Here is a 40,473-nt window from a genome sequence, read left to right as displayed (position 1 = left end):
GTGGACACTCGGGGGCGCGGTCGGCTCCTGTCGGCCAGTCCAGAACCACGGCCGCGAAGGCCGCCTCTGCCTTGAGCCAGTGAAGGGGTCCTTCACCGCAGAGGCTCGGTCACGCCACATTCGCCCTTCCCCTCAATAACCCGAAACACCACTCACGACGTGCAGCACCGGCGATGTCGCGTGATCCGGCGGACGACACGCGTGACTGGATGGACGACACACACGTGGCCAGGGGGCCGCCGCGAGTCGGCCGTCCAGTCACGCGTGTCGCCAGCGCACCGGCAGAACGCACCTAAGCGAGCGTGGCAGCCCCAGAGGTGGTGAAGGCCGCCCATCACCCCCAAGTACATGAAGACCAACGCTATTGGAGCCCTCAGCGCTCCGGGGTCTCCCCGCCGTTCTGCTCGGCCAGGAACCGCTCGAACTGGTTGCCCAGTTCCTCGGCGGTCGGCATGTGCTCGACCGACTCCGCGAGCAGGCTCTCCTTGCCGGACGCCTCCATGAACGTGTCGTACTGCTGCTCCAGCGCGCGTACGACGTCGGCGACCTTCTCCGATCCGGCGACCTGGCGGGCGATCTCGGCCTCCGCCTCGTGCGAGGCCTCCCGCAGGTCCCCGTCCGGCAGGTTCAGCCCGGTCGCCGCGGCGACGGCGCCGAGCAGGTTCAGCGCGGCGCTCGGGTACGTCGAGTCCGCCAGGTAGTGCGGCACGTGCGCCGCGAACCCGGACGCGTCGTGCCCCCACTCGCCGAAACGGAACTCCAGCAGCCCGGCGATACTGCCCGGCACCTGCATCCGGTTCGGCAGCGGACGGTGTTCGCCGACGAGTTCGTTCCGCGTCGCGTGCGCGGTCACGCCGAGCGGGCGGGTATGCGGCGCGCCCATCGGGATGCCGTGGAAACCGGTGGTGAGCCGGACGTCCCAGCGTTCGACCAGCCCGCGCACGGCCGCGCAGAACCGCTCCCAGTCGTGGTCCGGTTCCGGCCCGGTGAGCAGCAGGAACGGCACGCCGTCGGCGTCGTGCAGCAGGTGGACGACCAGTTCGGGGGCGTCGTAGGCCTCCCAGTGGTCGATCGAATAGGTCATCGCCGGGCGGCGCGAGCGATAGTCGATGAGGCGGTCGACGTCGAAGCGCGCGATCACCCGGTGCTCGGAGGAGTTCAGCAGCTGCTCGGCGACGAGCTTGCCCGCCGAACCCGCGTCCATGAAGCCGTCGAAGTAGTGCAGGAGCACGGCCCCGCCGAGGTCAGGGACGTCCGAGTCCACCTCGTACAGGTCTTCCGGGTCCAGCGCCACCAGATCCTCCAGGTTTCGTGGGTACGACCGTCTAGCAGGTGGCAACGCCCCGATAGGGGGTATCCATTCCGCCGACGGTGGCTTGGATCCTATCGGTCCGTGACAGCTGTCGTGGGCGGTCCACTCGGACGTGGTGCAGGCTGGAGGGGTGACAGAAGAGACGCTCGGCCTGCGCCCGCCCGCCAACCGGGTGAGCAGGCGCGCCATCGGCTACTGGACGGTGTGGGCCGCGGTCGGCTGGGTGATCCTCATCGGCGCGCAGGCGGTGTTCGTGATCACGAGCGACGACGCGCCGACGTGGCTCACGGTGACCTTGACGATCTCCTGCGTGGTCGCGCCGCTGCATCTGCTGGTCATGCCGCAGTGGCGCTACCGGGTCCACCGCTGGGAGGTCACCGGCGAGGCCGTGTACACCCAGGAAGGCTGGCTCAGCCAGGACTGGCGGATCGCGCCGATCTCGCGGATCCAGACCGTCGACATCGAACGCGACCCGGTCGAGCAGTTGTTCCGGCTGGCGAAGATCACCGTGACGACGGCGTCGGCCGCGGGTCCGGTCAAGATCGCCGGTCTCGACCACGCCGAAGCGCTGAAGCTCGCCGCGGAACTCACGAAGACCACGCAGGCCACTCCCGGTGACGCGACATGAGCACCGAGGCACCACCGGACGCCGCCGTCGGCCAGTGGCGCCGGCTCGATCGCCGGATGCTGCTGATCAGGCCGGTGCTCGACGTCGTGAAATCACTGCCGGTGCTGATCGGGACGGTGGTCCTCGGCCGGGGCAACGGCTGGGAATGGTTCGGGCTCGGCGTCACCGCGCTGACCGTGCTCGTCGGTGTCTCGCACGTGCTCACTTCCCGGTACCGCATCGCCGACGGCCAGGTGGAATGGACCACGGGACTGTTGCTGCGCAAGCATCGCGCGATCCCGCTGGACCGGGTGCGCACGGTCGACGTCACCTCGGAACCCAAGCACCGGTTGTTCTCCCTCAGCGCCGTGCGCATCGGCACCGGACGGCATTCGCCCGCCCAGGGCGCGAACGGCGATCAGCTGGTGCTCGACGCCGTCAGCCAGGCCGAGGCCCACCGGCTGCGCACGGTTCTCTTGCACCGCAAGGAGACCACTGAGACCGCCCCGCCTCCCGAGCAGGTCGTGGCCGAGGTCGACTGCAAATGGGTTCGGTACGCGCCGTTCACGCTGTCCGGGCTCGCCGTGGCGGGCGCGATCTTCGCCGCGGTCTGGCATTTCGCGCACCAGCTGAACATCGCCCCGGAGAACGTCGGCCCGCTGCGGGATCTCATGGACGATCTGGCGAACACGGCGGTGTGGCTGATCGTGGTCGTCGCGGCGGTCGCCCTGCTCGTGGTCGTCTCCCTGCTCTCCGTCGGCGGCTACGTGCTGTCGTTCTGGAACTTCAAGCTCACCCGGGAGACGGAAGGCACCCTGCACGTCCGGCGCGGGCTGATCACCACGCGTTCGGTGTCCATCGAAGAAGACCGGCTTCGCGGCGTCGAGGTGAAGGAGCCCCTGCCGCTGCGGATCGCCGGCGGGGCGCGGCTCACCGCGATCGTGGGCGGGCTGCGTGAGGGCAAAGGCGGGGACAAGGGCGGTGGGCTTCTGCTGCCGCCGGCGCCCGTCGGCCGGGTCCACGAGGTCGCGGCCGAAGTGCTGCGGGAGAACTTCGACCCGGCCACCGTCCCGCTGAACCGGCATCCGTGGCGGGCGCTGACCAGGCGGCTCACCCGCGCGGTGGGTGGCGTGCTGATCCTGGCCGCCACCCTGTTCGGCTTGGCGTGGATCGATTTCCTGCCGTCGTGGATGTGGCAGGTCGCGCTCGGCCTGGTCCCGCTCGCCGCGCTGGTGGGCTGGGACCGCCACCGCAACCTCGGCCACGCGATCGTCGGGCGGTACCTGGTCAGCCGATCGGGTTCCCTGGCGCGGGCGACGGTGGCGATCCGGCGCGAGGGGGTCACCGGCGTCGTCGTCAGCCGTTCCTTCTTCCAGCGCCGTGCCGGATTGATCACCGTGACGGCCCCGATCGCGGCGGGCAAGGGCGGTTATCAGGTGGTCGACGTCGGCGAATCGGCCGGGCTGGCGATGGCGGAGCAGGCCGCCCCCGGCCTGCTCACGCCGTTCCTGCGCCGGGAGGTTCAGCGGTAGCCGGTGACGTCCGCGGGCAGACCGGGGTCCTGGACCTCGACGAGATAGCGCCAGCAATCGGGACGGCTGCCGTCGAGGTCGGTGAATCCGTATTCCTTCGCCAATTCGCCACTGGACACCGATTTCCCGTTCCAGCGGGCGACTTCCGCGTCACCGGCCAGTGCGGCGACCGCCCGGCCGACGAACGCCGGGCTTTCAGAAATGGCGAAATGCGGCTGCACCTTCGTCGCGTCCCGCCAATTCTCTTCGGTCACCCGATAAGCGTCGAGCATCGCTTCGGAACGCAACCAGCCCGGCGTGACGGCCACCGCGGTACCGCCATGCGGTTCCAACTCGTGCCCGAGCGCGAACGCCATCCGGTTCACCGCGGTCTTGGCGAGGTCGTAGAAGAACGAAACCCGGTAGTTCTCCGAGTTGTACCCGGCGGTCCCGTCGTTGACCTCGACGACCAGCGCGCCCGGATTCCTGATCATGAGCGGGAGCGCGAAATGGCTGGTGATGGCATGGGTGTCGACGGCGAGCCGCAGCGTCCGCAGCCCGACGTCCAAAGTGGACTCCCAGACCGTCTTGCCCCATTCGATGGGCGCCCCGTAGATATCGTTGACCAGCACGTGCAACGCGCCCTGTTCGGCGTCGATCCGTTCCACCAGTTCGCGGACCTGGTCCGCCGCCAAATGGTCCACACCGATCGCGATCCCACGCCCGCCCGCTTCGTCGACGAGCGCCGCGGTCTCCTCGATCGTCTCCGGGCGATTCATTTCCGATCGCCGGGAACCGGTACTGCGACCGGTCGCGTAAACGGTCGCGCCCGCGGCGCCCAGCTGGACCGCTATTCCCCGCCCGGCCCCGCGAGTCGCCCCGGCGACCAACGCGATCTTGCCTGCCAAGGGCTTTTCCATGGGCCGAACCTAGCAAGAAGTCCGCTTGTTCGTGGACCAAAGACCCTGGTCGGCAATTCACACAATGTGCTAGTTTCTTGACTCTTCGTGATTCTCCGGCGAGAGGTCGAGATGACGCCTGCCGCACGATCCCTGGACACCACCGCCCCGCCGAAACGCACCCCCGGCGCCAGCAGCTCGCGCAAAGTACTGCAGCTGCTGCTCTCCTTTTCCGAACGCCGCTGGGACGCGAGCGTCGCCGAGCTCGCGGCGAGGATCGGCACCCCGGTCGCCACGACCTATCGCTATGTCGCGCTGCTGAAGGAACTCCAGCTCCTGGAGGAGGGCCGGACGGGGCGCTACCACGTGACGAGCCAGGTGATGCCGCTCGCGCGGGCCGCGCAACTGGCCAACGACCTCGCCCGGCTGGCCCGTCCGGCGATGGAGGAGGCGGCCCGCGACCTCGGCGAGACAGTGCTGCTGTTCCAGCATTTCGGCGAATCCGCGGTCTGCGCGGACCGGGTCGAATGCGAACGCGCGATGCGCTTCACCTTCCAGCCGGGGCATTCAGTCCCGCTCGGCACCGGCGCGTCGGGCAAGATGCTGCTCGCCATGCTGCCGGAGGGCGAACGCGAAAGGCGCCTTTCGTCGATCGTCCAGCGCCGCGGCCCGAGCGTGCGGGAAGAGGTCAAACGCGCCGGGGCGAACCGGTTCGCGGTCAGCTGGGGCGAGCTGGACGACGGCGTCTGGTCGTGTTCCGTGCCGATCCCGAGCACCGGGCACCGGCCCGCGGTGCTGACACTGGCCGCCCCCGCCACCCGGATCGGCGACGCCGCGAAGCGGGCCGCGATCGTCGCGCTCCAGTCGTACGCGAGAAGGATCCACCGCGCCGTCTCATCGTTCGCCCTCTGATCACGCGAGATCGCCCTCCAATCACGCGAGATCGCTCCCCAATCACGCGAGATCGCCCTCCAAACACGCGTGTCCCCCGCCGAAGCCCCTAATTCACGCGCCTCCACGCGCCGCGGCGAGGTAGAACTCGATCCGTGATCCGACTCGCCACCTCCGAAGACCTTCCCGTACTCCAGGACATCGAACGCGCCGCCGGCGAACCGTTCCGCGCGCTCGGCATGGCCGCGATCGCCGACGACGACCCGCCATCGATCGCGGACCTCACGACCTTCCAGCGCGCGGGCCGGGCCTGGGTGTGGGACGCGGGCGACGGGCCGGTGGCGTACCTGCTCGCCGAGGTCGTCGACGGCCACGGCCACATCGAGCAGGTGTCCGTCCACCCGGATCACGCGCGCCGGGGCCTCGGGCGGCGGCTGATCGAGCACGCCGCGGAGTGGGCTTCGCGCGAAGGGCTCGCCGGGCTGACGCTGACGACGTACGCCGAGGTGCCGTGGAACGCGCCGTACTACGCCCAGCTCGGCTTCGCGACGCTCGACGAGGAGACCCTCACAGAGGGCCTGCGTGCCGTCCGGGACCACGAAATCGCCCGTGGCCTGGACGCGTGGCCACGGGTGACCATGCGTCGATGACCCGCGCGGGGGGTTGGGTTGGCGACCAGTGTCGAACATGTGTTCTACTGTCGGCGCCGGCCCCAGAGGGGGAAGCTCCGCGGGCCGGCACCGGACTTCAGGGAGGCACGGATGGCGGTCAAGATCACCCATCTCACCAACGGGCAGCAGGTGCGCTTCGCCAACGCGGACGGTGCCCGGCGCTACGCCGAGATCATCGGCGGCGGGGTCGACAAATGGCGGTTCACCGTGGTCAGCGGGCATGACCGCCCGGAATTGTCGGGGCGGGTCGTTAATGTGCCGGTATGGCGTATGACTTCCAGGTGACCGTGGACTCCGCTCATCCGCACGACCTCGCCGACTGGTGGGCCGAGATGCTCGGCTGGCGGGTCGAGGAGAGCAACGAGGAGTTCATCCGCGAGATGATCGCCAAGGGGTATGCCTCCGAGGAAGCGACGACCACGCACAACGGCGTCCTGGTGTGGAAGGACGGCGCGGCGATCGTCCACCCCGAGACCAAGCAGCGGTTCCTCTTCCAGCTGGTGCCGGAGGGGAAGACGGTCAAGAACCGCCTGCACCTCGACATCCGGATGGGGGCGGACAAGATCGAGGCCGAGCTCGAGCGGCTGACCGCGCGCGGTGCGACGTTCCTGCACCGCGGCAAGCAAGGGCCCGCGGAGTGGATCACCATCGCGGACCCGGAGGGCAACGAACTCTGCCTTTCCTGAGGCGGGCCCGCGAGGGCCCGCCACTGGGGGTGTCATGAAGGGACCTGGTCCCGTCGGCTGTGCCCTTCATGACCGAGCGCGCGGCCCTCGTGCGCGTCGCGCCTCGCGTGAGGCGTGGCAGGAGGTCGTGGGTGTTCCAGGTCGTTCCGGCGGCCCGGAACACCCACGACGACCCGGCTACTCGTTCCGGTCCGCTCGCCAGATCCGGCTGCGCAGGTCGGCACCGCGGATCACCTGAATCCGCCACGGCGTCAGGCGCAGCACATGCAGCCGCGGATCGGACGGCGCATGCCAGAAATTGCCGAGGGGGTAGCCGGCGCCGCGTGGGCTGGTCTTGCGATACAGGTCCCACACATGCTCCTTGACCGAGGGCTCGTTGTCCCAGACGGCCACCGCGTCGACCGCCACCGAGTTGTTCCCCGGCGCCCAGTAAGAGAAATTGGTATGCGGGTTGCCCTCGAGATGGGCCGCCTTCACCGGGGTCCGATAGGTGGCCAGCCAGCCGAGCGGACGACCGTCCACCGTCTCCCACACCGGGATGAGCACCCGGGTTCGCGGGCGGTTCTCGGCGTCGACGGTCACCATCGTGGCGTAGTTGATGGCTCCGACGTAGGTGTCGAACTCGGCTTCCAGCTCACCGAAGTCCCGGGTCGTCGTGCTCATGCGGCGCTCCGGAAGGACTCGACGGCACGCGAGAGGCTGGCCGCGCCGTGCCCGGCCGCGATCTGCCGGTCGATCAGGTCCTTGATCGGGAGCAGGGTGTCCGCCGGAACGTCCAGCGCCCGGCTGGCCCGGATGATCGTGCTCAGCCCCGCCTGGTTCATGGCCAGGCTGGACTCGCCACCGGTGTATCCGCCGCGGTCGATCTCCTCGGCGAAGGTGGTCAGCGCCGGGAACGAATCCGCCAGCCAGGACAGCAGCATCGGCGTCAGCTCGGTGGCGCGCACCCCGGCCGCCGACGCCATCGCCGTGGCGTGCAGGAAACCGCCGATCATGCCGTACATCCCGGCCAGGATCGCAACGTCGTAGCCCGACGCGAGACCGGCGTCGGCGCCGAGGAAAGTGCCTTTCCCCAACAGATCCAGCTTCGGCTGCCAACGCCGGTGAACGGCCTGGTCACCGCTGTAGCTGATCGACGATCCGGCGGTGCCGATCGTCTGCGGCACCGCGTAGACGGCTCCGTGCAGGTACCGCGCGCCGTGTTCAGCCGCCCAGGTGGCCAGTTCCCGCGCGTCCTCCGGCCCACCGGAGGTGACGTTGACCAGCGCGCGCCCGGCGACGGCATCGCCTGCCGTCGTCAGGACCTGCCGGGCGACGGTGGCATCGAGCAGCGCGACGATCACGAGGTCGCCCGCCGCGATCGCCTCCGCGGCGGTCGCCGCCGCCGTCGCGCCTGCCGCGACGAGCGCGTCCGCCTTGGTGGCGTCGCGGTTCCAAACGGTCGTGGGAAGCCCTTGGCGCAAGAAGGTTTCAGCCAGCGCGTGGCCCAGGTTGCCGAGGCCGATCACGGTGACGCGCTCAGGTTTTGTACTCATGGGACCAGCCTCGTGGCCGGCACTTCGCGCTGCCAGTGACACTGATGACCGGAAACACCAAATTCGTGCCATAGGATGTGGCCATGAGCGCTGGTTCGGTCGCCCTGGTCGTCCCCGAGGAGATCGGGATCGCCTTCTGGGACCTGTACGAGGTGAGCATCCCCGCCACCGTTTTCGGGATGCCCCAGCCCGATCTCGCCGATCCCTGGTACGACCTGCGGTTGTGCGGAACCGGCGACCGCGCCGCGGAAGCGGCCCCCGGGTTCGCGCTGCGCACCCCGTACCGGCTCGACGACATCGTCGGCGCCGAGACGGTCATCGTGTCGTCGGTACCGGACGAGGTTCTCAGCGACGGCGCACCGGTCTCACCCGAGCTGATCAGCGCGTTACGGCGCGCCCACGACGCGGGCGCGCGGATGGTTTCCCTGTGCTCCGGCGCCTTCGCCCTCGCCGAGGCCGGGCTGCTCGACGGCCGTCGAGCGACCTCGCACTGGATGCACACCGCACAGCTGGCCGAGCGGTTCCCCGAGGTCGAGGTCGACGACTCCGTGCTCTACGTGGACGACGGCGACGTGCTCACCAGCGCCGGGATGACCGCCGGCCTCGATCTGTGCCTGCATCTGGTCCGGCGCGACCTCGGGGCACATGTGGCCAACCAGCTCGCCCGCCGGATGGTCGTGCCCGCGCACCGGCCGGGCGGACAGGCCCAGTTCATCGATCTCTCCGTTCCCGCCACCGACGATCAGGGGCTGGCACCGGTGCTCGACTGGGCGAGGGCACATCTCGACCGGCCGTTGACGATCGAAGATCTCGCCCGGCGCGCCATGATGAGCCGCCGGACCTTCTACCGGCGTCTCCAGCAGGCGACCGGTACGACACCGCTCCAATGGCTGCTGACCCAGCGGCTTTCCCGGGCACAGAGCCTGCTGGAATCGACCGCCCTGCCGGTGGAGAGGATCGCGGAACTCAGCGGTCTCGGCACCGCGAACAACCTGCGCCACCACTTCCTCAAGCAGGTCGGTGTCTCGCCCGGCGCCTACCGGAACGCGTTCCCGCGGCAGCCACAGGTGACCGCCGCCGCGGGGTGACCGCGCCTAGACGAGCTTGTCCAGCGCACGCGGCAAAGCCGTCGCGAGCAGGTCGAGTTCGGTCTCGCCGGCGATCAGCGGCGGTGACACCGCGATCCCCTTCGCCAGGTTCCGCACGAGGACGCCTTCGTCCCGCGCCAGCCGTTGCAACCGGTTCGCCGCGCCGGGGTCCGCCTCGACGACGTCGGCCTTCAGCTCGACCGCGCCGAGGAAGCCCAGCCCGGACCGGACCTCCGCCACCAACGGATGCGAAGCGAGCCCGGAAAGCGCGTCCGCCAGCGGCTTCTCCAGTTCCCGCCCGCGTGGGATGAGCCCGTCGCGCTCGTAGATGTCCAGCGTCGCGTTCCCCGCGGCGCACGCGACCGGATGCCCGGCGTAGGTCGCGCCGTGCCGCAACACCGGCGCACCCGGCGCGCCGGTGAAGAACGGTTCGGCCACCCTCGGCGCGACGATCAGCGCGCCGAGCGGGATCGTCCCGCCGGTGATGCCCTTCGCGGTCGTGATCATGTCCGGTTTCACGGCCCACCGGTCGATTCCGAACCAGGTACCCAGCCGCCCGAACGCGGCGATCACACAGTCCGCGACGAACAGCACGTCGTGCTTGCGGCAGATCTCGGCGACCGTCTCGATGTATCCGTCCGGGGGAAGCAGGACACCGCCCGCGCCGATCACCGGTTCGCAGAAGAACGCCGCGACCCGCTCCGGCCCGACCCGCAGGATCTCCGCTTCGAGCGCTTCGGCGCTGTCGTAGGGCACATGCGAGATGTCGCCCGGCAACGGACCGAAGCCCGCCGCGTTGGCCGCGATACCGCCGACGGCCGTGCCGAAACCGTGCGTGCCGTGGTAACCCTGCACCCGGCCGATGACGTGCACCTTCTCCGGGCGCCCGGTGTGCGCGAAATACGAACGGGCGATCTTGACCGCGGTGTCGATGACGTCACCGCCGCCCGAACCGAAGAACACCTTCGAGCCCGGTTCGGGGGTCAGCGCGGAGACCCGTTCGGCGAGTTTCAGCGCGGGCTCGTTGGCGTTGTAGCCGAACAGGTTGTACGAATCGAGCGTCCGCAACTGGTCCGCGACGGCCTGCGCGATCTCCTCGCGCCCGTGCCCGAAGTTCGCGTACCAGAGCGACGCTGTCGCGTCGAAGTACCGCTCGCCCTCATCGTCCCAGACATAGGAACCCTCACCGCGGGTGATGACGAGCCGGTCGCCGTCGACCGCTCCCATGTCCGCGAAGGGGTGCCACAGCGGATTGCGCGCGGACGCCGACGAAACCATGATCTCCTCCTCGTGCTCGTGCCCCCATCCTCACCCGGATCCGGCCGGGACGCGAACACTCCATCGTGCACAGTTCGCGCCACGGATCTGTCCGGTCTGTAGCCGCGACGCCCAAGATCTGCCCGCCGGCACTCACGACTCCCGGCGGTCGTAAGCGGCCAGAAGCTGCTTCTCCGCATCCCGCAGGTACTTCTCCAGCGCCGTCTCAGCCGGTCCGAAGCGCCCCCGTTCCAGATCCCGCAGGATCCGCTCGTGCCGCTCCAAAAACGGCTCGAAGAACGCCCGCGTGTTCTCCGCCAGCACGAAGAACAGCCGCGTCTCCGCCAGGACCTGGCGCATCGTAGTGCTGACCCGCTCGCTGTCCGCCAGGTCGCCCACCGCCTGGTGGAACGCGATACTCGCGGTCCCGACGGCCTGCCAGTCGCCTTCGTCGGCCGCGGCACGGCCCTCCCGGACCGCGGCCTCGATCGCCGCGAGATCCACAGTGGACAGTTCGGCCGCGCGCCGCAGCGCACCGCATTCGGTGACCCGCCTCATCACGTACAGATCCGAGATATCCTGCGCGGTCAGTTCGCGGACGAATACGCCGCGGTTGAGTTCGTGCACCGCGAGCCGTTCGTGCGCCAGCAGCTGGAAGGACTCGCGCAGCGTGTTGCGCGAGACGCCCAGCGCGGCGCTGATCGACGGTTCCGAAAGCCTCGACCCGGGCGGGAAGACGCCTTCGGTGATGCGCTGGCGCAGGATCTCGGCGACCCGTTCCGCTGTCCCGCTCCGTTCGAGCAAGGGTCTGTCGCGGGCCAGTGTCTCCTCGGCGGCAGGAGTGGACATGGCTTTACCTGACACCGAGTTCGAAGTCGAGGCTGTACCGGTTGCCCGGCATGGCGCCGGCGGCCCTGGCGCCGTCGATCGGGAGGGCGACCCCGTTGACGAACCGCGATTCGTCGCTGGCCAGGAAGACCACCGCTTTCGCGACCTCCCACGCCTCGCCGACCCGCGCCGCCGGTGTGCTCGCGGTCAGCTGGTGTTGCTTGGCTTCGAAGTCCTCCGGCGACGCGAGCGTGCCGCGCAGCATGTCCGTGTCGATCGCGCCCGGGTTGACCGTGTTCGCCCGGATCCCCTGGTGCGCGTGCGCGACGGCGATCGACTTCGTCATGCCGACCAGCGCGTGCTTGGTGGCGTTGTACACCGGGTCGCCGGGGCGGCCCATCACGCCGCCGTTGGACGACGTCGTGACGATGCTGCCCGCCTTGTTCGCGATCATGTGCGGCAGTACCGCCCGCGTGCCGAGGAAGGCCGCGCGCACGTTCAGCGCGAAGATGTTGTCGAACTCCGCCAGTGTGGTGTCCACCAGTGGTTTTCCGAGGTGGATACCGACGTTGTTGAACAGTACGTCGATCCGTCCGGTTTCGGCGATCACACCGCGCACGAATTCGTCGACCTGGCCTTCGTCAGTGGCGTCCACAAGGGACTGACGGGCGCCTTCGACGGCTTCCGCGGGCTCACGGATGTCGCTGGAGAACACGGTCGCGCCCTCGGCGACGAACTCCTTCACGGTGGCGAGACCGATGCCCCGCGCTCCCCCGAAGACCACCGCGACCTTGCCTGCCAGCCGGCCCATGCTCATTTCCTCCCTCTCGACGAAACCGCTTCGTAGTCCTCCGGAAGACGCACCAGCGCCTCGGGATCTCCGTGATAGGTGACCTCGACGCCGTACAGTTCGCGCGCCGCTTCCACCGAGACGTACCCGTCGACGACGTCGGCGAGCACGGCCGCCGGATCGCGCTCGCGTGGGTCGCCGTAACCGCCGCCTCCCGGGAGGATCACGTTCACCACGTCGTCGGGGCGCAGGTTCACCCGGCTCTTCGACGGCAGGGCTCCGCGGGCGAGCTCGAACCGGCCCACCGCGCCGTCATGTCCCGAGTCCACACCGGACGCCGGACGGCGCACCCGGTCGACGTTCCCGTTGACGCTCCACGAGATCTCGCCGCGGGCGGCCATGGTGGTGCACTGGCCGAGGCCGCCGCGACATCTCCCGGCGCCGCCGGAATCCATGCGCAGCACGCGTTCGCGCTGGATCAGCGGGGCCATCGTCTCGATGACCTCGGTCGGCGTGGACCGCAGCCCGCTCGGGAATCCGGTGGTGCTGAGACCGTCCTTGGTGGCCCGCGCGCCGATCCCGCCGGTCTGGAACACGTTGAGCATGAATTCGCGGCCCTCGGCGTCGGTTCCGCGCCAGATCGTCATCCACAACGCGTCCGCGCTGTGCGCCAAGGCGTTGCCGGGCAACGCTTCGTGCAGAGCGGTGATCAGCAGCGAGGGCAGGAAGTGGCCGATCAGGTGCCGGGACGCGACCGGCGCGGGCGGGGTGCAGTTGAGCACCGAGCCCTCCGGTGCGGTGACGTGCACCGGCCGGAACGAACCCGCGTTGTGCGGCACCTCGGGCGAAATGGCCGCCTTGACCGCGAACGAGGCATAGGCCCGGGTGTAGTTCAGGACGACGTTGATCCCGCGGCGGCTCTGCGGTGACGAGCCGGCGAAATCGAGGTGGATGTCCTCGCCGTCGATGGTCACGGCGACCTTGAGGACGACCTCTTCGTCGTCGGATCCGTCGGTCACCAGCTCGCTGGTGTAGGTGCCGTCCGGTAGTTTCGCCAGTGCGTCCCGCAGCGCCCGCTCGGAGCGGTTCATGATCTCCGCGGCGACGTCGTCCAGCGAATCGAGCCCGAATTCCTCCAGCAGCCGAACCAGGCTGGCGGCCCCGACCTCGTTGCCGGTGACCTGGGCGTACAGATCGCCGATGGTCTCCTCCGGGGTGCGGACGTTCGCGCGGATCAGCAGTTCGAGATCCGCGTTGACCTCACCCGCGCGGAGGAACTTCATGATCGGCAGGCGCAGGCCCTCTTCGAAGACCTCGCTGGCCTCGGCGGAGACCAGGCGCCCGCCGATGTCCGGGGCGTGGCAACAGGAAGCGAACCACGCGACCAGCCGCCCCCGCAGGAACACCGGCGTCGCGACGGTGATGTCGTTGATCTGCCCGGCCGTCTGCCAGGGGTCGTTGGTGAGCAGGACGTCGCCGGGTTCCAGTGTCTCCGGCGGGTACGCGGCGACGAAATGGTGCATCCCGGTCGCCATCGCGTTGATGTGGCCGGGCGTCCCGCCGACGGACTGGCCGATCATCCCGCCGCGGGAATCGAACACCGCGCAGGCGAGGTCGAGCGATTCCCGCACCACGGAGGAGAACGCCGTGTTGACGAGCGCGTTCTGCTGTTCGGCCAGGATGGAGTGCAGCCGGTTTCCCAGTACCCCGACCAAGATCGGGTCGACGCTCACACCGTCACCACCAGACCGGCGTCCTCGCCGACGACACAGCGCGCATCCGGCGGAACGACCACGGTGGACTCTCGTTCCTCCACAATGGCCGGGCCTTCGACGCGATCACCCGGCTTGAGCCGGTACCTGTCGAACACCGCCGTGTCGGCAAAGCCACCTTCGGCGGGGAAGTACGCGGGACGGCTCCCCTTGCGCGCGTCGCCCTCGGCCTCGGCGCGCGCGAGTTTCAGCGTGACCTCGGGCGCCGGGCCGCTGGAGACGACGCGCCAGTTCAGCACCTCGATCGCGACGTCCGGCCCGGTCCGCCGGTACAGCGTCCGGTAGGTCTCGGTGAACGCGTCGATCAGCGACCCCGGCCAGTCCCCGCCCTCGACCGGCACCCGGATCTCGTAGCCCTGCCCGGAATACCGCATCTCGGCGATCCGGCGGTGCGTCACGTCCGCACCGTCCACACCGGACTTCTCCAGCAGCTCCGCGCCCTCGGCCTCCATCTCTCCGAACAGCGCGTCGACCTGTTCCCAGGAGAGTTCGAGCACCGCGGAGCGCGCCGAACGCACGAAGTCGAACGCCGGCGGCGCGGTGAGGAATCCCGCCGCGCTGAGCACTCCGGCGGCAGGCGGCGCGACCACCTCGGGCGCGCCGAGCGCCCGAGCCACCCCGACGCCGTGCACCGGACCGGCGCCACCGAAAGTGAACATCGGCAGCTTCGCCGGATCCTTGCCACGTTCGACGGCGTGGACCCGGGCGGCGTTGGCCATGTCCTCGTTGACGCTGGTGTGGATGCCCCAGGCGGCCTCTTCGACGCTGACTCCGAGCGGTCCGGCGATCTTCGAGCGGATCGCTTCGCGCGCGCCTTCGAGGTCCAAAGTCATTCCGCCGCCGAGGAAATACCCAGGATCGAGATAACCGAGCACGAGGTCGGCGTCCGTCACGGTCGGCTCGGTGCCACCTCGGCCGTAACAGACCGGGCCGGGCTCGGATCCCGCCGAATCGGGCCCGACGGTGAGCAGGCCGAGCGCGTCGATCCGCGCGATCGAGCCGCCGCCGACCCCGATCTCGATCATGTCCGTGACCGGTACCTTGACCGGCAACCCGGATCCCGGCAGCAGCCGGTACTTCCGGTCCACTTCGAACTCGTGCGTCACCAGCGGCGCGCCACCGGAGATCATGCACAGTTTCGCCGTCGTGCCGCCCATGTCGAAGGCCAGCAGATCCTCGACGCCGGCGGCCGCCCCGATCGCGGACGCGGCCAGCGCCCCGCCCGCCGGCCCGGATTCGAGGATGCGGATCGGGTAGCGCGCGGCGGTATCGACGGTCGCGATGCCCCCGTTGGACAGCATGATGTGCGGTGACGGCCGCACCCCGGCCTCGTGCAGGCGTCTCTCCAGGTCACGCAGGTAACGTTCGGTGAGGTCCTGGACATAGACGTTCGCGACCGTGGTCGACATGCGTTCGAACTCGCGGATCTCGGGGACGACCTCGCTGGAGAGCGCGACCCGTAACCGGGGCGCGGCCTCCCGCAGCACCTCGGCCGCCCGTCGTTCGTGCGCGGGATTCGTGAAGGCGTGCAGGAAACAGATCGCCACGGCGTCGATCCCCCTGGCGTCGAGCTCCCGGCCGAGTCGCGCGACGTACTCCTCGTCCAGTCCTGTGTGGACGGTCCCGTCGGCGAGGATCCGCTCGGGGACGTCGAACCGCAGGTGCCGTGGCACCAGCGGGGCCGGCAATTCGATGAGCAGGTCGTACAATTCGTACCGGTGCTCGCGCCGCATCTCCAGCACGTCACGGAAACCGGCCGTCGCCAGGAGGGCGGTACGCGCTCCCTTGCGTTCGATCAGCGCGTTCGTGACCAGTGTCGTGCCGTGCACGAACTGCTCGACGTCGCCCGCGTCCAGCCCGGCGTCCGCGAGTGTCCTCTTGAGACCTTCCTCGACCGCGCGAGCGGGTTCGTCGTGCGTCGTCAGCACCTTGCCGACGGCGACGACGCCGGTCTCGCCGAGAACGCAGAGATCGGTGAACGTGCCGCCGATGTCCACGCCGACGCGGAGCCCGGTCACGGGGATTCCTTGCGGTACCAGCGCGGCGAGGTGTTGAGCGGGGGCGCCATCTTCGCGCGCACGACCAGCACGTTGGGCTCGTCGGACTCGACGAACTCACCGAGCAGCCGCCGGAACGCGCGCCCGAATCCGGAAACGCGGTCCGCGTGCACCCCGAAAGACCGCGCCAGGCCGACGAAATCAGGACTGTCCCAGTCGACACCCCGGCGCGGCAGCCCGGCGCGATCCTGGTCGTAACGGAGCATCCCGTAGCCGCCGTCGTCGACGACGATCACCGTGACCGGCAGCTGTTCCTGCGCCAGCGTGTGCAGATCGCCGCAGCCGAACAGGAAGCCGCCGTCACCGCTGACGCAGATCGCGCGGCCGACGCCCGCGGCGCCCGCGCCGAGCGCGGCGGGGAAGCCGTAGCCGAGGGTGCCCCAGCCCATCGGATACGCGAGCTTGCGCGGCGCGCGGACGCGATGGAATCCGCCGATCCAGTACCCGGCCACGCACATGTCCGCGACCACGACCGCGTCCTGCGGCAGCACCTCGTCCAAAGTGGACAGAAGGTCCGCGGCCTGCGGCTCCTCCTCCTTGATCCGCCGCCGGACCCGGGCGGAGACCTTGGCGAGCCTGCCGACGAGTGCCGCGATACCGGGCCGTTCCTCGACTTTCAGCGCCTCGACGAGCACCCGGGCGTCACCGACCAGCGTGATGTCCGGCCGGTAGTTCTTGGCCGCGTCGTCCGGGTCGACGTTGATCGCGATGAGCTTCTTCGGCTGCGGCATCAGCCAGTTCTGCGTCATCAGCCCGTCGAAGTCGGTGCCGATCGCGAGGACGACGTCGGCCTCGTCCCACAGCGCGCCGACCTCGGGCGCGTGCACCGGATTCGGGGCGAGGCAGGGATGATCGACCGGCAGGAGCCCGCGAGCGCCGAACGTGGTGAGCACCGGCGCGGCCAGCCGTTCGGCGAGTTTCCCGATCGCCTCACCCGCCTCGGCACGCAGGGCGCCGCCGCCCGCCCAGATCAGCGGCCGGTCGGCGGTGGCCAGGAGCGCCTCGGCCTCGGTGAGTTCCGGGATCTCGGACGGCCGGGCGTGCGACCGCGGCGGGCGGCGCGCGGGCGTCCGCTCCGACAGGAAGTCGGCGGGGATGCCGAGGTAGACCGGCCCGCTCTGCGGCTGGAGCGCGAGCCGGGCCGCGCGATGGAGGGTGGCGGCGACCTGGTCGGGGCTCGTCACGGTGAACCCGGCCTTGGTGACCGGCGCGAACATCGCCTGCTGGTCCGACGACTCGTGCAGCACGCCGCGGACCACGCCCGGCCGCCGGAGCGTGGACGGGATGTCGGTCGCGATGATCAGCACCGGCGCGGCCGACGCCATGGCCTCGCCGACGGCGGCGAGCGTGTTCGCGGCGCCGGGCCCCGTGGTCACCAGCGCGACGCCGAGCTTCCCCGTGGCGCGGGCGTAACCGTCGGCCGCGTACCCCGCCGTCTGCTCGTGCCGGACCCCGACGAGCCGGATGTCCGTATCGGCCAGCGCCTCCCATAACGGCAGGTTGTGCACGCCGGGGAGACCGAAGACGACTTCGGTCCCCAGAGCGGTCAGCGCGTCGGCGAGATGCTGGGCTCCGGTGGGTGCAGGCACCTCGCCGATAGTGCCAGATCGTTCAACGATCCAGCAACCACCGCTGTCCGTGAAGGCCTCCTTCCCTACCCTGAAAGTAGGGAAGGAGGCCTTCACGGACAGTGGCGTCAGTACAGGCCGGCCGAGTAGGCGGCGGGGGCGTAGTACGCCTCGAGGTCGGCCATGCTGTCGTCCGGCCGCTCGAAGGTCTTCGCGATCGCCGCCCGCGACGGCAGCGCGCCGGGCGTCCAGCTCTCCGGCGACCACAGCTTCGACCGCATGAACGCCTTCTGGCAGTGGTGGAAGATCTCGTCGATGTCGACGACCAGCGCGAGCTTCGGCCGGTTGCCCTTCACGATCATGTCGTCGAAGAACGGCGCCTCCCGCACGAGTCGCGCGCGGCCGTTGATCCGCAGCGTGTCGCCGCGGCCAGGGATCAGGTAGAGCAGCCCGACATGCGGATTCGACAGCACGTTGTGGAACCCGTCGGCACGCCGGTTGCCCGGCCGCTCCGGGATGGCGATCCGCGTGTCGTCCAGCACCAGCGTGAACCCGGCCGGGTCGCCCTTCGGCGAGACGTCGCAGGTGCCGTCGGCCGCCGACGTCGCGATCAGCACGAACGGCGACTCCGCGAGCCACTGGCGGTCCAGCTCGTGCAGCTTCGGGCGCGCCTTGTTCGCGGTCCGTTCCAGCGGCGGCGGCAGGATCTCGCGCAGCTCGGCCTCGGTGGTCACTTCGACGAACTCAGACAATGTTGTGCTCCCTCGTCACGGCCCGGTCGCCGGCGAACCGGCGGACGTCGAGCCCGGTGATGTCGATGGCCGGGACCCGCCCCAGGTAGAGGTCCCGCACGAGCTCCCCCACGGCCGGGCCCATCTGGAACCCGTGTCCCGAAAAGCCGGTCGCGTAGAAGAACCGCGACAGGTGGACGCTTTCCCCCACGATCTGGTTGCGGTCGGGGGTGACCTCGTACAGTCCGGCCCAGCCGCCGCGGATCCCCGCGTCGAGCACCCCGGGCACCCGGCGCGCGGCGATCTCGGCGAGTTCCGGCAGCCAGTCGCCCGGCTGATAGCGGGTGTCGAAGCCGGGGTCGCCGTCACCGTCGCAGAAGGACATCGCCAGGCCGGGGCCCTCGCGGTGGAAATAGAAGGCGGACGGCATCTCGATGGTCAGCGGCACGGACCCGGGCAGATCCGCGACCGGGCCGGTGAACACGACCTGCCGCCGGAACGGCCGCACCGGGAGGTCGACACCGGCCAGTTCGCCGATCCGGCCCGACCACGCGCCCGCCGCGCAGACCACGGCTTCCGTCCGCACGAAACCATCGCCGGTCCGGACGCCGGTGATCTCGTCGCCGTCGCGTTCGATCCCGACGACCTCGACGCCGGTCCTGAGCACCGCGCCGTGCCCGCGGGCCGCCCGCGCGTAGCCCTGGACGGCGGAGTCCGGGGTCGCCTTGGCGTCGTCCGGCGACCACAGTGCCGCGACGACACCCTCGGTGTCGATCAGCGGGGAGAACCGCCGCGCTTCGGCGGGCTCGACGAGGCGGCTGCGGACACCGTAGGAGTTCTGCAGTTCGGCGCAGCGCTCGAATTCGGGCAGGTCCGCGGGGTCGGTGACCAGGTACAGGTAGCCGTCGCGACGGAAGTCGATCTCGGTCCCGTACGTCTCGGCGAAGGAGGCGTACTCGGCCAGCCCTCGCAGCCCGATCTCGATGTTGACCCGGGTGGTGAACGACGACCGGATCCCGCCCGCCGCCTTCGCCGTCGAGCCCGCGCCCAGGATGTCCCGTTCGAGCAGCAGGACCGAGACCCCGGCGGCGGCGAGCCGGTACGCGCAGCTGACCCCGATGATGCCGCCGCCGATCACGACGACGTCGGTGCGCTCAGGGAGTGACTCCATCCGTGTCCCCGATCCGTTCGTCCTCGGGCGGCGGTCCCGGCGGCGTGCCGTCGCCGAACGGGCGCCCGCCCAGCTGCTCCCGGTGGTGCGGCGTCGTCCAGCCGGACAGGCCCGGTCCCAAGGGGACGATCCGGGTCGGGTTCACCTGCTCGTGCACCGCGTAGTAGTGCCGCTTGATGTGGTCGAAGTCGACGGTGTCACCGAAGCCCGGTGTTTGGAAGAGGTCGCGGGCGTAGGCCCACAGCACCGGCATTTCGGTCAGTTTGTCCCGGTTGCATTTGAAGTGCCCGTGGTAGACGGCGTCGAAGCGGACGAGGGTGGTGAACAACCGGATGTCCGCTTCGGTGATCGTGTCACCGACGAGGTAGCGCTGCTTTTCGAGCCGGTCGGAAAGCGCGTCCAGCATGGCGAAGAGCCGGGTATAGGCGTCCTCGTACGCGGCCTGCTTGGTCGCGAAACCGGCTTGGTACACGGCGGCGTTGACGTCGGCGTAGACCCCCGCGTTGACGGCGTCGATCTCGTCGCGAAGCCGCTCTGGGTAGAGGTCGGGCGCGCCGGGCCGGTGGAGGCTGGTCCATTCGGTGGACAGATCGAGGGTGATCCGCGGATGGTCGTTACTCACCAGCCGTCCGCTCGGAATGTCCACAATGGCCGGAACGCTGATCCCGCCCATGTAGTGCGGATCGGCCGCGTGATAGGCCTCGGCCAGGTACTTGATGCCGAGCACGGGATCCCGGTCGCCGGGATCGAGGGTGAACCGCCAGCTCTTCTCGTCCTGGATCGGGTCGGCCACGGCCACGCTCAGCGCGGACTCGAGGCCGAGCAACCGCCGGACGACCAGCCCGCGGCTGGCCCAGGGACAGGCCCGGCTGACCACCAGCCGGTATCTGCCCGCCTCCACCGGCCAGCCGTCGCGGCCGTCGGCGGTGACACGAGCGTCGAAATGGTTGGCGGACCGACGGAACTCACCCGTCTGCGGATCGGTCGGGATCGTCATGTGAGCCACCCTAAAGCGTGAGATGGTGGTTTCGGTGTGCGTAGACTCTGGCACCCGGCGTGTTCGCACGCCGCCGCGCGGAAGGTGGTCCGACGATGCCGTTCATGCCCGTGACCGACTCGATGTTCCTTCTCGTGGAAACGCGCGAACATCCGATGCACGTCGGCGGACTGCAACTGTTCAAGAAACCCGAGGACGCCGGCCCCGACTATCTGCGTGACGTCCGCAAGAGTCTGCTCGAGTCCGACAACATGCGCTCGGTGTTCCGGCGCCGTCCCGCCCGGCCGGTCAACACCGCCGGGCATATCGCCTGGGCGACCGACACCGATCTCGAACTCGACTACCACTTCCGCCATTCGGCGCTGCCCCAGCCCGGCCGGATCCGCGAATTGCTGGAACTCACCGGACGGTGGCACAGCACCCTGCTCGACCGGCACCGCCCCCTGTGGGAGATCCACCTGGTCGAGGGTCTCCAGGACGGCCGGTTCGCGATCTACAGCAAGATCCACCACGCGCTGATGGACGGCGTCTCGGCACTGCGGCACCTCCAGGGCACGCTGTCGGACGACCCGTTCGACCTCGACTGCCCGCCGCCGTGGGGGCGCCGCGCCAAACCGGACGGCGGCCGCAACGGCAAGGCGTCGCCCTCGGTGTTCGGCACCTTCGGCAAGACGGTCAACCAGCTCGCCGGCATCGCGCCCGCCGCGATGAAGGTGGCGCGGGAGGCGTTCCAGGAGCACACGCTCACGCTGCCGTCGCAGGCGCCGAAGACGATGCTGAACGTGCCGATCGGCGGGGCCCGCCGCTTCGCCGCGCAGTCGTGGTCGCTGGACCGGGTGCGCAAGGTGGCGACCGCCGCCGGGGTGTCGCGCAACGACGTCGTCCTCGCGATGTGCTCGGGCGCGCTGCGGGACTACCTGATGGAGCAGAACGCGCTCCCCGACGCGCCACTGACCGCGATGGTCCCGGTTTCCTTGCGGCGCAAGGACAGCGGTGACGCGGCGGGGAACAACATCGGCGCGCTGCTGTGCAACCTCGCCACCCATCTGACCGATCCGGCCGCCCGGCTGGCGACGATCAACGCGTCCATGCGGAACGGGAAGAAGCTCTTCTCGGAGCTGACCCCGCTGCAGACGCTGCTGCTGTCGGGGATCAACGTGGCCCAGCTCGGCGTGTCGCCGATCCCCGGCTTCGTGAACAACACGAAACCGCCGTTCAACCTGGTGATCTCCAATGTGCCTGGGCCACGCAAGCAGATGTACTGGAACGGCGCGGCGCTCGACGGCATCTACCCGGCGTCGGTGCTGCTGGACGGGCAGGCGCTGAACATCACGCTGACCAGCAACGGGGACAACCTGGACTTCGGTGTCACCGGCTGCCGCCGGAGCGTGCCGCATCTGCAGCGCATCCTGACCCACCTGGACACCGCGCTCGCCGAACTCGAACACGCCGTCTCCGTCCCCCGCCTTTAGGCCATTCGGCCCGTCGGCCTCCCGCCGGATGGCCGCTACCGGATCGCGGCTGTTACGTTCCGGCTCCGGAGGAGGCGCGATCAACCTTGACCGACGTCAAGCCCTCACCAGCCTGGCTGCCCGACATCGATCCTTGCCATCGCGACGAAAGCTTCCCCTCCGGACGACATCCGTTCCCGCGTCCACTCCGGAACCATGGACACCCTCGGCCTCCACGAGGCCATCGCCCAGTACTTAGTGGACAGACACCGCGTCTTCACCAGCACCGGCCAGGTCGACCAGCTCGCCGAAGCACTTCCTGACGTGGCCCTCGGATTCCGAAGGTAACCCCGCGATCCGGTTCCTTTCGGCGCGAGCGATTTCCTGCCCAACGCCAAGCAGAACAAGGTACCGCCATCCGGCAGTCATCCATCCGCCGGATGGTGACCGCAAGATCGTCGCTGCTACGTTCCCGTGCCTGTGAGAAGCACATCGGTCACTTCACGTCGCACTCGTTGGCGGGTCGCGCTCGCGGTCACCGTGCTGCTGTCTTTCGTCTTCCTGTACCTGACTCCCTGCGGAATGTCGCATTCCCACCACCACGACGAAACGGCGGAACAAGCGACAACCACCGCAGCCGATACCGAGACCGTCCACGTGTCCTCGCGGGACGGTGATACACCGGACCATCACCACACCTGCCACGGAGCAGGTGAAATGTTCTGCGCGGCGACACGCACGGCGAACGGTTTCGCCTGGCTGACCATGCTGCTGGCGGCGGTCGCCACACTCGTCATCGTGGCGGACGGCCATGGCGCGACCGGTTCACTCCGATGGCGCGTGGACAGAGATCTCGGCCGCACCGGACGGCTCGTTCTCCTGCAACTCTGCGTCACGCGGATCTGATCGGTCTCATCCCCCAGACCACAAGTCAGAATTCTTGCGCCGTATTCCCGGCGTCCGCGTGAAGTGAGAACTCGATGCCCTCCACCCTGTCGAACAACGCAGTCGTGAGCTCGTCTCGGTCCTCTACAGCACAACTGATCAGCAGCGCGCCGCGCTGCCACAATCCCGCCACCACCGCGGGCAACACCCCGGTGCTCTGGATAGATCAGCCCTTCGCCCCGCCCGGGCGCGGCTTCTGGGCCAAACTCGAAGGATTCAACCCCGGTGGCGTGAAAGACCGCCCCGCTCTGCACATGATCGCCGCGGCCAAGGAGCGCGGTGAGCTGCGCCCCGGCGCCAGGATCGTCGAGTCCACCAGCGGCACCTTCGGCCTCGGGCTCGCCCTCGCGGGCACCGTGCACCGGCACCCGGTGACGCTGGTGACCGATCCCGAGCTGGAGCCGAACATCCACCGCATGCTGACCGCCTACGGCGCACGCGTGGAGACCGTGTCCGAACCCGACCCCAGCGGCGGCTGGCAACAAGCCCGCCGCGAACGCGTTCAGGAAATCCTCGACGCGACCCCTGACGCCTATTGCCCAGACCAATACCACAATCCCGACAACATCACGGCCTACGCTCCCTTGGCGCTGGAACTGGTTTCCCAACTCGGCCGCGTCGACATCCTCGTGTGTTCAGTAGGCACCGGGGGCCACTCGGCCGGCATCTCTCAGGTACTGCGGGAGTTCTTCCCCCACCTGACTCTGATCGGCGTCGATACCATCGGGTCCACGATCTTCGGCCAGCCTGCCCAAAGTCGCTTGATGCGCGGACTCGGGTCCAGCATCTACCCCCGCAACGTCGACTACGCCGCCTTCGACGAGGTCCACTGGGTCGCTCCCGCCGAAGCGGTATGGGCCTGCCGGGCACTCGCGACCACACACCACGCCAGCGGCGGATGGAGCACGGGAGCAGTCGCCCTTGTCGCCGGCTGGGCGGCCCGAACCTGCGACCTCGACACCAGGATCGCCGCGGTGTTCCCGGACGGACCGCACCGGTACTTCGACACCGTCTACAACGACGATTACTGCGCCCACCACGATCTGCTCACCGTGCCGCCACCGTCCACACCGGACAACATCGCCCGCTCCGCCGACCGGATCGTCTCGCGCTGGACCCGCTGCGGCAACGTCGTCGACCCGATCCAAGCAACGGAAATCATGCGACCGCGGGTGGGGATTCTCCCGTGAAGCAGATCCTGAACCGGTTCACCATCAACGTCGGCTTCTCCATGCTGATGCCCCACCTCGCCGCGCACCTGTCCGGCGACCTCGAACCGGCGGCCTGGACCGTCGGCCTGATCCTCGGCGTCCGGAATTTTCCCCAGCAGGGCATGTTCCTCATCGGCGGAACATTCGCCGACCGCTTCGGCTACAAGCCCCTCATCGTCGCCGGCTGTGCCCTGCGCACCGGCGGGTTCGCACTGCTCGGCCTCGCCACTCCGTCCCGGCACTGCTGATGGCGTCCGCCGCAACCGGTTTCGCCGGGCGTTGTTCGATCCAGCCGTACGCGCCTACGTGGCACAGGATGCCGGAGAACGCCGCGTGGAAGCGTTCGCATTGTTCACCGTCTTCACCAAACCGGCATCCTGCTCGGACCCGTCATCGGGCTCGCGTTGACCAGCCTTGCCTTCCAGGTCACCTGCCTGACCGCCGCCGCGGTGTTCGCCGTGCTCACCGGGTTACAAGTCCGGTCGTTCGTACCGTTCTCGCTGGCGATGGTCGGCTCGTACGTCCTGTCGTTCCAGGTGTTTCTCGCGCTCCCGCTGGACGCCCGCCGCATCGCCGGTCCGGGCGTGGCCGGAACTGTGTTGGTGACACTGGTCTTCGCGATGTGGTGCCGGACGACGTGGAGTGCGGGCCGCCGCCTTCATACCCCGGCCTTGGCCTCCGGCGGGATCTCAGGAATGCCAACGATATCGCGATGGCTTCCACTGCTCATCTCCGCCGCGCAGCTGGCGCTGGGCACGATCGTGGTGTTTCCCTTCGAGATGGACACCATCGTCGGGGTCGGCGTCCTGCTCGGCAACCTGCTCACCGGCAGCGCGCTCGACGCGGCCGGCCACCTGGCCGCCGTTCGGTGCGATAGCCGGCGGTAGCGTCCCGCCAGGTTCGAGGTCGCGCGTGCCCGCGACGCGCACCGAGCTATGACGTCTTCACATTGCCCTGTGCCGCAACAGAGCCGCCATGAAGTCGCGGAGCCATGCTGCTGGCCTCTTGCGGCCGCTTGTCCAAGACCGTCATGCTATCGACGTGACATCCGAACCGCCGCATGCCAGGTATGCCTCGCGCCGTCGCCTTTGGCGCGACCAAGCAGGTTCTCTCACCTTATCTGTCCACATTGGATGAATTGATGGTGCCGAGAAGGCCACCTGACCGGACAGCGCCGAGTGAGCTCGGGTGACTGCCGGGCGGAGGACGTCGATGACGCCTCGCCATGCCCATCGACTGTCGGGGCATCCGGCGGAGCCACCCGTGGATTCTGCTCGATACGGTCGATGTGCGCGACCTGAACCGTGACGGGCTTCGTCGGCTAATTACCGACGTGCCGCAAGAAGAACCACTGTGCGGCGAGACCGTGCGCGAGGAGCACTCCGCACCATGGGACCTGCCCTCGCCGTCACTCACGGCGAAGGCGGATCGGATCGTGTTGATCGACGAAGGCGGGCTCGTGCCATCGGCAGTACACGGCGCCAGTGAGAGCCGTCCCCACCCACCTTTCGTGAACTTGCTTTCTGTCCCGGGCGATCCGAGCCCGGTGGATCTTAGGAGATGATGCGATGTTCGGCCGGTTTCGCGCGTTCGTCATTCTGGCAATGGCCGTCGGACTGACGATGGTGCCCGGGGGCACCGCCGTCGCGATCGAGGGTGGCGCCGAGGTGCCACCTGGCACCTATCCGTGGCTGGTGAGAGTCGGGAACCCGGAGGAGGGCTACTGCTCGGGTTCGCTGGTGTCGCCCCGGCACATCGTGTCGGCAGCGCATTGCTTCGCCAAGAAGCCCGACAAGCCCGAGGGCATGTTCGCCTACTTTCGCACCGGGCCCCAGACCCAGACGGTCAAGGTGGTTCGCGCCGAACGCCACCCGTGGGGTACGGGTGATGCCCGTACCGCCGACGTCGCGGTGGTGACGCTCGAGCGTCCGGTTCGGACCACGCCGATCAAGCTCATCGCCTCCGGCGAATTCTGGCCGACCTGGCCCGGCATGAAGCTCACGGTCGCCGGCTACGGCAGTACCGGTCAACAGCGGCCGGAGCATGCCCACGAAATGGCTTTCACCGCGGCCTACCGGTGCGCCAAGCCTGGCCCGCAATGGTTCTGCGCCGACGCGCCCCGGCAGGGGGCCGGTGTGCGCCCGGAGGACAGTGGTGCCCCCGCCTTCAGGAAGGCCCGACTTGGCGGGGGCGGCCACGTGCTGGTGGGCACGGTCAGCAACCATCGCGATCACCACACCTGGTTCACCAATCTCGCGCAGCCGCCGGTGAACGAGTGGATCCGGTTCAAGATCTTCGGCGGCTGGTCCGCGTCCCGTGACCGTGACGCGGCAAGTGTGGCCGGGGAGCCGCAGCCCTGATGGCGGTCGTGTCAGCTGCCGTCGGAGACGTACAGGCCGCCCGGCGTGATCGTGTACAGCTGGCCGTCCGGGCCCGCGACGGCGTCACGCGTGCGGCCGAGATTGGTCCAGAGCTTGCCGCCGTTGCCGTTCAGGTCGAGCTTGTACGTGCCACCCTTGAGGGACGCCATGTACAGCGAACCCTTGTAGGCCGCGAGCCCGCTCGGCGTCGCCGAGGACGTCGGCCAGGACTTGACCGGATTGGTCATCCCGGCCGTGTTGCACGGGCCTTCGCAGGTCGGCCAGCCGTAGTTCTTACCCGGCTCGATCTTGTTCAGCTCGTCGAGCCTGTTCGCGCCGATGTCGGAGACGTACAGCTGGCCGTTCGCCCACGTCAGGCCCTGGACGTTGCGGTGGCCGTAGGAGTAGACGCGGCTGTTGAACGGGTTGCCGGGCGCGGCCGCGCCGTCGGTGGTGACCCGCAGGACCTTGCCGCCGAGGGAGTTCTTGTTCTGCGCGTTGGCGCCGTTCTGGCCGTCGCCGGTACCCGCGTAGAGGTAGCCGTCCGGGCCGAACCTGATCCGCCCGCCGTGGTGATACTGCGAACCACGCGGGATGCCGGTGACGATCGGCGTCGGCGTCTGGCCCAGCTTCAGCTTGGCGATCCGGTTGTCGGAACTGGTCGTGTAGTAGATGAAGACCGTCTGGTCGGTGGCGTAATTCGGCGAGACGGCGATGCCGAGCAGGCCGGCCTCCGCGGTGACGCTCACCCCGGGGATGGTCTGGACCGTGGTGACCTTGCCCGCCTTGTCGATCTTGCTGATCGTCCTGGCGTCCTTCTGCGTGAAGACGCCGGTGCCGTCGGGCAGGAAGTCGATCGACCAGGCCTGGTTGAGGCCGCTCGCGAGCTGTCTGATCGCCTGGATCGACGGCGCTTCGGCGGCTGTGGCCGGGACGGCCGCGATCGACACGGCCGTCGCCGCGGCGAACGCGGCGGCGAGAGTACGACGTAAGGACATGGGACGCCTCCTTCAGCTACACCCCTGGAGCTCGGATGGCGGCGGTAGGCGGGTGGTCGGGGCGCACCCGTCGAGTTGGATAGAAACACACCACGGGACGAAACGGACACCACTGGATGGGCTATCGGCGGCACCGGTCGTTAACCGTTGCGTGCGCCGAGCGTGACGACCGGCCCAGCTCGATCGGCCATAGGTAGGAAACTTTACAAAATGCCGCCGGAAGTCGGTCCTTACGTCTGGTCAGAATCGGCGACGCGCTTCTAGGGTGACGGTGGCTTCGGCCCTGTTCGATCCCATGTGGACGTTAGGAGCAGAAATGATCGAGGTATGGACCACCCCGGACTTCGTCGAATACGAAACCCCCATGGAGGTCACCGCTTACGCGGCCCGCATGGAGGACTGAATGCGCATCCGGTGGTGGGGGCCGTCCCCCACCACCGCCGCCGTCCCGATCAGCGAGCACCCGGAGGCAGCACGGTGTCCCTCATGTCGTCGTCGGAGTTCATCGCGGCGTTGCGCGGGCTTTCGCACCGCTACTGGGACACCCACCCCTTCCACGTGCGGATGCACGACGGTGACCTGTCCCAGCACGAGCTGAAGATCTGGGCCGCGAACCGCTGGTACTACCAGTGCGTTCTCCCGCAGAAGGACGCGGCGATCATCAGCAACTGCCCGTTGCCGGAGATCCGCCGGGAATGGCTCGACCGCATCGTCTACCACGACGGGACGAAGGCCGGTGACGGCGGAATCGAGCGATGGCTCCGTTTGTGCGCCGCGGTCGGGCTCGACCGCGAAGAGGTTCTCGATCAGCGGCACGTCGCCCCCGGGGTCCGGTTCGCCGTCGACGCCTACGTGAATTTCGCCCGCACGAGACCTTGGCTCGAAGCGGTCGCCTCGGGGCTGACCGAAATGTTCGCCGGCCATCTCATGCAGCGGCGGGTCGCCGACATGCTGGCGCACTATTCGTGGATCGCGCCGGAGGACCTCGCCTATTTCACCAATCGCATCGACAAGGTCTCCGGTGAGGGCAAGGGGACGCTCGACATCGTCGTCCGGCACGCCGTCACCCGCGAGCAGCAGGACAAGGCGATCGCCGCGCTGTCGTTCAAGACCGACGTGCTCTGGTCGATGCTCGACGCCATCGAGCGCGCGGCGGCCAAGGAGTAGTGATGACCACCCTCGAACCGGGCTCGGTGCCGCGGCTGCGGCGCGGAGTCCGGCTGAGCTATGACCAGACCAGGGAAACGCACGTCCTCCTGTTCCCCGAAGGTGTGCTCGTCCCGAATCCGACCGCCGCGGCCGTGCTTTCCCTCTGCGACGGCGTCGCGGATGTCACGGGAATCGCTTCGGCGTTGCGCGAACGCTACACCGGTGTGCGCGAGGAGGAGATCCTGGACGTCCTGTCCCGGCTGGGAGAACGGCGGATCGTCGAATGGACCTGAAAACCGCGCAGCCGCCACTGGGCATGCTGGCCGAGCTGACTCATCGCTGCCCGCTGCACTGCCCGTATTGCTCGAATCCGGTCGAGCTGATCGCCCGCGACGGGGAACTGTCCACAGAGGAATGGCTTTCCGTGCTCACCCAGGCGCGGGAACTCGGCGTGCTCCAGGTGCACATGTCCGGCGGTGAGCCGCTCGCCAGAACGGATCTGCCCATCCTTGTCGAACACGCCACGAAACTGGGGTGCTACGTCAACCTGGTGACGTCCGGGCTCGGGCTGACGGAGTCCAGATTGGACGATCTCGCCGAGCGCGGCGTCGCGCATGTCCAGCTGTCCGTCCAAGGCGCGACCGCCGACCGCGCGGACCGGCTCGCCGGAGCACGGGCACACGACCGGAAGCTCGTCGCCGCCGAACTGATCAGGAAGGCCGGGCTGCCGCTTTCGGTGAACGTCGTCCTGCACCGGCGGAACCACGATCAGCTCGCCGGGATCATCGGCCTCGCCGAGGAGATGGGCGCGGACCGGCTCGAACTGGCCAACACGCAGTACTACGGCTGGGCCCTGCGCAACCGTGACGCCCTGATGCCGACCCGGCGGCAACTCGAGGAGGCCGAGCCGATCGTGCGCGCGGCCACCGAACGGCTGCGTGGCCGCATGGAGATCATCTATGTCGTCGCCGATTACTACGAGAAGTACCCGAAGCCGTGCATGTACGGCTGGGGCGCGCGGCAATTGACCGTGGCGCCCGACGGGACCGTGCTGCCGTGCCCCGCGTCGACAGCGATCGAGACGCTGGAATTCGACAACGTGCGGGACAGGCAGCTGGCCTGGATCTGGTACGAATCCGCTTCCTTCAACGCCTATCGCGGCGAGGACTGGATGCCCGACACCTGCCGCACCTGTGATCGGCGCACGATCGACTTCGGCGGCTGCCGGTGCCAAGCGTTCCAACTCACCGGTGACGCCTCGGCGACGGATCCGGTGTGCTCGCGTTCGCCGCATCGGGAGGTCGTCGACCTCATCCTCGCCACGCAGGCGAAAACGGACGAGCTCGTGATGCGGACGCCGCGATGAGGGTGATCTTGCTCGGCACCGCGGCGGGCGGCGGATTCCCTCAGTGGAACTGCGCCTGCGCCCTGTGCGTTTCGGACGCGCCGCCGCGGACGCAGGACTGTGTGGCGGTGAGCGCGGACGACGAAGGCTGGTACCTGCTCAACGTTTCGCCGGACATCCGCGCGCAGATCCTCGCCACACCACCGTTGCGCGCCGGGCCGGGGCCGAGGGAGATCCCGTTGCGCGGGGTGCTGCTGACCGACGCCGAACTCGATCATTCACTCGGCTTGCTTCTCCTGCGGGAAGCGGGCGGTCTGCCCGTGTGGGCACCGGACGCCGTGCTCGGCGCCTTGTCCGAGCACTTCCCCGCGCGGTCGATCATCGACGGGTACGGCGGCTGGGACTGGCTGCCGTCGTCGAGGGTCGCCATCGACGGGCTGCGGGTGAGCATGCTTCCCGTGAGCGACAAGCGGCCGAAGTACGCACGTTCGTCCACAGAGGACGGTCCTTGGGTGGTGGCGTATCGGATCGAAGACGTCGTGACCGGCGGCGTTTTCGTGTACGCGCCTTGTCTTAAGAGCTGGCCGGACGGATTCGACGACTTCACCCGCGATGCAGGGCTGATACTGCTGGACGGGACCTTCTACGCGCCGGACGAGATGTCGGGCGCCACCGCGGCCGAGGTCGGCGACGGCGCCCAGCTGGCGATGGGGCATCTGCCGATCACCGGCAGTCTCGCGAAGCTCCGGCCCGGCCCGCGGTGGGCGTACACACACCTGAACAACACGAACCCGGTGATCGATCCCGCGTCGCCCGAACACGCCGCCGTACTGGACGGCGGCGCATCGCTTCCCTTGGACGGTACCGAGTTCAAGCTTTAGGCGACCCCTTCGGGGCTCGCGCCGGACACGGGAACGGCGTCGGCGGTGAGCCGATCGATCTCCGCGAGTTCGTCGGTGGCCAGATCGATGTCCGCGGCGGCGAGACTGGCCTCGATGTTGGCCGCCTTCCGCGCGCCCACGATCGCGACGTGCACGCCCGGCTGGGCGAGCGTCCAGGCGATCGCGAGCTGACTGACGGAGATTCCTTTGTCCGCCGCGAATTCCTTGAGCCGGTCGACGACGGCGAGAGTGCGCCGGAAGGTCTCGCCGGTGAACGCCGACGACCGTGAACGCCAGTCGGTCTTCTCGAACGTCGTCTCCGGCGTGAAGGACCCGGTCAGCAGTCCGCTGCCCAGCGGGCTGTACACGAGCACGCCGATGTCGTGCTCACGCGCGTACGGGAGAGGATCGGTTTCGATGTCGCGGCGGAACAGGTGATAAGGCGGCTGCAGGGTTTCCACGGGCCGGGTCTTGTCGAAGGCGGCCAGCCCCGCGGCGTCGTAGTTCGAGACACCGACGTGCCGGATCTTCCCGGCGTCGACGAACTCCTGCAGGATCCCCGCAGTCTCCTCGGCGGGAGCGTCGGGATCGGGCCAGTGGATCTGGTAGAGGTCGATGTGGTCGACGTCGAGGAAACGGAGGCTGTCCTCGATGCCCTGTGACAGCCACTCGCGCCGCGAGTCGCGCGGCCGTTCGGAACGCGGCTTGATACCGCCCTTCGTGGCGATGACGAGGTTGTCGCGGTCGCGCTTGAGTTCCTCACGCAGCGCCTTCCCCAGCATCGCTTCGGATTTCCCGAAACCGTAGGCCTGTGCGGTGTCGAAGAAGTTCACCCCGAGTTCGCGGGCGTGGTGGATCGCCGCGATCGCCGTGTCCTCGTCGAACGAACCCCAGTCCCCGCCGAGTTGCCAGGTGCCGAAAGCGATCCTCGACACCTCGAGACCGCTCCTGCCCAATGTCGCCGTACGCATGTCTCCAGCAGAGCACAGACATCGGATCACCGCATCGGATCTCCCGGCCAACGATACCCCCAAATAACTGTTTGACGGTTCGCGTCCCGGCAGTCGATACTCGTCCCATGTCCGAGCCCCCCGGCCTCGACGGCTTGCGTGTCCTCGCCCATCCCGTGCGGCTGCGCATTCTGTCGCTTTTGACCGGTGTCGCGATGAGCGCGGCCGAAGCCGCCCGCGAACTCGGTGAGACACAAGCGAATGTCAGCTACCACCTGCGGCGGTTGCACGAGGCCGGCCTGCTGGACGTCGCCGAGGAGGTCCGGATCCGGGGCGGCCTGGCGAAACGCTACCGGCACGATCCGGAGTCCGGATCGCGGTTCACGTCGGCGAATCCGGGGGAGGAACAGCTTCTCATCGCGACGATGGCCGAAGAACTCAAGCGCCGCAGCGAATTCCGCGTTCCCGGCAAGCAGGGATCGACGAGCGACGCGGAGATGTGGGTCGACCGCGAGACGTGGGAGAAGGCACTCGAACACGCTCGCGAACTGAGCGACCTTCTGCACTCCGCCGCGAAGCCGCCCCGGACCCGGGGCACGATCCCGGTCAGCGCGACGGTCTCGCTGTTCGAAATGAGGCGACGGTGACGTCCCTGCGCGAACCATTGCGCCGGCACAACTTCCGCTGGCTGATCGCCGGCCGCACGTTCGGGGAGTTCGGCAACGCCGTCGCCCCGCTCGCGCTCGCCTTCGCGGTGATCGACCTGACCGGTTCGGCCGTCGACATCGGCATCGTCGTCGGCGCGCGGTCCGTGGCCAGCGTCGTCTTGCTGCTGTTCGGCGGCGTTCTGGCCGACCGGCTACCGCGGTCGGTGATCCTGCAAGGCACCGAAGTCGCCGCCACCCTGACCCAGGCGGTCATCGCGGCGAGTGTCCTTTGTGGATTCGCTTCGATCCCGCTGCTGGTCGGCCTGAGCGTGGTCAACGGCGCGGTGGCCGCGATCTCCGCCCCCGCGTCGGCGTCGCTCACCCCGCTGACGGTGCCCGCCACCCTCCTCGCGCAGGCCAACGCGCTGGCCAGATTGCTCTCGAACTCCGGCCGGATCGCCGGCGCCGGGCTCGGCGGCATCCTGGTCACCGCGGTCGGCCCCGGCTGGGCGCTCGCCGGGAACGCGCTGCTGTTCCTGGGCTCCGCCCTGTCCTACCGATGCATCCGCCTCAGCCGCCGGGAACGGGTCCCCGGCAGCCGCCCGCTGGCGGAACTCGTCGAAGGCTGGCACGAGTTCCGGTCGCGCACCTGGGTGTGGGTGGTGGTCGTGCAGTTCATGGTGGTGAACGCCGTCATCGCCGGCGGGATCGCGGTGCTCGGCCCCGTCGTCGCCGACAGCACCTTCGGGCGCTCCGGCTGGGGATTCGCCCTCGCCGCGCAGACGATCGGCTCGCTCGTCGGCGGGATCCTCGTGGCCCGATGGCAGCCGCGGCGCGCGCTGTTCGTCGGCGTCGCGGTGATCCTCTTCGAAGCGCCACCACTGATCCTGCTCGGCCAGGCACCCTTGCTTCCGCTGCTGCTGGCGGCCATGTTCGTCTCCGGGCTGGCGATCGAGCAGTTCGTGGTCGCGTGGGACGTCTCGCTGCAGGAGAACGTGCCCGAGGACAAACTCGCGCGCGTCTACTCCTACGACATGCTCGGTTCCTTCATCGCCCTGCCCCTCGGGCAGATGGCGGCCGGGCCCGCCGCGCAGCACTTCGGGGTCAGCACGACTCTGCTCGCGTGCGCCGCGCTGGTCGTGGCCGCCACCGGTCTCGCGCTGTGCAGCGGCCAGGTGCGCGGGCTCGTCCGGAAGTCGCACGCCGCGCAGCCCTGACGCCCAAGTGGTAGCAAAGGTCCCTTGCTCCCTTTCCGCAGGTCACGGCCAGGGACGGACCTCCTCGAGGAGCTTCGCGACCGCGAGCACCAGGTCGTCGGAGTGCCGCGGGCCGACGATCTGCAACCCGACCGGCAGGCCGCTGGAGGTGCGGCCCGCCGGCACGCTGATCGCGGGCTGCTGGGTCATGTTGAACGGGTAGGTGAACGGCGTCCAGTCCGGCCAGCCGCTCAGCCCGCTGCCCGGGGGGACCTCGTGCCCGGCTTCGAAGGCGGGAATCGGGAGGGTCGGCGTGATCAGCACGTCGTAGCGCGTGTGGAACTCGCCCATCAGGATGCCCAGCGCGGCCCGCTCGGCGTTGGCGCCGAGATAGTCGCTCGCCGAGAAGGTCTTGCCGAGTTCCCACACCTTCCGCAGGCCGGGATCGACCTTCGTCTCCGAACCGGCGGGGAAGGTGTCCAGCCACTTGGCCGCCCCCGTCGACCACAGGATGTCGAAGGCCGGTTTGGGGTCGGTGAAACCGGGATCGGTCTCTTCGATGTGCAGGCCCGCGTCGCCCAGCGACCGGACCGCCGACTTGACGATTTCCGCGACCTCCGGGTCGACGTCGACGTAGCCGAGCGTCGGCGAGTAGGCGGCGATCAGCCCGCGCACGTCCCGGCGGACGGCCTCGCGATAGGTCGAAACCGGTGGGGCGAGCGCGGCCGGGTCTCGATGATCGGGCAGGGCGAGGACGTCGAGGAGCAGCGCCGTGTCGTCGACCGAACGCGCCATCGGTCCGGCGTGCGAGAGCGGGCCGAACGGGCTCGCCGGGAACAGCGGGATCCGGCCGTGTGTCGGTTTGAGCCCGACGATTCCGCAGAACGAAGCCGGGATCCGGATCGAGCCGCCGCCATCGGTGCCGACGGAGAGCTCACCCATCCCCGCCGCGACGGCCGCGGCACTGCCCCCGCTGGACCCTCCCGCCGTCGTCGACGGGTCGATCGGGTTGCGGGTGATCCCGGTCAGCGGGTTGTCGGTGACGCCCTTCCACGCCAGTTCCGGCGTCGTGGTCTTTCCCAGCAGTACCAAGCCGTTCTCACGCAGCCGCGCGGTGACCGGGCTGTCGACGTCCCACGGCTGGTCGGGGTCGATGCACCGCGAACCGCGCAGCGTCGGCCAGCCCTGGGTCAGGAACATGTCCTTGATCGAGGCCGGGACACCGTCGAGCCAGCCGATCGGATTGCCGTCCCGCCAGCGGATCTCGGACGCCTTCGCCTGTTCGAGCGCGCCGTCGGCGTCGACCAGGCAGAAAGCGTTGGTCTCGCCGTCGCGTTCCTCGATGACACGCAAGGCGTTCTGAGTGGCCTCGACCGGCGACAGCTCTCCGGTGGCGTACGCGGCGACGAGCTCGCTCGCGGTCAACTTGGTGTCGTTCAATCCTGCCCCTAACCTTGGCGAAGCGTCTCCGACGGCACGTACCCGAGCCGCTTGTCCACGACGTTGCGCAGTGGCTCCCCCGCGCGCCAGCGACGGAAGTTGTCCGCGAACACCTCTACCAGAGTATTACGCCAGCCGACGAAGTCGCCCGACATATGCGGCGAGATCAGAACGTTCTCCATAGTCCACAAAGGACTGTCGGACGGCAGCGGCTCGGTGTCGAAGACGTCGAGCGCCGCGCCGCCGAGCCGCCCGTCCCGCAGTGCGCCGATCAGGTCCGAAGTGACGACCAGCTCGCCGCGGCCGACGTTGACGAACCGCGCTCCCGGTTTCATCGCGGCGAAGGTCTCGGCGTCGAACATGCCCTTCGTCTGCTCGGTCAGTGGCGCGACCGCGACGACGTAGTCCGCCCCGGGAAGATGACGGGCGAGGTCCGAAGACGCGTACACGTCCCCGAAGTCGGGATCGCCCTCACGAGGACGGCGTCCGACGCCCGCCACCGACATCCCGGCCGCCCGCAGCATCCGCGCGATCGACCGGCCGATCGGCCCGGTTCCGACCACGAGGACCTGGCGGCCGGAGATCCGCTCACTCTCCCGGTGCTTCCACTGCTTCTGCCGCTGCAGGTCCCACGAGCGGACGAAATCCTTGGCGAACGCGAGAACGACTCCGAGGACGTACTCGGCTATGGCCCCGTCGAAAACGCCTCGGGAGTTGGTGAGCACGACGTCGCTCTCCTGCAGCGCAGGGAAGAGGACCGGGTCGACGCCCGCGCTGGCGATATGCAGCCAGCGCAGCTTGTCGGCCGCGTGCCAGGCCCCCGGAACCGCGGTCGAAAGGAAGTCGTAGACGAAGAACGCGTCGGCGCCGGACAACGCGTCGGCCAACCCGGCCTCGCCGGTGTAACGAACCACCGCTCGGTCTTCGATAGCGCGCATGTCCGGTGGGCGCGTGTCTCCGCAGAGCACCGCCAGCACAGGGGCCACTGAGGAGATCACGTTGACACCGTAAAAGTGGCTCGTATGATTGTCAACAATCCGAGGAACGACCCCCGGAGCACCGGACCTGTGACAACAGAAGCTTTCCGGAGGCTGAGACTTGGATTTCGACTTATTGGAGTTCGAAGGCCCGTTGGCGCAGCGCGGCATCGGTGTGATCGCCCCCTTCGACCTCGCTCTGGAACGTGAGTTGTGGCGCTGGGTGCCCATGGAGGTCTCCCTCCATCTGGCGCGGACGCCGTACGAGCCCGTGCCCGTCAGCATGGAGATGGCCCAGCTCGTCAGCGACAGCAGGCATCTCGCCGCCGCCACGCGGGACGTGCTCCACGTCGAGCCCGAAGTCGTCGCCTATCTGTGCACCTCCGGCAGTTTCGTCAACGGTGTGGACTACGAACGCTCGCTGACCAAGGCGATCTGCGACGCGGGCGCGACGGACGCCGTCACCACGTCCGGAGCGCTGGCGGAGGTCCTGCACCAGCTCGACCTCCACCGGGTCTCGGTGCTCACGCCCTACGACGGCGACCTGACCGGGAAGCTGCACGACTTCCTGTCCGAACTCGGGGTCCGCACCGTCTCGAGCGACCATCTCGGCCTGGGTGGCGGCATCTGGAAGGTCAGCTACCGGACCATCGCCGAACGCATCCTCGCCGCCGACCACGCCGACGCCGAAGCCATCTTCGTCAGCTGCACCAACCTCCCCACCTACGATCTGATCGAGCCACTCGAAAGCGCGCTCGGCAAACCGGTCCTCACCGCGAATCAGCTCACCATGTGGGCCTGCCTCCGGCGGATGAACCTGCCGATCGTCGGGCCCGGCAAGTGGCTCCGGGAGGTCGACTGATCTCTTCGCCTACGATTGTCGACAATCTGCCCTCCGGAGGTTCCGTGCCCATCACGCCGTTCGCCCCGCCCGAGCCGCCGTCCGAGACGACCACCATCGGATTCATCTACCCCGATCACGCGGCCGAAGACGACTACCCGCTCGCGGAACAGCTCCTCGGCGGGGACATGGCCGGGATCAAGCTGCCGGTCGAGCACATCTACGGAACCGATCTGCACGCCGTGCCGGAGCTCTTGGACCTCGGCAGCGAAAGCCGGCTCGCCGACGGCGCCGCGCTCCTGGCCAAACACGAACCCGACGCGGTGGTGTGGGCATGCACCAGCGGCAGCTTCGTCTACGGCTGGGAAGGCGCCCGCGAACAGGCCGACCGGCTGGCCGCCGTCGCCGGTGTCCCGGCGTCGAGCACCTCCTTCGCCTTCGTCAACGCCGCGAGGGCCCTCGGCGTCCGGCGGGTCGCGGTCGCCGCCAGCTATCCGGACGACGTCGCCCGGCTGTTCGTCGAGTTCCTCGGCGCGGGCGGGGTCGAAGTGGTGTCGATGGGCAGCGCGGACATCGACACCGCGGCCGAGGTCGGCGAACTCAGTCCGGAAGCCGTCGTCGAGCTCGCGGTGAGCCGGGACCACCCGGCCGCCGACGCGCTGCTCGTCCCCGACACCGCCATGCGGACGCTCGGCGAGATCAACACGCTCGAAACCAGGCTCGGCAAGCCGGTGCTGACCGCCAATCAGGTCACCGTCTGGGAAGGTCTGCGGCTCACCGGGAAGTCCCCGCTCGTCCGCACCTTGGGCGCACTGTTCGGAAAGAGGGGCAACTGAACCATGTCCTTGCCGGATATCGAGCCGGTCAGCCGGGAGTCGACCGCCGGGATCATCGCGCGGCAGTTGCGGGACGCGATCATGACCGGCGCCCTCCCTCCCGGCACCCAGCTCGGTGAAACGGATCTGGCCTCCCGGTTCCAGGTTTCGCGGGGGCCGCTGCGCGAGGCGATGCAGCACCTCGTTTCCGAAGGGCTCCTGCGCAGCGAGCGCCACCGCGGCCTGTTCGTGATCGACCTCGAGCCCGGCGACGTCTACGACATCTACTCGGCGCGCTCGGCCATCGAGCGCGCCGCGATGCTGCGAGCGCTGCGCGGGGACCGTGAACGGGTCGCCACCGAGCTCGAAGAGGCCGTACGCGCCATGGCCACCGCCGCGGACGACGACGACCCGACCGCGCTCTCCTGGGCGGACCTCCGTTTCCACGAGGCGCTGATCGCCGCTTCCGGCAGCAAACGGCTCGTGCGCATGGCCCGGACCCTGCTGATCGAGACCCGGATGTGCCTCACCGCGCTGCAGGCGACCTATCAGCAGGTCGAGGAACGGGTCACCGAGCACACCAGGATCATCGAAGCCCTGCGGGCCGGCGACGAAGAGACCGCGCTGTCGCTGCTGGAAGCACATATGGAGGACGCCGTCCAACGGCTCGCCCCGGGAACCAGCCTGCGGGAAGGCGAAGCTCCCGCGGTGCCTTAGGGATTCAGCCACGGCCCCGCACCCCCAGCACCGGCTGACCGCCCGTCCCGCCGCGGAAATCCCTGTCCCATGGCCACTTGCCGTGCTCGTCCTCGTAGACCAGTTGCAGCGCACGGAATTCTTCGCCGTACAGGAGAACGGCGGTGAGCAGATGCGCCGGCGGCGAACTGAGCGGAACGATCTCGAACGACGGCCATCCCACCGCGGCGGGCAGCACCTCACCCGCCTCAGGCGGCCCCGATCGGACCACCTGCTGGGCGAAATAGTTCAGCAGCTGGCCGGATCTTCGTTCTCTCAAGCCGGTGACGACGAGTTCGGGCAGCCCGGCGTCGGTGAGCCCGACCGTGTACGCGAAGCCCGGTTGGACACTTCCGCGCTCGACCGTCTGCACCATCCAGCCGTACTTCCGGATCAGCGGACGGACCTCCTCGACGAGGTAGTCGTCGCGAGTCTTCCCGGGGTTGTCGCAATGCCAGCACATCGGCGCTCCTCCAGTCGTCGAATCCGATGACCGGCACTGTGCACCGGGGCACCGACAAAAACTCACAGCCCCGGCTGCCAGGCAGGCGGCGAACGGTCCTTCGATGGCGAATCTCGCACCCAGATTCCCTTTCAGGGCAACATTTACGCCTTTTCTCGAGAAATTCGCCGAGGGGCAAGGCCAGGTTGCGTGACGGACTGCCAGCGCCTTACCTCGGGATCCCTAGTGACATGTGCTGGACAGGGAATGCTTGCAGGGAGACGAGTTCACGGGCCTTGACGTCCCCAATGCGGCATTGGCGACCCTCAACGACTCCAATGCCACAACGGGAGCGCCGAACGAGTCACCCGACATGCTTGAGATCTCGGCGTATCTGGCTGCCCCAGGGGCGCAAGTGGCGAATCAAGAGCCGGCCAGGTTCCCAATGTCGCATTGGGGACGCTGAGCGTTTCCAATGCGACATTGGGAACCTGACGCGACTACAGACTTACGTCCCTTGAGTACATGAAGGCCTCCTTCCTTGCGCTTGGCGCAAGGAAGGAGGCCTTCATGTACTCAAGGGACGTGAATGGACCGTTCATGACTTCCGGGAATTGACACGCCACCATGCGGATGGTTCAAGATAGAGAGGCGACCACCGCGGACCCGAGTTCGGCGGTGGTGGACTTCCCGCCGAGGTCGGGGGTTCGCACGGCCCCCTCCTCGAGAACCTTTTCCACCGCCACGCGTACATCTTGTGCCGCGACGGTTTCCCCGAGATGGTCGAGCAGCATCGCCCCCGCCAGGATCTGCGCCACCGGATTCGCGATGCCCTGTCCGGCGATGTCGGGGGCGCTGCCATGCACCGCCTCGAACATGGAAGGGAGCTCACCGGTCGGATTGATGTTGCCCGAAGGCGCCATTCCGAGCCCGCCCGTCACGGCCGCCGCCAGATCGCTCAGGATGTCGCCGAACAGATTGGAAGCCACCACGACGTCGAGCCGGTCCGGCGCCTGCACCATCCGCGCGGCGAGCGCGTCGACATGGCACTGCTCGGCATGCACGTCCGGGTACTCCGCTGAGATTTCGGCGAAGATCTCGTCCCAGAAAGGCATCGAGTGAATGAGCCCGTTGGACTTGGTCGCCGAACAGACCCGCCCTGTGCGCGTCTTCGCCAGCTCGAAGGCGTAGCGGATGATCCGCTCCACCCCGACCCGCGTGAACACGGATTCCTGTAAGACGAACTCGTTCCCCAGCCCACGATTGTGCCTGCCGCCGAGCTCCGAGTACTCGCCCTCGGAGTTCTCCCGGACGATCACCATCTCCAGTTCGTCGGCACCGCGGCCCGCCAGAGCCGACGTCGTCCCCGGCAGCAGCCGGACCGGCCGGAGGTTGACGTACTGGCTGAACGCGCGCCGGACCGGAATGAGGAGACCCCACAACGACACATGGTCCGGGACGCCGGGAAAGCCGACGGCGCCGAGAAAGATCCCGTCGAAAGCGGAAAGCCGCTCGATCCCGTCGGCGGGCATCATCGAGCCGGTTTTGGTGTACCGCTCACAACTCCAGTCGAACTCCGTCCAGGACAAGGAGAAACCATGCGATGCCGCCGCGCGGTCGAGGACCTTGCGGGCCTCGACCGTCACGTCCACGCCGATCCCGTCGCCGGGAATGCTCGCAATGCGATAGGAAGTCACAGAGCCACCGCGATGTACTTGG

The 40,473-nt window shown here is 68.7% G+C and carries 43 protein-coding genes (1 of these 43 only partly in view); 23 read left to right on the top strand and 20 right to left on the bottom strand.

What is annotated here, in order from left to right:
* Positions 1-373 precede the first annotated feature (373 nt).
* Positions 374-1,294: a proteasome assembly chaperone family protein gene (locus tag AC0685_RS17275; protein WP_340683814.1), complete on the bottom strand. Its 921-nt coding sequence runs from the start codon at positions 1,292-1,294 to the stop codon at positions 374-376.
* A 106-nt stretch (positions 1,295-1,400) separates the two neighbouring features.
* On the opposite strand from AC0685_RS17275, the gene AC0685_RS17270 reads away from it, so the two are divergent.
* Both AC0685_RS17270 and AC0685_RS17265 read left to right on the top strand, forming a co-directional pair.
* Positions 1,401-1,940: a PH domain-containing protein gene (locus AC0685_RS17270; protein WP_478226419.1), complete on the top strand. Its 540-nt coding sequence runs from the start codon at positions 1,401-1,403 to the stop codon at positions 1,938-1,940.
* Positions 1,937-3,451 carry a PH domain-containing protein gene (locus AC0685_RS17265; protein ID WP_478226402.1) on the top strand — a complete coding sequence of 505 codons (1,515 nt, stop codon included), beginning with the start codon at positions 1,937-1,939 and terminating at the stop codon, positions 3,449-3,451. Before AC0685_RS17270 ends, AC0685_RS17265 begins: the two co-directional genes overlap by 4 nt.
* Here AC0685_RS17265 and AC0685_RS17260 read toward each other — a convergent pair.
* The gene (locus tag AC0685_RS17260) at positions 3,442-4,350 is read right to left on the bottom strand and encodes an SDR family oxidoreductase (RefSeq protein WP_340683817.1); all 909 of its coding nucleotides are present in this window, start codon (positions 4,348-4,350) and stop codon (positions 3,442-3,444) included. The genes AC0685_RS17265 and AC0685_RS17260 overlap by 10 nt on opposite strands.
* A gap of 111 nt (positions 4,351-4,461) precedes the next feature.
* On the opposite strand from AC0685_RS17260, the gene AC0685_RS17255 reads away from it, so the two are divergent.
* The 4 genes from AC0685_RS17255 (at position 4,462) to AC0685_RS17240 (ending at position 6,577) form a co-directional block, all read left to right on the top strand.
* Positions 4,462-5,241 carry an IclR family transcriptional regulator gene (locus AC0685_RS17255; protein ID WP_478226418.1) on the top strand — a complete coding sequence of 260 codons (780 nt, stop codon included), beginning with the start codon at positions 4,462-4,464 and terminating at the stop codon, positions 5,239-5,241.
* A 134-nt stretch (positions 5,242-5,375) separates the two neighbouring features.
* Positions 5,376-5,870, top strand: coding sequence for a GNAT family N-acetyltransferase (locus tag AC0685_RS17250; RefSeq protein WP_478226401.1), 495 nt, complete (start codon positions 5,376-5,378; stop codon positions 5,868-5,870).
* 111 nt (positions 5,871-5,981) lie between these two features.
* Positions 5,982-6,176: a hypothetical protein gene (locus tag AC0685_RS17245; protein WP_020631236.1), complete on the top strand. Its 195-nt coding sequence runs from the start codon at positions 5,982-5,984 to the stop codon at positions 6,174-6,176.
* On the top strand, positions 6,155-6,577 hold the full coding sequence (locus AC0685_RS17240; protein ID WP_478226400.1) for a VOC family protein: 423 nt from the start codon (positions 6,155-6,157) through the stop codon (positions 6,575-6,577). Before AC0685_RS17245 ends, AC0685_RS17240 begins: the two co-directional genes overlap by 22 nt.
* A 177-nt stretch (positions 6,578-6,754) precedes the next feature.
* Here AC0685_RS17240 and AC0685_RS17235 read toward each other — a convergent pair whose 3' ends face one another.
* Both AC0685_RS17235 and AC0685_RS17230 read right to left on the bottom strand, forming a co-directional pair.
* On the bottom strand, positions 6,755-7,240 hold the full coding sequence (locus AC0685_RS17235; protein ID WP_478226399.1) for a pyridoxamine 5'-phosphate oxidase family protein: 486 nt from the start codon (positions 7,238-7,240) through the stop codon (positions 6,755-6,757).
* Positions 7,237-8,112 (bottom strand): NAD(P)-dependent oxidoreductase, encoded by an 876-nt coding sequence (locus tag AC0685_RS17230; RefSeq protein WP_478226398.1) that lies wholly within the window; start codon positions 8,110-8,112, stop codon positions 7,237-7,239. Before AC0685_RS17230 ends, AC0685_RS17235 begins: the two co-directional genes overlap by 4 nt.
* A gap of 83 nt (positions 8,113-8,195) precedes the next feature.
* Here AC0685_RS17230 and AC0685_RS17225 point away from each other — a divergent pair, with 83 nt between their 5' ends.
* Positions 8,196-9,200, top strand: coding sequence for a GlxA family transcriptional regulator (locus tag AC0685_RS17225; protein ID WP_478226397.1), 1,005 nt, complete (start codon positions 8,196-8,198; stop codon positions 9,198-9,200).
* Positions 9,201-9,206: 6 nt separating this feature from the next.
* On the opposite strand, the gene AC0685_RS17220 is transcribed toward AC0685_RS17225, so the two are convergent.
* The 9 genes from AC0685_RS17220 to AC0685_RS17180 form a co-directional block, all read right to left on the bottom strand.
* On the bottom strand, positions 9,207-10,478 hold the full coding sequence (locus AC0685_RS17220) for an aminotransferase family protein (RefSeq protein WP_478226396.1): 1,272 nt from the start codon (positions 10,476-10,478) through the stop codon (positions 9,207-9,209).
* Between the two features lie 132 nt (positions 10,479-10,610).
* Positions 10,611-11,306: a GntR family transcriptional regulator gene (locus AC0685_RS17215; protein ID WP_478226395.1), complete on the bottom strand. Its 696-nt coding sequence runs from the start codon at positions 11,304-11,306 to the stop codon at positions 10,611-10,613.
* Between the two features lie 4 nt (positions 11,307-11,310).
* On the bottom strand, positions 11,311-12,096 hold the full coding sequence (locus tag AC0685_RS17210; RefSeq protein ID WP_478226394.1) for an SDR family NAD(P)-dependent oxidoreductase: 786 nt from the start codon (positions 12,094-12,096) through the stop codon (positions 11,311-11,313).
* 2 nt (positions 12,097-12,098) lie between these two features.
* Positions 12,099-13,808: a hydantoinase B/oxoprolinase family protein gene (locus AC0685_RS17205; protein WP_478226393.1), complete on the bottom strand. Its 1,710-nt coding sequence runs from the start codon at positions 13,806-13,808 to the stop codon at positions 12,099-12,101.
* Positions 13,805-15,865, bottom strand: coding sequence for a hydantoinase/oxoprolinase family protein (locus AC0685_RS17200; protein ID WP_478226392.1), 2,061 nt, complete (start codon positions 15,863-15,865; stop codon positions 13,805-13,807). Before AC0685_RS17200 ends, AC0685_RS17205 begins: the two co-directional genes overlap by 4 nt.
* Complete coding sequence (locus AC0685_RS17195) at positions 15,862-17,493, bottom strand: thiamine pyrophosphate-binding protein (protein WP_478226391.1); 1,632 nt, start codon at positions 17,491-17,493, stop codon at positions 15,862-15,864. The genes AC0685_RS17200 and AC0685_RS17195 overlap by 4 nt, the downstream gene beginning before the upstream one ends.
* Before the next feature lie 107 nt (positions 17,494-17,600).
* The gene (locus AC0685_RS17190; protein WP_478226390.1) at positions 17,601-18,224 is read right to left on the bottom strand and encodes a pyridoxamine 5'-phosphate oxidase family protein; all 624 of its coding nucleotides are present in this window, start codon (positions 18,222-18,224) and stop codon (positions 17,601-17,603) included.
* Positions 18,217-19,374: an NAD(P)/FAD-dependent oxidoreductase gene (locus AC0685_RS17185; protein WP_478226389.1), complete on the bottom strand. Its 1,158-nt coding sequence runs from the start codon at positions 19,372-19,374 to the stop codon at positions 18,217-18,219. The genes AC0685_RS17190 and AC0685_RS17185 overlap by 8 nt, the downstream gene beginning before the upstream one ends.
* The gene (locus tag AC0685_RS17180) at positions 19,358-20,371 is read right to left on the bottom strand and encodes a glutathione S-transferase family protein (RefSeq protein ID WP_478226388.1); all 1,014 of its coding nucleotides are present in this window, start codon (positions 20,369-20,371) and stop codon (positions 19,358-19,360) included. The genes AC0685_RS17185 and AC0685_RS17180 overlap by 17 nt, the downstream gene beginning before the upstream one ends.
* 95 nt (positions 20,372-20,466) lie before the next feature.
* Here AC0685_RS17180 and AC0685_RS17175 point away from each other — a divergent pair, with 95 nt between their 5' ends.
* The 6 genes from AC0685_RS17175 to AC0685_RS17150 all read left to right on the top strand — a co-directional run bounded on the left by AC0685_RS17175 (position 20,467) and on the right by AC0685_RS17150 (position 26,338).
* Entirely contained in the window at positions 20,467-21,843 is a 1,377-nt protein-coding gene (locus AC0685_RS17175) for a WS/DGAT/MGAT family O-acyltransferase (RefSeq protein ID WP_478226387.1), read from the top strand.
* A gap of 453 nt (positions 21,844-22,296) precedes the next feature.
* Positions 22,297-22,728, top strand: a complete 432-nt coding sequence (locus AC0685_RS17170; protein ID WP_478226386.1) for a hypothetical protein — start codon at positions 22,297-22,299, stop codon at positions 22,726-22,728.
* 74 nt (positions 22,729-22,802) lie between these two features.
* On the top strand, positions 22,803-23,957 hold the full coding sequence (locus AC0685_RS17165; protein ID WP_478226385.1) for a PLP-dependent cysteine synthase family protein: 1,155 nt from the start codon (positions 22,803-22,805) through the stop codon (positions 23,955-23,957).
* Entirely contained in the window at positions 23,954-24,226 is a 273-nt protein-coding gene (locus AC0685_RS17160) for a hypothetical protein (protein ID WP_478226384.1), read from the top strand. Before AC0685_RS17165 ends, AC0685_RS17160 begins: the two co-directional genes overlap by 4 nt.
* 156 nt (positions 24,227-24,382) lie before the next feature.
* Positions 24,383-24,865: a hypothetical protein gene (locus tag AC0685_RS17155; protein ID WP_478226383.1), complete on the top strand. Its 483-nt coding sequence runs from the start codon at positions 24,383-24,385 to the stop codon at positions 24,863-24,865.
* Positions 24,866-25,546: 681 nt separating this feature from the next.
* A complete protein-coding gene (locus AC0685_RS17150; protein ID WP_478226382.1) occupies positions 25,547-26,338 on the top strand; it encodes a S1 family peptidase in 792 nt (263 codons plus the stop codon).
* A gap of 11 nt (positions 26,339-26,349) precedes the next feature.
* Here the strand turns inward: AC0685_RS17150 and AC0685_RS17145 are convergent, their stop codons facing one another.
* On the bottom strand, positions 26,350-27,336 hold the full coding sequence (locus tag AC0685_RS17145; protein ID WP_478226381.1) for a PQQ-dependent sugar dehydrogenase: 987 nt from the start codon (positions 27,334-27,336) through the stop codon (positions 26,350-26,352).
* Between the two features lie 271 nt (positions 27,337-27,607).
* Between AC0685_RS17145 and pqqA the strand changes: the two genes are divergently transcribed.
* From pqqA to pqqB, 5 genes are all read left to right on the top strand, one after another.
* Positions 27,608-27,739 carry a pyrroloquinoline quinone precursor peptide PqqA gene (gene pqqA, locus AC0685_RS17140; RefSeq protein ID WP_478226380.1) on the top strand — a complete coding sequence of 44 codons (132 nt, stop codon included), beginning with the start codon at positions 27,608-27,610 and terminating at the stop codon, positions 27,737-27,739.
* An 83-nt stretch (positions 27,740-27,822) separates the two neighbouring features.
* On the top strand, positions 27,823-28,503 hold the full coding sequence (gene pqqC, locus AC0685_RS17135) for a pyrroloquinoline-quinone synthase PqqC (RefSeq protein ID WP_478226379.1): 681 nt from the start codon (positions 27,823-27,825) through the stop codon (positions 28,501-28,503).
* A 2-nt stretch (positions 28,504-28,505) separates the two neighbouring features.
* Complete coding sequence (gene pqqD / locus AC0685_RS17130; protein WP_478226378.1) at positions 28,506-28,778, top strand: pyrroloquinoline quinone biosynthesis peptide chaperone PqqD; 273 nt, start codon at positions 28,506-28,508, stop codon at positions 28,776-28,778.
* Complete coding sequence (pqqE, locus tag AC0685_RS17125; protein ID WP_478226377.1) at positions 28,769-29,851, top strand: pyrroloquinoline quinone biosynthesis protein PqqE; 1,083 nt, start codon at positions 28,769-28,771, stop codon at positions 29,849-29,851. The genes pqqD and pqqE overlap by 10 nt, the downstream gene beginning before the upstream one ends.
* Positions 29,848-30,711 carry a pyrroloquinoline quinone biosynthesis protein PqqB gene (gene pqqB, locus AC0685_RS17120; protein WP_478226376.1) on the top strand — a complete coding sequence of 288 codons (864 nt, stop codon included), beginning with the start codon at positions 29,848-29,850 and terminating at the stop codon, positions 30,709-30,711. Before pqqE ends, pqqB begins: the two co-directional genes overlap by 4 nt.
* Here pqqB and AC0685_RS17115 read toward each other — a convergent pair.
* Entirely contained in the window at positions 30,708-31,682 is a 975-nt protein-coding gene (locus AC0685_RS17115; protein WP_478226375.1) for an aldo/keto reductase, read from the bottom strand. The two genes, pqqB and AC0685_RS17115, sit on opposite strands and share 4 nt — an antisense overlap.
* A gap of 107 nt (positions 31,683-31,789) precedes the next feature.
* On the opposite strand from AC0685_RS17115, the gene AC0685_RS17110 reads away from it, so the two are divergent.
* Complete coding sequence (locus tag AC0685_RS17110) at positions 31,790-32,308, top strand: helix-turn-helix domain-containing protein (protein ID WP_478226374.1); 519 nt, start codon at positions 31,790-31,792, stop codon at positions 32,306-32,308.
* Complete coding sequence (locus AC0685_RS17105; RefSeq protein WP_478226373.1) at positions 32,305-33,525, top strand: MFS transporter; 1,221 nt, start codon at positions 32,305-32,307, stop codon at positions 33,523-33,525. The genes AC0685_RS17110 and AC0685_RS17105 overlap by 4 nt, the downstream gene beginning before the upstream one ends.
* Before the next feature lie 42 nt (positions 33,526-33,567).
* Here the strand turns inward: AC0685_RS17105 and AC0685_RS17100 are convergent, their stop codons facing one another.
* Both AC0685_RS17100 and AC0685_RS17095 read right to left on the bottom strand, forming a co-directional pair.
* Complete coding sequence (locus AC0685_RS17100; protein WP_478226372.1) at positions 33,568-34,944, bottom strand: amidase; 1,377 nt, start codon at positions 34,942-34,944, stop codon at positions 33,568-33,570.
* A gap of 8 nt (positions 34,945-34,952) precedes the next feature.
* The gene (locus tag AC0685_RS17095) at positions 34,953-35,882 is read right to left on the bottom strand and encodes a D-2-hydroxyacid dehydrogenase (protein ID WP_478226417.1); all 930 of its coding nucleotides are present in this window, start codon (positions 35,880-35,882) and stop codon (positions 34,953-34,955) included.
* 160 nt (positions 35,883-36,042) lie between these two features.
* On the opposite strand from AC0685_RS17095, the gene AC0685_RS17090 reads away from it, so the two are divergent.
* The 3 genes from AC0685_RS17090 to AC0685_RS17080 are packed head-to-tail and all read left to right on the top strand — an operon-like array spanning position 36,043 to position 38,294.
* Positions 36,043-36,783, top strand: a complete 741-nt coding sequence (locus tag AC0685_RS17090; RefSeq protein ID WP_378442929.1) for a maleate cis-trans isomerase family protein — start codon at positions 36,043-36,045, stop codon at positions 36,781-36,783.
* Positions 36,784-36,827: 44 nt separating this feature from the next.
* A complete protein-coding gene (locus tag AC0685_RS17085) occupies positions 36,828-37,598 on the top strand; it encodes a maleate cis-trans isomerase family protein (RefSeq protein ID WP_478226371.1) in 771 nt (256 codons plus the stop codon).
* Between the two features lie 3 nt (positions 37,599-37,601).
* Positions 37,602-38,294 (top strand): GntR family transcriptional regulator, encoded by a 693-nt coding sequence (locus tag AC0685_RS17080; RefSeq protein WP_125673879.1) that lies wholly within the window; start codon positions 37,602-37,604, stop codon positions 38,292-38,294.
* A 4-nt stretch (positions 38,295-38,298) separates the two neighbouring features.
* On the opposite strand, the gene AC0685_RS17075 is transcribed toward AC0685_RS17080, so the two are convergent.
* The 3 genes from AC0685_RS17075 to AC0685_RS17065 form a co-directional block, all read right to left on the bottom strand.
* Positions 38,299-38,775, bottom strand: a complete 477-nt coding sequence (locus AC0685_RS17075; protein WP_478226370.1) for a DUF4262 domain-containing protein — start codon at positions 38,773-38,775, stop codon at positions 38,299-38,301.
* A gap of 617 nt (positions 38,776-39,392) precedes the next feature.
* Complete coding sequence (locus AC0685_RS17070) at positions 39,393-40,451, bottom strand: tartrate dehydrogenase (RefSeq protein WP_478226369.1); 1,059 nt, start codon at positions 40,449-40,451, stop codon at positions 39,393-39,395.
* On the bottom strand, positions 40,448-40,473 hold the final stretch of the coding sequence (locus AC0685_RS17065; protein ID WP_478226368.1) for an NAD-dependent succinate-semialdehyde dehydrogenase. 1,438 nt of this gene lie beyond the right edge of the window; 26 of the gene's 1,464 nt are visible here — the last part of the coding sequence; its start codon lies off the right edge, out of view — the gene reads right to left on this strand; its stop codon occupies positions 40,448-40,450. The genes AC0685_RS17070 and AC0685_RS17065 overlap by 4 nt, the downstream gene beginning before the upstream one ends.

This window comes from Amycolatopsis sp. NPDC043889 (genome assembly GCF_056435645.1).
Note: the sequence above shows the minus strand (reverse complement) of the source record. Positions and strands in the feature narration are given on the sequence as shown.

What these genes read in the sequence shown, in the direction of transcription:
- AC0685_RS17265 (WP_478226402.1), top strand. Translation starts at nt 1,937, where the DNA reads ATGAGCACCGAGGCACCACCGGACGCCGCCGTCGGCCAGTGGCGCCGG.
- AC0685_RS17260 (WP_340683817.1), bottom strand. Translation starts at nt 4,350, where the DNA reads ATGGAAAAGCCCTTGGCAGGCAAGATCGCGTTGGTCGCCGGGGCGACT.
- AC0685_RS17255 (WP_478226418.1), top strand. Translation starts at nt 4,462, where the DNA reads ATGACGCCTGCCGCACGATCCCTGGACACCACCGCCCCGCCGAAACGC.
- AC0685_RS17245 (WP_020631236.1), top strand. Translation starts at nt 5,982, where the DNA reads ATGGCGGTCAAGATCACCCATCTCACCAACGGGCAGCAGGTGCGCTTC.
- AC0685_RS17240 (WP_478226400.1), top strand. Translation starts at nt 6,155, where the DNA reads ATGGCGTATGACTTCCAGGTGACCGTGGACTCCGCTCATCCGCACGAC.
- AC0685_RS17235 (WP_478226399.1), bottom strand. Translation starts at nt 7,240, where the DNA reads ATGAGCACGACGACCCGGGACTTCGGTGAGCTGGAAGCCGAGTTCGAC.
- AC0685_RS17230 (WP_478226398.1), bottom strand. Translation starts at nt 8,112, where the DNA reads ATGAGTACAAAACCTGAGCGCGTCACCGTGATCGGCCTCGGCAACCTG.
- AC0685_RS17225 (WP_478226397.1), top strand. Translation starts at nt 8,196, where the DNA reads ATGAGCGCTGGTTCGGTCGCCCTGGTCGTCCCCGAGGAGATCGGGATC.
- AC0685_RS17220 (WP_478226396.1), bottom strand. Translation starts at nt 10,478, where the DNA reads ATGGTTTCGTCGGCGTCCGCGCGCAATCCGCTGTGGCACCCCTTCGCG.
- AC0685_RS17215 (WP_478226395.1), bottom strand. Translation starts at nt 11,306, where the DNA reads ATGTCCACTCCTGCCGCCGAGGAGACACTGGCCCGCGACAGACCCTTG.
- AC0685_RS17210 (WP_478226394.1), bottom strand. Translation starts at nt 12,096, where the DNA reads ATGGGCCGGCTGGCAGGCAAGGTCGCGGTGGTCTTCGGGGGAGCGCGG.
- AC0685_RS17185 (WP_478226389.1), bottom strand. Translation starts at nt 19,374, where the DNA reads ATGGAGTCACTCCCTGAGCGCACCGACGTCGTCGTGATCGGCGGCGGC.
- AC0685_RS17180 (WP_478226388.1), bottom strand. Translation starts at nt 20,371, where the DNA reads ATGACGATCCCGACCGATCCGCAGACGGGTGAGTTCCGTCGGTCCGCC.
- AC0685_RS17175 (WP_478226387.1), top strand. Translation starts at nt 20,467, where the DNA reads ATGCCGTTCATGCCCGTGACCGACTCGATGTTCCTTCTCGTGGAAACG.
- AC0685_RS17165 (WP_478226385.1), top strand. Translation starts at nt 22,803, where the DNA reads ATGCCCTCCACCCTGTCGAACAACGCAGTCGTGAGCTCGTCTCGGTCC.
- AC0685_RS17150 (WP_478226382.1), top strand. Translation starts at nt 25,547, where the DNA reads ATGTTCGGCCGGTTTCGCGCGTTCGTCATTCTGGCAATGGCCGTCGGA.
- AC0685_RS17145 (WP_478226381.1), bottom strand. Translation starts at nt 27,336, where the DNA reads ATGTCCTTACGTCGTACTCTCGCCGCCGCGTTCGCCGCGGCGACGGCC.
- pqqC (WP_478226379.1), top strand. Translation starts at nt 27,823, where the DNA reads ATGTCGTCGTCGGAGTTCATCGCGGCGTTGCGCGGGCTTTCGCACCGC.
- pqqD (WP_478226378.1), top strand. Translation starts at nt 28,506, where the DNA reads ATGACCACCCTCGAACCGGGCTCGGTGCCGCGGCTGCGGCGCGGAGTC.
- pqqE (WP_478226377.1), top strand. Translation starts at nt 28,769, where the DNA reads ATGGACCTGAAAACCGCGCAGCCGCCACTGGGCATGCTGGCCGAGCTG.
- pqqB (WP_478226376.1), top strand. Translation starts at nt 29,848, where the DNA reads ATGAGGGTGATCTTGCTCGGCACCGCGGCGGGCGGCGGATTCCCTCAG.
- AC0685_RS17115 (WP_478226375.1), bottom strand. Translation starts at nt 31,682, where the DNA reads ATGCGTACGGCGACATTGGGCAGGAGCGGTCTCGAGGTGTCGAGGATC.
- AC0685_RS17110 (WP_478226374.1), top strand. Translation starts at nt 31,790, where the DNA reads ATGTCCGAGCCCCCCGGCCTCGACGGCTTGCGTGTCCTCGCCCATCCC.
- AC0685_RS17095 (WP_478226417.1), bottom strand. Translation starts at nt 35,882, where the DNA reads ATGCGCGCTATCGAAGACCGAGCGGTGGTTCGTTACACCGGCGAGGCC.
- AC0685_RS17080 (WP_125673879.1), top strand. Translation starts at nt 37,602, where the DNA reads ATGTCCTTGCCGGATATCGAGCCGGTCAGCCGGGAGTCGACCGCCGGG.
- AC0685_RS17075 (WP_478226370.1), bottom strand. Translation starts at nt 38,775, where the DNA reads ATGTGCTGGCATTGCGACAACCCCGGGAAGACTCGCGACGACTACCTC.